The following is a 57,671-nucleotide window of genomic DNA, read 5'->3' as shown; positions in this document are numbered from 1 at the left end:
GTCCCGGCCGCGTTCGCGCTGGCACTCATCGGTGGCCTAATTCTCGGCTTCATTAACGCAGTCGGCGTCACGGTCCTGAAAGTAAACCCGTTCATCACTACCTTAGGCACTTCATCCCTGTACTCAGGCGGTGTGCTGTTCCTGACCAACTCCACCGCCTTCAGCGACACCAACAGCGACTTCCAAGTGCTCGGCACCGGCGCGACTCTCGGCATCCCCAACACGATCCTCGTGCTCATCCTCACGTTCCTCGTTGGCTTCGTCGTGTTGAACTTCACCGGCTTCGGCCGGGGTATCTTCGCCGTCGGTGGATCCCGCGAGGCAGCCCGCTTGTCTGGAATACGAGTGAATCTCGTGCAAGGCTCGACCTACGTGATCAGCGGGTTCCTCGCCGCGCTGGCAGGCGTGATCACCGCTTCCCAGCAAAGCGCAGGACAAGGATCAATGGGCGGCAGCGTCGCGCTGGACGCCATCGCCATCGTCGTGATCGGCGGAACGTCACTCGTCGGCGGTGAAGGCAAGCTCTGGCGCACGGTCGTGGGCCTGTTGGTGCTCGCGATCCTCGACAACATCTTCTACAGCCTCGCTGTAGACAGTAACGCGCAGCTGATCGTCAAGGGCGCCATCGTCATCCTCGCTGTCGCGGCCGACCAACTCGTACGCAGGAAGCAGCGATGAGTCGTGCTCAAATGCTGACAGCCGGGCTGATCCCCGAGCTCGAAGGAGACGTCGACGTCCGCGTGGACCCTTGGGGCGTCTCCCACATACAGGCAGGCTCCGCGCTGGACGTCTTCCGGGGACAGGGATGGGTCCAGGCGCACGACCGCCTGTTCCAGATGGATCTCTGGCTCCGCCGCGGGCTCGGGCGGCTCTCGGAGGCGTTCGGTGAACAGTTCGCCGAACGGGACCGAGCCTCCAGGCTCTTCCTCTACCGGGGAAGCATGAAGAAAGAAGAGGAGGCACTTGGAGAAGCGAGCGTGGCAGCACTGCACGCCTTCGCCGACGGCGTCAACGCATTCATCGATGCCGCCCAGGCAGATGCCGGGCTGCTGCCTCCAGAATTCTCACGATACCGGTACCTGCCGTTGTACTGGAACGGACTGGATATATCCCGAATCCGTACCCACGGACTGTTCGACAACATCATCCAAGAGGTCGAACGCGCCATCACCATTCGCGACTTCGGCCCCGACGTCGAAGACCTGCGCCGCGTCCGTGAGCCCCTCGACCGGATCGTCATCCCGGAAGGACTCGACCTCGATCTAATCACCGAAGACATTCTTCACACCTATCGTCTAGCGACGTCCCCGGTTGTGGTGGACGGAGACCACGCGAAGCGCAACTCCACCGAAGGCAGCAATAACTGGGCCATTAGCGGTTCGCGCACGGCCACGGGACGACCGATCATGGCAAATGACCCACACCGCGGGCTCCCCCTGCCCTCCCTCCGGTACCTCATCCATCTGACATGCCCGGACTTCGACGTCATCGGGGCGCAAGAGCCAATCCTCCCGGGGGTCTCACTCGGCCACAACGAGAACATCGCATTTGGGTTAACGATCTTCCCAAGCGACCAGGAAGATCTCTACGTCTACCAACTCAACGCCGACGATCCCACGCAATACCTGTATAACGGGCAGTGGGAGTCGTTCGCGCAGATCACCGAAACCGTGGCTGTCCGAGACGGAGAGCATGTCGCGATCGAGCTCCACTATTCAAAACACGGACCCATCATCCACCTCGATGAGCGGAACCATGTCGCATACGCACTCCGAGCTGCCTGGCTTGAGCCTGGGGCGGCGCCATACATTGGAAGCCTGAAATACCTGGGTGCCAAGTCGACGGCAGAATTCCTGAACTCAGTTCGAACCTGGGCCATGCCAAGCGTGAACCACGTGGTCGCGGACGTCGCCGGCAGCATCGCCTGGGCGCCGCGCGGCCTGTACCCGAAACGCCCAAACTGGGATGGGACCCTGCCGGTTCCCGGCGACGGCCCCTATGAGTGGGACGGATTCTGGTCAGCTGATGATCTCCCGACCGCCATCGACCCCGACGCCGGGTGGATCGCCACCGCGAACGAGCGGAACCTCCCGGCCGGCTGGGAAGGGCCAAGCATCACCACGGAGTGGCTCGCGCCATTCCGTTACCAACGAATCGCCGACATACTCGGTACTGAGCAAAGGTCAACGGTCGAGACAAGCGCGCGGTTGCAGACGGACACCTACAGCATCCCGGCACGCGAAGTGCTCTCGACCCTCCGTCGCCACCGGCCCGAGGTCAGGGAGGAAACCGAACCGATAGTCCAAAGACTGCTGGACTGGGATCTGAACCTCCGGGCGGATTCGTCTGAGGCCTCAGAGTTCGAGCTCTGGTACCGCGAACACCTCCGACCGGCCCTCCTGCGATGGGCGCTCGAGAAGCATCTGGGTGGGGACGAGCTCGAGTGCGCGCTGGAACACCTCCAGACTCGTCAGCATGAAGAGCTGACCGGCGACGCCCGCACGGATATCGCTTTGCTCAGCGAACTCGAAAGGGATCCTCGGCAGACTTCGGATCTTCTGGCGGAAACCCTCAATCACTTCGCCCTCGGCTCAACCTGCACGTCGAGGAAGCCCTGGGGTCTTATCCACACGGCACGCTTCCGACACCCGATTCGTCAAACGACCGAATGGGACCTTCCGCCCTTCGCCAAATCCGGAAGCCCCGACACCGTGAATGTATCTGCGCGCAACGCCGACTACATTCAGACCGTTGGTGCCTCGGTGAGGCTCGTCATGGATGTCGGGGAATGGGACAACTCCGTGGCCTCGAACGCCCCCGGACAGTCGGGCGACCCGAGGTCTCCCCACTACGCCGACCTCGCCCACCTGTGGGCCGCAGGGATCTACTTCCCGCTCCTCTTCAGCGAAAACGCCGTCGATGAGCACGCGAAGGAAAACTACCGCCTCATCAGCTCAAGGACAGAGGCTCGTATAGGAGGATCCACCGATGACTTCATCTGACCCACGCGTCGCCATCGTGACCGGCGCCGCCACGGGACAGGGTCGTGCCACTGCCAAAAGCTTCCATAGCGCGGGATACGCCGTAGCCCTCGTAGACCTCGACCCGCGGGTCATCGACGCAGCCTCCTCGATCGGAGCCCGTGCGACCGGAGTCGTGGCCGACATCGCCGAGATCTCCGGCTGGGACACCATCATGGCGCACATCGAGGAAACATCGGGCCGCCTCGATGTCCTGGTCAACAACGCCGGTGTCTATCGCAGAGGCGCGCTCGAAACCATGCTTGTGGAGGATATCGACCTCCTCTACCGCGTGAACCAGCGAGCCGTGATTCTCGGAGTCAGGGCTGCCCTGCCGTACCTAACGATGAGCCCGAACGCCGCCGTCGTAAACATCTCCTCAAGCGCGGGCATCACCGGAGACCCGGAGATCGTCGCTTACACAGGTACGAAATGGGCGGTCCGTGGCATCACCAAGTCGCTTGCAGCAGAGCTCGCCCCCCACAGAATCCGGGTGAACTGCGTCATCCCCGGATTGATCGACACAGCCATGGCTGCCGCGAACGGGGACTCGGTCAATCAGAAGATCATCGATCGCACTTTCCTGCACCGCATCGGCGAACCAGACGAAGTCGCCTCGGCAACAACATTCCTTGCGTCCGCTGGAGCTTCATACATCACCGGTTCGGAGATCGTCGTCGACGGCGGACTCTCGGTCTGAAACTGCGAAGAAAGAAGAAAACCATATGAACAGGCTCAATCGGAAAGTTGCCATCGTCACGGGCGGCGCAAGTGGCATCGGCGCAGGCATCGTCGAGGAGATCCGACGTCAGGGGGCAGTCGCCATCGCTGCGGATCTGTCCATCACTGGTTCCACGCAGTTCGAGCGCCATCTGGACGTGACCGACGAGCATGAATGGATGTCCCTCGTCGAAGATATCTCGTCCGAGTTCGGCCCGATCAATATCTTGGTCAACAACGCCGGAACGACCGGATTCAAGGCACTCGACGAACTCGACCGTGCAGAGTGGGACCGGATCGTCAGCGTGAATCAGCTAGGGACCTACCTAGGGATCAAAGCAGTCGTCCCGTCGATGCGCGAGGCCGGCCACGGATCGATCGTCAATATCTCCTCGATGTTCGGATCACGGGCCGTACCGAACCTTGCCGCCTACCAGGCGAGCAAAGCAGCAGTGCTCGGCATTAGCCGCAACGCCGCGATCACTTACGCCGGCGAACAAATCCGCTCGAACGCCGTTCTGCCCGGCTGGATCGCCACGCCCATGACGGCATCACAAGCCGCCGAACTCAACGAGGCTTTCATCGCTAGCACGCCCATGAAGCGCGGCGGAACCCCTGCTGACATCGCCCACGCCGTCGTCTACCTCGCTAGCGACGAATCCTCCTTTGTAACCGGCAGCGAGCTTTTGGTCGACGGAGGATACCTGGCTCAGTAGGCCGTCCACATGACGAAACTTCGGAGTTGATGTCGCAACACCTCTGCCGATCAGGCTAGTCATGGGATTCGTCGAGGGTCGCACTTAGGGATGCCCCGCCTAGGAAAAGCAGCTCATCTTTGCCGGGGGCGGTAGATTCAACGCATGTGGATTGGAGATGCCGATGTTCCGCGCGAGCTGATCGAGGCAGGCCGCGCCGGTGAACTCGTTCTCTTCGTTGGCGCGGGCGCCTCAATGGACGAGCCATCCTGCCTTCCGAATTTTGGCCACCTGACCAAGGAAGTCGCGGAGTCTGCCCAACGGCATGTGACCAAGGCCGATCTGGACCGTCCCGACCTGTATCTAGGCCGGCTCGAAGATGAAGGCATTAAAGTCCGCGACCTCGCTGCGGCACTATTGAGTCCGGTGGGTTCTGCCCCAAACCGCCTGCACCGCGCAATCGCAACACTCGCGGCGACGTGCCCGACGGCAAGGGTCGTGACCACAAATTTTGACCGCCATCTAAGCACGGCGCTGGCCGAACGGCAAGTCCGGATGCTCGAATACAGAGCTCCTGCACTGCCAATGGGCGACGACTTCGATGGCCTTGTCTACCTGCATGGAAGCCTGGACCAAGAGGCCCGCCAGCTCGTCCTGACAGACAAGGACTTCGGTGCAGCGTATCTGCATGATGCCTGGGCGGCCCGGTTCCTTGAGCGCATGTTTAGGTCCAGGGTGGTGCTGTTTATTGGCTACAGCCACAAGGACGTGGTGATGCAGTATTTCGCCAGAGCATTGGGGCGGGACGCAGCCCGTTTTGCCCTCACGCCTTGGCCCGACGATCCCGACTGGCGGACTTGGGGCATCACGCCGGTCGGCTACCAGCTGACAGGCGACTCTCACGAGGCCCTTCCCGTAATGCTCGAGAAGTGGGCACTGCTGGCGTCGATGAATCTACTTCAGCACGCAGATCGCGTCGCGGAAATCGTCTCAGCAGGAGTCCCGGTGGTACCCGAAGAGGTCTCCTACCTCGAGGAGACCTTCGCGGATCCAACGAGGGTCAAATATTTCACAGATGCCGCAAAGGGAATCGATTGGCTTCGCTGGGCACTCAACCGGCCGGAGTTCGCCCAACTGTCGGGCTGGGGCGCCGATGAGAGGCTCGGCAGAGCGCTTGCAAACTGGATCGCTTGGGAGTTCGTCGCCGAAGAGGAACATTCCACAGAGGCTCTTGAGGTAATGCGCCAGCGCTTGTGGTCACCCACGACGTGGCGCACGATCACCCATGCGGTATGCGTTAGCAGCCTTACAAACCACGGTGTTCCCACATGGCTCAGACCATGGGTTGTCCTGCTGATTGAATGGGATCCAGGAACTCTTCACGACCCCGGCGATTTCCTGACGACCCTGGTGGCCAGCCTGGACTGGAGCGACAATGCAGACACAGCCCTCTTGCTTTTCGACCACCTGACGAAACCCCGGCTCGTCCCTATGCCCACTTTTGTTTCAGGGCAGAGTCCTCAGTTCGACGTCCTTCTCCGAGGCTCCGAAATGCAGCTCACCCTCGCATGGACCCTACATGTCAAAAGTCTCGCGCAGGTGCGATTACCAGAAATGCTGGCCATCGTCGACCACCATCTGCGCACGGCGCACCGCATGAGCGAGGCAGCGAATCCGGGCTTCACCTTTGACAGGCTGAGCTACAAGAGGGTTGCCATTGAGACCATCAACGATTCAGCTCGCGATGCACTCGACCTTCTGATTGATGCTGCCCGAGATCTCCTTTCCCACGCACTGGATTCTCAACTTGCCCTTGCAGAGCGGTACTTGGACGCATGGGCGGACGCCGCCGAAACGATCCTTGTCCGGCTCGCACTCCACGGCTGGCTTCAGCGCGCAGATCAGTCTCCTTCGCGGAAGATCTCCTGGCTAGCCGGCCGCCGATGGCTCTATCGCCGTGGAATCGGGTACGAGATAAATCGCCTTCTACAAGCCGCCCTTCCGGGAGCCGACCCCGAAAGTGTCGACCTCATCCTCAGAGAGGCGCTCAATGGGCCTGACGATGCCACCTCAAGCCCCGAGCGCAATGAAAGGCGTCGATTCGACCTCGTAGGCCAGCTTGCGCAGGCCGCCCCAAGCGTGCCGCCGATCACCAAAGCGTTCGCCGATCTCAAGGAAAAGCACCCGGGGTGGGCGCCGGAAATGACGCCTGCGGGGAAATCCGGTGTAGCTCAAAACCCGTTCGACCCTGTTTCTCCGTTCACCGTGGACGAGATCCACAAATGCCTTCAGTCCGACATTCTCGGTATCGTGGACCGGCTCGTAGCGAGCATCGCCGCAGAGGCCGGTCCCAGGGCCGAGGAAACGTTCCGGATTCTCGAACAGTGCACGGCACAGTATCCAGAAGATGGTATTGATTTGCTTCCCGTGCTTGTAGAGCGGATGCCACTGGCTGTGCCCTACGTAATTGAGGGGTGGGCTGATGCTTCGATCAGTTCTGAGACTGCCCTAATCGTCCTCGGGGAACTCCGCAACCTCGATCTGAAGACTTTCGGGGTCCAGATTTCCTGGTTGCTGGCCTCCGGCGTCCGGGATGGGGCATCCACCGAATGGCACACTATCGACGCTGCCCGCGCCCTCGCCGAAGCCGTTTGGGGCGCCCTCGGCTCACCACTCCCATATGATGGGGACGATCTTTTCATGCACGCTCTCAACAGCGCCGCCGGAAGGCTTGCCGAGTTCTGGATTCGCGCCCTCTCCCACGACTGGCGGCAGGCAGACGACAAGTGGGTCGGCCTCACCGGGCGCCTTCTAAGCGCCTTCGACGACCTGTTAGTCGCCCCTGGTGCCAAGTCCGATGATGCCTTAGTCGTCCTTGCATCGGAGCTGCATTTCTTCCATGGCGCTGACCCTAAATGGACAGAGAAAAGTCTGCTTCCCTTGTTTATGGCCCACGAGGATTGTGACCGGATGAAATTGGCCTGGAGCGGGTTCCTCGAGGGTGCTCGTCCTGCTGACACCTTGGTAGCTCGGCTTTTGCCAGGCTACCTTGCCGCGGCGGAGACCGATGCCTTCGGCTCGGAAAGGCTTCGACCCCGGCTTGCCTATCATCTGGCGTGGATCGCGATGTTCTCAAGTGCCGACCCAATAGAATGGCTCCAACGCTTCCAGAGGTCGCAGTTAGCGATCCGGGTCCAGTGGGCCCGGAATGTGGCGAGACTACTCAGCAAGCTCGACATCGCAACCGCAAATGAGGAATGGTCCCGCTGGATCGGCGTCTATTGGACACGGCGAGTCACCACTGCCGCTGTGCCGATCGAAGAAGCCTCCGCGATGGCCGAATGGGTTTCATATCTGGTCAATCACAGGCGCGCGGCCATCGCCCTCGCAACGCAGTGCCCAGGAAACATTGAGCTATCCGGCAACCTCCTTTACCAGTTGACCCAGATCGACCTCTCCGATTGCCCGGCTGACTGGATCACATTTCTTGACCATTTGCTCCGTGACGCGTCCCACCTGACAAATTGGATGTTCCTAAGGGAGGTCGTTCAGAAGCTCAGCACTGTCATCCCCCGTCCGGACGTCGGCCCGCTGGTCCAAGAGGCTCTCAGACTCGGAATCGACGAAGCCCGGTACTGGTCAGACGACGGGCATTAAAATCCATCAGATAACGCCAGTTTGTTCAAACGTACGACGGAACCTTCAAGGGTTCTGGCGGAACCCTTCGTTGTCCCGATTCGGGCCAGTTAGAGGATTTGATCTGATACTTCTGCACGGCGAGACTGTCTGGCAACGTCGGCGACGTGATGCCGTCCTCAGGCCTCAGCCCTTTGGGGTCGCAACGCGCTTCTAACGCTATGTCTCGGGTCGGATGCGAGGACGGTAGCTACTTCGATATGGTGGACATTTTCTTCGTTCAGATGCATGGCGAGTGTTCGTCGTACCCGCCGATCAGGATCGCGCGCGAGCCGAAGGCCGAGTTTCAGATGGGGTTCATCTTCTTCACACCAAAAATAGGCCGCCAGAGCCCTGCATTCCCAGCCGAGGGTGGCGAGCCAGGGCAGTTCCTGTGACGAATTGGCGAGGCCGACGATTTGGAGCGCTTGGACCAAGTTCCATGTCCCGTGCCCGCTAGCTAGCTGAGAGACGGCGAGGCTTCGGACACGGGCCTTCTCATCGTCGGCCTGAGCCAAGATCGCACATAACCATGTTGCTGCGGCGGTTACGTTGCTGGTGCCGAGGTCCATCCTCATTGCGCTGAAAGGATGCTGCCACAATTCGGCTTCGATGTCCGCCTTCGAGGGTTTGGCTTCGAGAGCAAAGATGATCGCTTCTTCGAAGAGTGCCGATTGGTTCACGGACCCAAGATCGCTTGCAAGGTTTGCAGCGGCAATCAGATATTGCTCCTTGTTGATGCCTGGCTCGTACTCACTGCGCGAACGCTCAAGTTGGGAGCGGATAATCGCAAGTCGTTCAAGCGCCGGAAGCGTCCTACATTGGAGCGAATCCGAGATAGCGCTTGTGCCCACTCCGTAGTGGCTGGCATCGCTCTGGCTTGGTTCTTTTAGGCGCGAAGCGGCATCACGGGTTTGTTTGAGTCGGGTTTCCGACGCACCAGTTTCGATCATTCCGAGCATGCGTGCGGCGGCTAAATTACCGACGTCGGCCAAAATATTGAGGCGTTCTTCGACCGCATCTCTGTGCTGGATAAAGACTTCATTGGCGTATGCGAGGACGCGGTTCTGTGCGTGCGCAAACGTCAGAATTCGGAGAAGGATGTCTACTGCACGTGCACTGAGTTGCGCGGAGTCTTTACCGATCTCGACGAGGGCTTTGATCAAGTGATCATTTGTGTACCAAAAGCTGTCCGGGTGGCTTTGAACGAGCTCCTCAAGGTGGGCAAGTAAGTCACTACGCTGATCAAGGTCGAGTCTGGGCGCGAACTCCGACAGGCACTCTAACGCCATTCTGTAGACGGAGGGACCGTATAGCCGCGTATCTTGTAGTGATCCCGCCTTCGATTGCCATAAGACGTCCAACGCTTCCGCAGCCACCCTGCGAACATTGTGGGTCGGTGTCAGATCGGCCTGAACGCCGGAAAAGCCAAAAGCACTAGCCCTCGTCCAATACGGCCCTCGGGCGCAGTAGGCGTACACGTCAACGTAGTCATCACCTAGGGCATCAGCGATCTTCTTCGCGTCGTCCACCGCGCCGGCCAGCAAGTACTGCTTTGCGGCAAGCGGCAAGTCGCCCGCCTCGGCGTAAACCGAGGCAAGAAGTTCTCTGGCGTCGGTCTCCTCCTGCCAGCTTGAGCTAGAAATGGCATCTCGCAAGTATCGTCGAAAAGCAAAAACCGCCGGCCGCAACTCCCCCTTCGCGACGTGTACGAGTCCGATTTCGCGTGCGTTTCGCTTTCGAGGTAGAAGGCTTGCCGACCCGGCGTTCTCCATTAGGCCTGTGGCGACAGCATGTACCTCCTCAAGACCTTGAAATGATCCTTGGTAACGAGTCCGAAGTAACCAGCGGCTGCGCAGCCAATGTGCTGCGTCTTCGTAATAACCCAAGAGGCAGGCGTGCTCGACTGCATCGGCCCAATCTGGGTCCGATTCGTCAAAGTTTCCAGTCTGGGCAAGGAACCGCCCTCGGCGTGCAAATATCAAAGCCCTGTGGGTCCTCGGCAGGCGCCGGAGACGGGCATCCTGGATAAGTTCGTGCCAGTCGCCATCTTGTTCGGCTAGTAAGATCCGAAGCCGTGTCCTTAGAAGCTGGTCGCCCAGAGGCAACTGTGCAAGGACGGATTCCAAGGAGTCCCGATTGCCGTCAATCCACTCATGTGCGTCATCGGCTCGCGCGGTCTCACAGATCAGCACGGCGAGGCGTCCGCGTTCCGATAAACAATTGCCGCTGGCGCAGAGAAGATCTACGGCTTGCTGGGGCAGATCGCCATGCGGATTCATGACTACATCCAGAGCGATCGAGCAAATATTCGCTAGCTCGAAGACGAATGAGGATCCAGAAGAGTAGTCAGTTTCGTCGCCCGAACCGGGCGCTGGCAGTCCCGCGAGCATGTCGGTCAACTTAGTTGCCGTGAGCCGGGCGAGGTTGTCATCACCCTGGGCAATGTTCTTCCAAAAGTAGTTGCTCAACATCTGCGCCCCTTCCGCGGCGCGGCCGGCCTTGGCGTAAAGGCCCGCTAGACGCGGTATTAGAACTTCGGCCTGGGCTGTAAATCCAGATAGTTTGAGCGCCTCGGACGCCGCTAGCAGTAGGATTGCGGACTGTTCAGGGTCTCGTTCCTCAAGTGCAGTAGCACGATCGATTGACAGTTTCGCCCCACTTGATTCTGCGGGACCGTGTAAGACCGCGTCGGCAACCGCTACACGGTCTTCGAGTCTTGGTGGCTCCACGTGATAGCTATGTGGAAGACAAAAAGCCGACGCAGTGGCCTCACCGAAAAATTCGGTGACAACGTCTGATCTGTACCGCAGCATGTCTGAAATTTGAGACTTGTCCCAGAACTCGATGAGGAGGGGAGCAAAGGTGGCAGTGAGCGCGACCATCTCATTCGTGATTTCAGTCCGGTTCGCTTGGCATGCGGCAACTATGATCAGACGCGCCAGTTTGAATGGAAGTTCTCCTTCGATGTACTTGCGGACCGCCAGCCGTAAATCTTCAGAACCAAAAGTCTGATATCTCTTGGCCTGCATGGCCACGATCGACCCGTCTGGGGCGCGCCCGACCACGTCAATCCCGTGCTGGGCTTGACCAGACGTTCCGTACAAGCGCACGTCACGAAGTCCTTCCACCTCACGACTCATCCGGACAAGCAAACGCTCAAAGTCCGGCCAATCCATTCCGTCTGTTGGCAGACGCGGCAAGAGTGGATCAATTGGCGCAGGGGTCACACGATTCGGGCCCGCGAGAAGCGTCTGCGCGTCCGGAATCTCACGCATCGACGTCCAATTCCCCAAATCAGCGTTCGACGACGCCCCCTGATCTTCGACCATCTGCCAAGACTAACCCGAGCGCTGATCTGCGGCGGCACTGACGTCCGGTCGGCTCGTGTGGAGAACAACTGCCCAGGAACACAACTCGTTAGAGAAGCAATTCACACGATGATTTGCTGGGGTTCGCTAGCGCCCGATGGTCATGTCGGGAACACCATCGGGGAGGAGGTCCCACAAGGGAACGTCCAGGGCTTGGCTTAGCGCAACGATGGTAACCAATCGGGGGTTCATCGGAGTACCGGGTTTGGATTGACCTTTTTCGTACTTCTGGTAGGTGAAGGCTGAGATGCCAGCCTGATATGCCAGCTTCTCCTGGCTGATGTTCTTTTCGATCCGGGCCTGCAGCAGGTTAACACCAAGTTTCCGGGCATAGGTCGTCCAAGCTGCAAGCCTAGCGTTTTCAAGTGTCACTAATCGAGCCTTGCGGCTACAGCGCCTTGGGCTCCACATACATGTATGGGAATCTTTAAGTGGGCGTTGGAGACTCACCCTGCCTGGTGAGTCCACGGAAGCAGGCGCGGCGATCCTCGACGTGACGCATTCAACGCATCAAATGAAGCATCCAATCAGCCAGAATGAAGAAGAAATGACTGCAGTAACCGATGAAACGTGGCTCGCAATTGTCATCTGCCCGATGGCTGAAGGGCTGGATCGTGGCCAAAACCTAACCGGCACTCCCGGACTCAGCCAGACGAGTGAAGACACGACACAGCCGAAGCCCAAGGTCAGCTTCTACCAGTCGACAATGGATGGTAAGCGGATGCGAGCGGCATTTGTAGCCACCCAGCCGATGGAGCGAAGGCCATCGTTGTCGGCCTTCATCTGTGAGGCCGTTCGACGGGAAGTTGAACGACTTGAGAAGTTGTACAACGACGGGAGACCGTGGCCCGATGTTGAAACCGGTCAGATACCAAAAGGTGCGCCGCTCCGAAGCTGACTCAGTAAGCAATACTGCGGCCACTGAAGATTCGTCCGGACGCCCCAAAAGGGGTCAAGACTTTTGTACTGTATCCGCAACCGTCTTACCCATACTGTCGAGGTTACAACCATAAGCATCGGCAGATGGAAAGTTTTCTAGATCGGATGGGTGCATCGCCGCACTGTTGGGTGTGTCGAATTGTCAATACGACAGTCGAGCCGAGGCGTGGCTCCCTAGCTTGTCATGCTTGGCCTGTTCAGCATTTCGTCTGCAAGCCAATTGAAAGGCGCCTGTTCGGCCCTCCGCGCAAGTCTAACGACGAAGGATTTCTCCCGCTCTTGGATTTGTTCACGGGTCAATGGGCTCCACTCAAACGGGTCATTGCCAAGCGACCAAACCGGGGCCGGGTCCAGTAGCCTGTCATAGCTCAGCAGAAGACGGAAAGGCACTTCCCCCGTGTCCCTGTTTTCTAAATCCAGAAACTCCCGGGGCGCTTCACCGCCGTACTCGCAGACAGCTATTGCGCTCCACGGCGCATCGAGGAACTTAGCGAGATAATCCAGCTTGCCAACCTCCGATGGCACTACCCCGGAAAATGAGCGCTTTACCTCTACAGGAACGAATGCCGCATCTTGAAAAAGCATTAAGACGTCCGCTTCCCCCTCCGTGCGCGAGTTGCCTTCTTTGTGGATATTCAACCCCGGATGCATGCCGATCAAGTCGCTTCCTTCGAATCGCGAGAAAACTGAATTAAAGAACCGCATCGTAAGCAAATGACCCATCGCATCGTACTCATAGACTCGACGAAGCCTTTCTGATATCCGATATGTGAAGTCAAGGCTGACTCTGTCGCCAAACGGGGTATCCATCTCTTCTGCACAGCCTCGGCAGATGATTGGTGGCGAGAATGCGGCCACGGGGATCCACTGTTTGGCGCTGCAGCGCGGACATTGGAGTTGGAACCCCTTGACGATAAGTCCCGCAAGTTCCGCCCACATTAACCAATGCTTAGTGGCCTTTGGGCTGTTTCCAAGCACACGCTTGAAATCAGCGAAAGCCCTTTCGGGCAGCTGGTCGGTGGTCGGAGGTACGGCGTCGGTTGGAACAATGTCAAGTCGGTTTAGGTCACGCGCACGCTGCCTCAACCATCCAAAGCCGCTCCGCGCAGCCATCTGCTCCAGGAGACCAAGAAGCGGAGCATGGGCGAGAAAAGATATTTCCCACAGATCAGTGAGCTCGTTTAACGCGATCCGAGCAGAACGGCCAGGTTCCGATTCTTTAATCTCAAGCCCGCGATTCCTAGCTATCGCCCGCGCGGCGAGCATCCGCCCTGGCCACAGAACTTCGATAGGCTCCGACCTGCGCCTGCCGACTGACAACGAAACTGCGCCCGAATAGAAGCTGGAATTTGGGGCACTAATCCTGACGTCATCGCCCGAAGGAAATGGACTCGATAAAACGCGCAGATCCGCCTGCATCCGGGTCAAGCGACCGAAATGTCCATTCTCAATCAGTTCCTCCTTGCTCCCAGTCGGCAACGGTACGAAGCTCGCCTTACCGTCGGCCCATACGACAACGTCGTCGCGCGCCCAGCCCGCAGGGCTGCCAAGCGTCAGAAGGCTTTTGGAATCGACCACGCGGAACTCTCGAGATCCCGAGTCCCCCAAAATTCTTGAGAGCTCCCTTGGCTCGATGCTGGCACTTGTCACATATACATGCCGGGCAGAAATGCCGTATTCCGAAATGTGATGCTGACCGACGAGAGCCTGAATTGTGTCGGGTCGGAGCTGTTCCAGTGGAATTCCGACTGGTAGCGGATGGTAATCACCGTGAGCCGACCGAAGATTCCACAAGAGGGCGAGGTCTTCGACGTTATCGCCTGAACAAACTACCAACACATTCGGCCCAGCATCTCGCCGGGGGAAATTCGGTTCCGGCAAGACGCCAGATTCAGCCCCGATGCCGTAACTTCCGTTGTGTTCCGATTGGAGGTGGATCATAGACAACTGACGAGGTGTGCTGCACGTGTCGTCAACCATCCGCTCGATCAGGTCACTGAGCGAACCTACGGCCTCCTGCCTCCGGATGTTGACAAAGTCCTCAAACGTTACGGTGTCAATCAGCCGCCCATGGCGAAGGACATGGCGGTCCGGCCTATCAGGGAGTAGCCCCAGACAGGCCGCGTATATGCCCCTCCAAGGATCACCGTCGACCAACTGAACAACGTCAACCGGCTTGTACTCCTGCTGGCTATGGTAGGGCAGAAGAGCAGCGACCAGCTGTCGACCGAATCCGTCCATCTCGTCCCCATGGGGACGCATCCGGACGCTGACCCGACCTTCGCGCAAGTTGAATAGGCCAAAGCCCTCCATGCCGCGAACACCTTCTACAGCACTGCCCGCCAGGATATCCAAGTAAGGCTTTGCCAATTCGCCCGCCTGCGAAGCAGGAAGCAACGGCGTGTTGGCTCCTCCCCAGAGCTGGCATTCAAAGGTAATCGCTCTTATCAGAGCGGCCGCGGAGTCCACCGGAACGGCAATCCGCTCCGGACGAATCGTGATCCGCACTGCCTGCGGCCCCTTGAGCGTCTCGTCATCCAGCAGAATCTTCATCTCGTCCTGTCTTCCCAATCTGGCTATTCGTACAGCCAAGCATGGAAAGCACTGTTCCCGACTTCATGCGCGTCAAACACACCCCTCAGGGCGCTGCCTTAAGCAATGTACAGCCAACAGCGAGACCAGAAGGTCCCCGGCGATGCTCCCGCTGGGGGGGCTGAGCTTGGCTGCTTAGCGTGCTGAATCACGCGTTTAGCCCACGCGTGTGCCACCTTGCTGTTCTGGGATCGGGAATGAAGCATTCCCGATCCCAGAACTCACGACACTTCTAGATCCGAACAAGGCGAGCGCCACGGGCACCACGAACCCGAAAGACGCGGTGGAGAACACTCTGCACAAGGCCATCTGCACCCACAAGGTCACCCTGTCAGCTGCCCAGAATGCGATCGCCCACAACTGGGTCACCGCGGTCAAAGACCTCGGTTTGTAGCAGCGCGGACCGCTGCATTGACCATCCGGGATCTCTCAAATCCCGACGGCGGCCCTCATGCAATCCAGACCCTCTTGCAAGGAGCAATCGACGCGTTCGGCAGCAAATGGGGGTCAAGGAGCGCATCGTAGGATAGAGCGTGCCTGTCCCGCTCCCCTACAAAGTGGGCTGGCACTTTCCTTGGCCAACGAGGGAGAGCCCGGTGAGGTCGCCGGCGCCGAACGAAACCACTCCTGGGGTCTCCGAGGGATTCATGATCTGGCTAGGGTCGTTGGCATGGTCCAGGCCAACCACGTGACCGAGCTCGTGCTCGATCACAGCCCTCACCTGTTCCGTTCCGAGTTCCGCCGACATCCGTTGGAGTGCAGGGCCGTTCAGCTCCACCTGCCCGCTGACGTAGGTGAAGCCGGTATTCCCAAAGCTGACAGCTTCGCTGCCTCCCAGGCCCATGACAGTTTCCCCTTGCGCGGGATTCGTGAATTTCGGTTGTTCGGCGTGGGTCTCCCAGGCGATGAGCACCGGAGCCCAACGGTCCCCGTACCGATCCTTCTGATATGACCGATGGCCCGCGGACGGAGCCTCGGTCGTGTCGCCGTCGTTGACGAAGGTCAGTCCAGTTGCGTGGGAGATCGCAGTGACAGCTTCCTGGATGAGCTCGGGGCCGACTGCCGGTGAGTTGTCGGGGCGGGTGACGTAATGGATCGCCCGGCACGGATCATAGGTGACCGGACTGCCGTCCTCACCCTTCTGCAGGAAGGCGTATGACTTGCTGGTCACGGTCAGCGGTGCAGGCTGACCAAGGGGGCTCGGGTTTTCCCCGATACCCGCCGGTGGATGATCCTTTGCCTGGAGCGCCGCCGCGCCGGCTGCAGGACCGCCGGGTGCCAAGGGCCCGATCGCACCCGGATTGGCGATGCCATTTAGTCCACCAAGTCCGTTCAGCCCGGGCACAAAGGGGCCTACGAAATAGAGCCCAGCCAGAAGCACAACAATCCCGGCGACGATCGAAGCAGCTCTAGCAACCCGCCGCAGTTTCTTGGGTCGCGGGGTAGGATCAGCTGCTTCGCGCCAGGCAGTCGGCGTCGGCGTACCTTCTCCCAGCATTTCTTCGAGCTTCCACAGCGGAATACGTTCCGGCACTTTCCGTGGCCCAGATGCCGAGCCTCCGGTGACCTCCCCGAAGATGCCTTCGTTGTCCCTCGAATCCCCCATCGTCAGAGTTTATCCCCCGTCCCGAACAGACATCCCATATTCCGGACCACATCAAGGGCCTTCGGAACAACGCGCGCTCTTAGGTCATCGGAAATACTCTGAATCCATCCTTGGACCGGCTCACGCCCCAGAGCAAGACGGACCCGTCGAGCCTTCGGACGGCGATGGACCGTTGGACGCTCAAGATGTCCACATCCTGCGGGTAGTCGCACTCGGTGTGCGCTGTGAACTCATCGGCGAATCTGCGGTTGAAGATGAGAGCAAGCCCCTTCCACTTCCGTTTCTCGTACGTGGACAACCCGAAAGAGAAAGCCACCGCGATTCCCGCGACGATGAACAGAGGCCATTTGGGAAGTTCAGCCGACCCGAACAAGGTGACACCCGACAGGATCCAGAACAGGAGGAAGAAAACTCCCGACATGATCCTGACGGCTCTGTATTTCCTCGCTTCGGGGAATGCAACAGTGAAGGCCGTGCGACGATCATCCATGAGGCGCCCCGATCCGCGTTGCAAAGTGCGTTTCTTGCTAGTGAACCAAGAATGTCGAACCGACGATAGAACCTGGCCTCATCCGGCGGGGTGCCTCCGGAGTGACGGCAACGTCGTCGAGTCCCCGGGGTGGTAGAGGCGCCTAGCCATCGGGAAGGCCGAATCGGATTTGAAATCCAAACCCGAAGCATGCTTAGTATGTAGTAACGGCCGTATCGATCGGCTGCCGAACCAGAGGAGGAAACACCATGGGACTAGGCGACAAGATTGAGAACGCTGCCGAGAAGGCTGGCGGCAAGGGCAAGGAAGCTGCCGGGAACGCCACAGGCGATGAAAACCTGAAGGCGGAAGGCAAGGCCGACCAAGCCAAGGGCGATTTGAAGCAGGCCGGCGAGAAGGTCAAGGACGCCTTCAAAAAGGACTGACCTGACCCGTAGAGCAAAGGGCGCATCCCAGCGGGGTGCGCCCTTCGCCGTGCCCGGTACTCGATTCCAGACAGGCTCCCGCGGGCAAACACTCCGCATACTTACCAATCATGGACGCCGGGCAACCTCACCGGTACTGTGATCACACCCGAATGTTGCTCATCCGGGTACTGTGTCAATGGAGTCGCAGTGAAATCACATCTGGGGGATTTGATGACAACGCTGGTCCAGTCCGAGGGCGAATTACACCACGACGCAGAGGTCAACACCGTTTCCGGCGTGGACGGCGGTGGAGCGGGGTTCAGCCCAGAACATGAAAATGTCAGGATTGAGGACGCAGGTGAAGGGACCCTCAGGATCATTTTGCGGCCGGGCGGCCGAATCACCGCAGAAGACGGGGGTCTTGTCCAGGAGCGGTACCTGGCGCTGACGGGCGGAAGGGGCGCTGCGGTCCTACTTCAGGTCATCGGCGTCGAGTCTGTCAGCCGCGACGCCGTCCGATTCTTCAGCGAAGCGGCCACTATCACGGCCTTCGCGATTCTGGGTAGCACGCCGGTGGATCGTGTCATTGCCCACGGCAGGCACGGGCTCCCCGCACCGCAGTGCCCCACCCGGTATTTCTCCGATGAACAAGAAGCCTTGGGGTGGTTGCGCGAGCTGCGTGCTGATGCCGCAAAATAGGCACCAGGACGTCTTCGAAGTACACCGCCCTCATCCCTCCCCTCTGAACAACGCGGGGTCACTTACGGCCCATTTGGTGCCGCTGAATGGGCCGTAAGTGACCCCGCGTTGCGAGATCCCGCGTTGAGAACTGCGCGAGTTAAGAACTATGCGAAGTCCGAGACTGCCGGATCCGGTCCGATGCGGCCTTCGGCGCCTCGGTCCAGGCCGTTGATGGCCTCGATGTCGGCCTCATCCAAGGTGACGCCAAGGGCTGCGAAGTTCTCCTGGATCCGGGACTCGGTCACGGACTTGGGGATCACAACGTTGCCGATCGCGAGGTGCCAGGCGATAACCACCTGCGCCGGGGTGGCGCCGTGCTTGGCAGCAATCTGCGCGATGGTGGCGTTCTCAAGGAGCTCGCCACCCTGGCCAAGAGGCGACCAGGCCTGCGTCAAAATGCCCCGGGCAGCGGCGAACTCACGGAGTTCGGACTGGTTGAAGAACGGGTGGAGCTCGATCTGGTGGATCGCCGGAACCACGCCGGTCTCGTCGATCAGGCGCTGCAGGCCTTCCTTGCTGAAGTTGGAGACGCCGATGGACTTGATGCGTCCGCGCTTCTGGAGCTCGATGAGGGCCTTCCACGTGTCCACGAACTTGTCCTGCTTGGGCTGCATCCAGTGGATCAGGTACAGGTCAAGGGTTTCCAGGCCGAGGCGGTTCATGGACTCTTCGAAAGCCGCGAGCGTGGACCCGTAGCCCTGGTCCGCATTCCACAGCTTGGTGGTGATGAAGATTTCCTCGGGCTTGAGGCCGGAGGATGCTATGGCGCGCCCTACGCCTGCCTCGTTGCCGTAGATCTTGGCGGTATCGATGTGGCGGTAGCCGGCGTCGAAGGCCTGACGCACTACCTTTTCGGCTACATCGTCCTCAACCTGCCACACCCCGTAGCCGAGCTGGGGGATGGAGTTGCCGTCGTTAAAAGTAAGGTTCGGTGACGAAGTCATGGCTTCCATCCTGCCAGCCGTGCACACGGGGTGGCTACGGATTCCAGCCCCTCTAAGCTAGGCGCTTAATAGTTGTTATGTGGGAATAGACGCGTCTGCACCTAACTCGCCGAACTCTATGTGCCGGCTTTGGTCCCCAGCAACCGTTCGGCTTCCTCGACGTGCTCGTAAACGGCTTCGGCGCGTCGCCGTACCGAAGCCGCACCCACAGGAACGGGCCCGACGGCGAGACGCAGCATCGCGGCCGCCTCCGCCGTCGTGGCAAGAGAGTTACCCGCTTTGGACAGCGCGCGATGGACACCTGCGAGCGATCCCGGAATATCCAGCCCGTCACTGGGCGAACGGAGCTGGGCCTCCACGCAGACCGCACGAACCCTGGACGACAAGTCCGCCAGTTCGTTGGCAATGGCTACGAGTTCGCCGTAGAGCTGCTCGTCTTCGACACCTTCCAGCACCTGGTGATAGCGATCAAGGCCGCGGTGAAAGCGGTCGTGGGCACGGCGCCACAATCCTTTGCCAAGTTCAGCGTCATCCTTCCGCCCCTGCCGGACGGCCCCAAAGAATCCCAAACCAGCGCTCAGAGGTACTGGCCCGGACCGTGGTCCGGATCTTCAACTCGAGCAGGTTTGCCTGGTTCCGCTTCTTTGCCGGGAAGGTGGGCACGCTGGGGCTCACCGTTCTCCCCGATAACGACTCCGGGAGCAATCATGGTTCCGGGCGGGAGCTGGCGAAGCTGCAGCTGGGCAACAGCGTGCTCCCGGGCTGCCTGCTGTGCGGCGATAGCGGTCTGGATTCCGTGGAACAAGCCCTCGAGCCAGCCGACAAGCTGCGCCTGCGCAATCCGGAGCTCAGCGTCGGAAGGGGTCGCATTTTCAGGGAAAGGGAGGCTGATACGTTCCAGCTCCTCCACTAGTTCCGGAGCGAGGCCCTCTTCCAACTCTTTGATGGAGCGTTCGTGGATCGCGGCAAGGCGTCCGCGCGCTGCCTCGTCCAGGGGAGCGCTCTTCACTTCTTCGAGGAGCTGGCGGATCATGGTGCCGATCCGCATGACCTTGGCTGGTTCGTCGACGAGGTCCTGGAGGGTGCTGCCCTTCTTGGCGCCAGGCTTCCCGTCGGCCCTGGGGCCCGCTTCCGATGTGCTCTGTGCCGTGCCAGCGTCCAAGGTTGTGCCCTCCACCGGGATGTCGTCAAAACTCTCGCCACTGGGTTGAGTGTCGTCCTGATCGCTCATGCGTTCATACTCTCATGTGCCGCAACTCAGCCCAGCGCCTTGACCAGTATTTCGCCTTCGTCCTTAGCGAAACCACATTTTTCGTAGAAACCCGTTGCATAGAGGTTGGCCGGGACCCAGACTTCTTCCAGCCCGTGTTCCCGCATCCACTCCTCCATGACTGCCAGAAGGGACCGGCCGATACCGCGGCGGCGCCACTGCGCATGGGTCCCCATTTCCATGAGGAGCAGTTCCGCCCAGGGCCCGGCATTACGGCGGCGCTGAATGCAGCAGTGGAGGAATCCCACCATCCCCCCGCCGAGCTCAGCCAGCCAAAACAGCACGGCGGGGTCGCCCAGGAAGGAGCGGGCGCCGTCGTACGTCAACGCGCCCGACGGCGGGACTGAAGGATCTTCGTCGAACAAGTTATCCATCTCCGCCAGGCTGATCAGCGCGCCGGCGTCATCGGGACCAAGCAGCCGGATCCGGACGTCGGCATTCGTCAATGTTTCGATGTCAGCACCTCCCCTGCGGAGCAGTCTATGCGGTGGTTGTCCCGTTGCCGCGGACGATTCCGATCACGCCGTTGCTGGCGCCATTGGACTGCTGGACCAGCCTGGCTTCGCAAAGATCCAGCCAGCGGGCCTCCGCCTCGGCATGGAAGATCAGGGAGTCCAGGACAAGCAGCCTGGCGGTATCGGTCACTCTTTGGTTGGCGGCCAGGTCCTTGCGGTCCTGGGTGTACTCCTGCAGTTCCCGCAGGGATATCTCACGTTGGGCCTGGATGAGAGCGTGTGCGTCGGTCCCCGCCGTCGAGACGGCCAACGCCAGCTTGATGGCCAATTCGTTCCTCGGCGGCGCTCCACGATCCACCGCTGTTGAAAACCATCGGCGGATCTCCACAGTCCCCGCGTCGGTGATGCTGAAAAGCACGTGGCCTCGGCCGTCGTCGCCCTCTTTGCGGACCAAAGCGTCGCGCTCCAGCCGGTTCAACGTGGTGTACACCTGCCCGATGTTCAGCGGCCAGACGGATCCCGTGCGTTCCTCGAACGCCGCCCGCAATTGGTAGCCGTAGCGTGGTTGCTCCTGAAGCAATGCCAGGATGCTGTACCGGATGGACATCGCTCTCCTTCGTGCTGCCGGTTTTGCGGATGTCGCTAGAGCAGCAGAAGGACCTTGCCCATGTGCTCGCCGGAATCGAAGTACTCGTGGGCTTCGCGGACCTGCTCCAAAGGGAACGACTTGGCCACGAGCGGCTTGATCCGGCCGTCGGCCAGCATCGGCCAGACCGATTCGCGGACGGCGTTCATAATGACACCTTTTTCGGCGACCGGCCGCGGGCGCAGCGCTGTGCCGATGATCGCCGCACGTTTGCTGACCAGCTGGCCGAGGTTGAGTTCGCCCTTGACGCCACCTTGCAGCCCGATCACCACCAGCCTTCCGTAGTCCGCGAGTGCTTCCACGTTTTGCTGCAGGTATTTGGCACCGACGACGTCGAGAATCACGTCCGCGCCTTTGCCGCCGTTTTGTGCCTTGAGGCTTTCGGCGAAATCTTCTTCCGCGTAGTTGATGGCGATGTCGGCTCCGAGGAAGGCTTTCGCGGTTCCGACCTTTTCGGCCGTTCCGGCCGTCGTCGCGACCGTGGCGCCGTGCGCTTTGGCGAGTTGGATGGCCATGGTGCCGATGCCGCCAGTGGCGCCGTGGATCAGTACCGTCTCACCCGCTTGCAGTTGTGCAGTCATGATGAGGTTCGAGTACACCGTGGCGGCTACCTCAGGCAAGGACGCGGCGGTGACCAGATCCACGCCGTCGGGCAATCGCAAGACCTGCTCCGCGGGGACAGCAACCTGCTGTGCATAGCCGCCACCCGAAAGCAGCGCCACTACCTTGTCACCCACGGAAAACGGTTTGCTCACCTCGGGCCCGAACGCTGCAATCCGGCCGGAGACTTCAAGGCCGGGAATGTCGGACGCTCCCGGTGGTGGCGGGTAGAAACCGCGGCGCTGCTGGACATCGGCCCTGTTGAGACCTGCGGCGACGACGTCGATGAGAACCTCGCCGGGGCCGGGAACCGGAGCAGGGACGTCGCGGATTTCCAGAACCTCGGGTCCGCCCGGTTCGGAGATGTAGACGGCTTTCATAGAGTGCTCCCGATCTTGCTCAGTGCAATTGGCCTTTCAGACACCTTAACCGCGTTAATCGCGGAGGCAGGTTTTTGGCACAGCCAACTCCCTATGAAACACTACTAGGCAGGGAAGGTTGTCCGAGCGGCCTAAGGAGCTGGTCTTGAAAACCAGTGTGCGGTAACCCCGCACCAAGGGTTCAAATCCCTTACCTTCCGCGTGGCGCGCTTTAAGGCGCGAACTGGCAGCAGATGCCCACAGAATCGCTTCTTGTGGGCATCTGCTGCTTTTTCGACGGCGATAGCCAGTTCAGTAGCTGCGGTCCCCGAATCGGCGCTGCACGTCGAGCAGGAATTTGAGCCCGCCGTCAGACAGTTCCGAGTTCCGGAGACTCCAGCTGGCCGACTCCCGCAACGCCAGGCACCGGAGGGTCCGGCTGTTGTCCAGATCCAGGTGCCAGGCGTCATCCAAGGGAATCTCGGTGCCGCCAGGCATCCGGTAACCCTTTGCGTGGAGCGCCGACTGAATCACTTCCCGGCGCACGTTGTACGGGGGCGCCTCGCCGCTAACAGCCCAATGGACCAGCAGTCGCATGACCTCTTTGTCGACGCCGTGCTGCGGAAAGGCGAACCGCTCGGCCAGATAGTCCCACAGGGCTGCAGGATCCTGCACAGCGTGACGGCCAGCGGGGGTGAGGACCAGCCTTCCTTTAAACTTGCGTAACAGTTTCCAATCCTGCAGTTGTTCACGAAGGTCCAGGATCGGAACAACGTTGTTTTCATTTCGCCCCGGCATCGGCCACTCATCATCCCAGCCGAGCTGGGTCATGGCCCGTTTGACTATTGCGGGCTTGAGATAGCCGGCGGATGTCAGTTCCAGCCCGTCCGGGTGTGCTGCATTTAGAAACCACGAAACCGGGCCAAGGACGGTCTCCCTGTCTTCCGGTGTAGCGTCGCCCGGCCAGATCCGTCGTGCCAGTTGGCGCAACTGCCCATTCACCGCGACGAGATCGAAGTCGGTGGGGTCGAAATCGGCTGCCGGCTGATGGGTTACCAATTCGAGCCACTTCGCGCACTGGCCATGCTCGGAGTGGCCAGGGTTGCCAAGCACGGCCACCACATTCGCGTAGCCCGCTGCCCCGCCGGAGTCTTCCAGGGGTCCCCGCATCGCCCCATCGAGGCAGGCAACGGTGTTTTCAGGGAGAGTGGCCGGGCCCACGACCTCGATCTCGTGAATCCACGAATCACCAAAATCGTACTCGTACTCCAGCGGAGCTTTACCCGGCCGGGCCGGGTCAATGAGCTCAAGCAGCCCGACGTCGGCAGCAAGCTCGGCGCCGGGTTGCACGCCGTCGTCGTCGGTTCCGATGATGATCCGGCGGACGCCCTTACGATCGACACCGCTAACGCCGTAAAGGTGGCAATCCTTCCAACCGAAGGCCGTCTGAATGCTTCCGTGCAGCACAGCGACGGTGGCCGACTCGGGGAGGACCACCCGCCTCCAAATGAGCGGTTCAGTATCGCGAATTTCTATGCGGAGCTCGACGGCGGGAAACTGCTTGGGTGCGTCCATATCGGCCATTCTGCCAGTAGGGGCAGCGACGCCGGAACGCCCCTGATGCAGCCTAGACGGCTACTTCGACATATCCGTCCACCAAACGGGTGGCGTAGCTTGCAAGCCGCAGTTCGGGGTTGCTAAAGCATTCGCCGGTTTCCAGGTCGTACACCTCTTTGTGAAGCGGCGAGGCGATCGTGGGACGACTGCCCCGGGAACCGACGATTCCCCGCGCCATGACGTTGGAGAGGGTTGCGGGGTCCTGCTGGGATACGGCCAGGACTTCATCCGGCGTGGTGCGGAAGAGCGCTACTTGCCTGCCTCCGACCAGGGCAGCTTCGCCCCAGGCCGGTTCCAGCTCGTCGATCGCGCAGACGCGGTGCCAGCCGGACGCGGTCGGTGCGCTCTGCTGTTGTTCCTTTTCACGATCCAGAATTACGGTCATTTCAGCCCCTATCGCTTAGCCTGCCGGTCCGGCGGATCCAATTCCGCCATCCGGCACGGGCCGTTTGCGGCCACAACTTCACGGTAGGCCCGCCATGTTTCGCCGGAATGCAATCAATGTGTCCTGCTCGTAAAGGAGACCTCACATAACCGCAATCCTCACCGTGATGCCGAAGTTAAGCCCCCGAAACAAAAGGGAAACTGACGCGAAACTGCGCGTCTTTAGTCTGAAGTGACAAGTCGCGGATGACGGTTCTGCGGCACATGCGAAAGGCCGCCAGTGACCGGACATACTTCCCCTTCAGAGAACCCGCGCCGCATTGTTGTCGCGGGCGGGGGCCCTGCGGCCCACCGTTTTGCCGATGCCATGCATACCCGCGGTCTCGAGGGCTGGCACGTCACGGTCCTGACCGAGGAAGCACATCTTCCCTACGACCGGGTCACGCTGAGCAAGGCGCTCATCGAGGTGGACTACGACCTCACCCTCGGGCATGCATCGATGTGGGACCACGAAGCCCTGGACCTGCGGACTGGCGAGCGGGTAGTCAAGATCAACCCCGAAGCCAAGTCCGTGGAAACCGCCGCCGGCAACAGCTACGAATACGATGCACTCGTGGTCGCGACGGGTTCGAACGCCGCGCGCCTCCCGATCCCGGGTGCCGAACACACCCACGTCTACCGAACGCTCGAAGACGTCTGGGCCATCAACAAGGCGATCACCGAACTCACCGCGAAACTGGGACGCAGGATCAAAGCCGTCACAATCGGCGGCGGCCTCCTGGGCCTTGAATCGGCCGCCGGGACTGAGCGGCTTGGCGCCACCCCGATCGTCATCGACGGTGCGCCATGGCTGATGGCCACGCAGCTCGACGAAGGCGCTGGCCAGGCAATGGGCCGGCTCATCAAGGACAAAGGCTTCGAAATCCACGGCGGCGTGTTCCCCTCGGAAGTATTGTCCGACGACGGCCAGGTCACCGGCGTCCTCATGGCTGACGGCCGCATCATCGACGCCGACATCGTGATCGTCGCGATCGGGGTCAGGCCCCGCGACGAGCTCTTCCGTGCAGCGGAGGGTGAGGAGCAGGTCTTTACGCTTGGTCCGCGCGGCGGTGTTGTCATTTCCGATGGTTGCGAAACCGAGATCCCCGGCATCTTCGCTATTGGTGAAGTCGCCAACTTCGGCGGGATGTGCCTGGGGCTCGTGGCTCCGGCGAACACGATGGCCGAGATCGTGGCCGACCGGCTGCACGGCGGCCAAGCGACGTTCCCCGGCTTCGACACCGCCACCAAGCTCAAGCTCTCCGGAGTGGACGTGGCCAGCTTCGGCGATGCGTTCGCCAAGACCGAGCACTCCCTGGAGATCGTGTACGCCGACCCCGCACGCGGCGTCTACCAGAAGATCGTCACCACTGACGATGCCAAGACCCTCCTCGGCGGGATCTTCGTCGGCGACGCCACCCCGTACATGAGCCTGCGCCCCCTGCTGGGCCGGGAACTGCCTGCCGAACCCGGCGCCTACCTCACCGCGGCCGGCGGCGGGGACGCCCCCGAGACCGAACTCCCGGATGACGCGATCCTGTGCTCCTGCAACAACGTGGCCGCAGGATCTATCCGGGACGCCGTCAACGCGTGCGGGACATGCGAAGGCAAGGAGCCGGTCCACGACGTGCCAGGCCTCAAGGCCTGCACCCGGGCCGGCACCCAGTGCGGCTCCTGCGTCCCGATGATCAAGAAACTCCTCGAAGGGGAACTGAAGAAGTCCGGCATCGAAGTCTCCAAGGCCCTGTGCGAGCACTTCAGCCTCTCCCGCCAGGAACTCTTCGACGCCATCCGCGTGCTGGAGCTGACCTCCTTCGAGGACATCCTGGCCAAATACGGCACCGGCGCGGGCTGCGACATCTGCAAGCCCACCATCGCGTCCATCCTGGCCTCCCAGAACAGTGAATACGTGCTCGACGCCGGCCGCGGCACCTTGCAGGACACCAACGACCGCGCACTGGCCAACATGCAAAAGGACGGCACCTACTCGGTGGTCCCCCGCATCCCGGGCGGGGAGATTACACCGGACAAGCTCGTGGTCATCGGGACGATCGCCAAGAAGTACGGCCTCTACACGAAGATCACCGGTGGGCAGCGGATCGACATGTTCGGGGCCCGCCTCGAACAGCTCCCGGAGATCTGGGGCGAGCTCATTGACGCAGGCATGGAATCCGGCCAGGCGTACGGCAAGAGCCTGCGCACCGTGAAGTCCTGCGTGGGCTCCACGTGGTGCCGCTTCGGTGTGCTCGACTCTGTTTCCATGGCCATCAACCTCGAGCTGCGCTATCGGGGACTGCGCAGCCCGCACAAACTCAAAATGGGCGTCTCCGGTTGCGCCCGCGAATGCGCCGAAGCCCGTGGCAAGGACGTCGGCGTGATCGCGACTTCGGAAGGCTGGAACCTATACGTCGGCGGCAACGGCGGCGCGAACCCCGCCCACGCCCAGCTCCTTGCCGGCGGCTTGGACGACGAGACCCTGGTGAAGTACATCGACCGCTACTTCATGTACTACATCCGCACCGCCGACCGGCTTCAACGCACCGCCCGCTGGCAGGAAGAGCTCGACGGCGGCCTGGAGCACGTGCGCCAGGTGGTCGTCGAGGACTCGCTCGGCATCGCCGACGAGCTCGAGGCCGCCATGGCCAAGCACGTCGGGTCCTACGAGGACGAGTGGGCCGCGACCCTGAAGGACCCGGAACGGCTGCGCCGCTTCCGTTCCTTCGTCAACGCCCCCGAGCAGGAAGATGAGGCCATCGTCTTCGTCCCGGAACGCGGCCAGATCCGTCCGGCCACCAACGAAGAGAAGAGCGCCGTCTTGATTTCTTCCGCGAGCATCCCGGTCCGCGGAAGGGACTAAGGACGCACCTCGACGGCGAGCTACGGGGACGGGCGGGCTAAGGCGGCGGCGAGTGGTCGCCGCGGGCTCCGACCACGCCGCCTCGTAGCTCGCCGTCAGCGTTTTCCAGAAGCGCGCTCAAGCGCTCGACCTGCTCAGCCAGCCGGCGAATCTCCTGCTTCATGGGTTCCTCGGCGACTGTCGCGGCCGCCGCAGCTCCGGAAGAGACTTGTTCAACGAGCCAAGAGGCAACCGATGCGGTCACGACGCCCAGGACGGCGATTCCGCAAACCATCAAGCCGCCGGCAACGCAGCGTCCCACCACCGTCACCGGGTAGTGGTCCCCGTAGCCGACGGTGGTGATGGTGACCATCGCCCACCAGATGGCGTCGCCAAAGTTGGTGATGTTAGCGCCGGCGGCGTTCTCCTCCGCATCAAGCACGGCGAGCGCACCACAGTACGTCAGGAGGGCCGCGGACCCGAGGACGAAAGTGAGGATCCGGCCTCGCATGGCGTTCCCGGCTGTGCGATGAAGCAGCTTCAGGAGTGTCACGAGCCGCAACAACCTCAAGGGCCTGAGGACCGGGAGTGCCAGGATCAGCAATTCGTGCAGGTTCCGCACGAACCACTTGGCGCGCCGCCGCGCCAAGACGAGGCACATCGCATAGTCCAGGGCAAACACCAGCCACGTGACCCAAATGATGGTGTCAACAACCGTGGATTGGGCCTCGCTGAGATTGGCAATCACCTGGAATGAATAGGCCACCAGGAACAGCACCGCTGCCGCCACCATGGGCCATTCGGAAACCTGCCGCCATCGTTCTTGGGTCATTGGTCGATATTAGCCACCTACCCTATCGACCGCGTTCACCTGCTGGCACCCGGCTGCCTCCCAGCAAACGTTCATCTCGCAGTAACCGGTACTGGCTAGGATCGAGCCCATGATTAATATGATCCAGGCCATCGTCATGGGCCTGCTGCAGGGAATCACCGAGCTCTTCCCGATTTCCAGCCTCGGCCACAGCGTCATCCTGCCCAAGCTCTTCGGTTGGGGCCTGGACCAGAAGGCGCCGGAATTCCTGAACTTCCTCATTGCCACCCACCTGGCTACAGCAATTGTGCTGTTCTTCTTCTTCCTCCGGGACTGGATTGAGATTGCCAAGGGCCTTGGCCGTTCAATCCGGGACAGGAAGATTGCTCCGTCAGACACGTATGCAAAGCTCGGCTGGCTCCTCGTGGTTGGAACCGTGCCTGCGGGAATCATCGGTTTGGTCCTGGAGAAGCCTATCCGGAACCTCTTCGGTTCCCCGCTGATCGCCGCGGCCTTCCTGGTGGTCAACGGTCTGGTCCTTTTCGGGGCCGAACGCCTGCGGACAAGAGACAGCCGCCGTGCCGCGGAGCAGCCCGCCACCGCAACGGCTTCCGACGCCGAAATCGCCACCCTGCCGTGGAAGCGCGCCTTGGCAATCGGAACGGCCCAGGCAGCCGCCCTGATCCCGGGCATCTCCCGCTCCGGCTCGTCCATGGCCGGCGGTTTGCTGTCCGGGCTGAACAACGAGAACGCCGCGCGCTTCAGCTTCCTGCTCGCCACGCCGATCATCGGCGCGGCCGCCGTGCTCAAGCTGCCTGACCTTTTCACTCCGGCCATGGCCGACGAGCGTGGCGTGTTCCTGGTGGGGGCGCTGTGCGCGGGTGTCGCCGCATGGTTCGCCACCAAGTTCCTGCTTCGCTTCTTCGAGACCCGGACCCTGACACCGTTTGCCATCTACTCGGTGGTCGGCGGAGCGATCTACTTCATTTTGATGCTCGTCATGGGCTAGGGTCCGCTAATGGCATCGAGCCAAGGCATTGAAACTGTCAGAGGCCCCGCATAGGGTTTTGTCTGTCTCCACCACCCACACATGAAACCGTGGAACAACCGCGGTAACGACACAGGAGAAAACATGCCCACGCCTGACATCACCCCCGGCTCACCTTGCTGGATCGACCTGATGACCTCGGACCCGGAGAAGGCAAAGTCCTTCTACAACACGCTCTTCGGCTGGACCTACGAGACCGGGGATCAGGAAAAGTACGGTGGCTACATCACCGCCTCGAAGGACGGCAAGATGGTGGCCGGGATCATGCAGAAGCAGGAAAACATGGGCCAGATGCCCGATGTCTGGTCCACTTACCTGCGGACTGACGACATCAAGGCCACCACCGAAGCAGCCCTCGCCAACGGCGGCCAGGTCTACATGGAACCCATGGAAGTTCCGGACCAGGGAACCATGGCCATGTACGCGGATTCCTCCGGAGCGGCCATCGGTGCCTGGCAGTTCGGCGAGATGAAGGGCTATCAGCTGGCTGCCGAAACAGGCGCGCCGGCCTGGCACGAGCTCTTCGCCAAGGAGTACGACTCGGCCGTTTCCTTCTACCAAAACGTCTTTGGTTGGGAAACCACGGTCGTGGGCGACACCCCGGAGTTCCGTTACACGACGCTCGGTGAGGGCGACAACTCCAAGGCAGGCATCATGGATGCCTCCGGTTTCCTCCCTGCCGAGGTGCCGTCCTACTGGGGCGTCTACTTCGCGGTGGACAAGGTCGATGACACCATCGAGCAGGCCGTCTCCCTGGGCGCCACCGTGGTCCAGGCGGCTGAGGACACCCCCTACGGCCGGATGGCCACCCTGACCGACCCGACGGGTGCGATCTTCAAACTCATCCAAAACCAGGCTGCATAAGCCCAACCGCCAGGCGCAGCCCGCTACCGCCAGAGAGCATGCTCTCCCCCGGGACCGACGAGTGGACATATCAGGCTTATGTCCACTCGTCGGAACGGGCAGGGAGCATGCTCATTCTTGTTGGGGGAATATGCTCATTTTTGGAGCGGAAGGCCGAGCATGTCCCTGGCGATTTCGTCGGCGTCGCGGAGGGTCCGTTGGCCACTCCGATAGCCGCGACCATCGGATGGCCGGGCTTCGGCCGCGATGGCTGTCCCCCATTGGGTGGAAGAAAGCTGCAGGCCGAGGGCGTACATTCCCGGAGTCACGGAACCGTTGGCGCCCACCACGCGGTACGGATGCGGCTGGACATCCAAGCCGGACGTCTGCACCGGCGTTCCCTCGGCAGTCATCATCACCTTGGGCCGCACCAATCCGTCGGCGAGCAACTGCCGCAGGAACGGAGAAACACTCACGCCTACCCGGTTCGCCGGGGACATGGCCTCAATAAGGATCCTGGCTTCCGCGGCGTCGTCGTGCACCCAGGCAGATACCGCCCGGAAGACGCGCTGGGAACGGTCGACGCTGAACCGCGGATCCGGGCCCACAAAGCTCACGACGCCGGCACGCGCCAAAGCGGCCAATTGTTCGGCGCGCAGCGCTGGAGGACCGCTCGCGAGCCCCTCAACGAAGGATTCGAACCAGCCGCGCAGCTCGCCCACCCACGATTCGTCCGTGATACCGCCGTCGGCCACGGCGCTCTTCAGGATGGCCCGTCCGGTGTGCAACGCACCGATGGCCATCTTCACGGGATCCGACTCTCCCAGGGCGGAGCGGCGGGCGTCATCGTCCAGATAGTCCACGACGGCGGCGTCGAGTTCCTTCCTGGACGCGAAGGAGTGCCCGGCCAAGGGCGCCGCGAGGCCCAGCAGGTCAAGGCGGCGCGACGATGCAACATGGGTGGAGACCAACTCGGCGACATGGTTTTCCCAGCGCCCGGTGGCATGCGCGTGGGGCTGCAACAAGTCTTCGAGAGCGGCCAGGAATTCCGTCGCATCAGACACGGCCACGGGCTCGGCCACAACCAGCGTTGAGTAGTAGGCCCACAAGGCGTCGCGATGCAGGAGGGGCCAAAGGTCATGGTCGAAGCCAGGCTGGATGCCGGCCGCGGCGAAGCGTTCCACCGCGCTCTCGGTCAGATACCGCAAGCGCACGGACTTGGGATAGTAACCGTCCAGCCCGGCCTTGGCCCGGTACGGAGTGCCGCGCCTGGATGCCGCAATGATCTTCGGTTCCTGGCCCGAAGGCAGGTACTTGAGCTTCCCGTGGAGACCGCCTTCGGCCGGCACGAACTGTCCGCCGCGGCCTTCGGTCAGCTGGCCCATGACGTCGAAGAAATTCAGCCCCATGCCCCGGACCAGGACCGTCTCCCCCGCAGGGACCAACGCCCAGTCCACATCGGCCGGAGCGGCCGGCGGCACATACAGCAGCCCGAGCTCCGCTGCCACCTCCCTGAACGAACGCTGCTCCGGGTTGAGCCGGGACTCAAGGTGGCCCAGCGCGAGGACGAGGGAATCCACGGTGAGCCGAGCGCCGTCGTCGAGTTCGACGTCGAACCCTCCGCCCGCTGGCTTCCCCGACGAACCGTCCGCCGGGCCTCCCGGCAGTGGATGCGCCGCCACGGCGTTGCTTCGGTGGAAGGCGATCTCCACTCCGGCCGGGACACGGTCCAGCAGTTCCTCAAGAGTCGAACGGAGATACCGTCCGTAGAGGGCACGGCTGGGAAAGTCGTGGGAGGCGAGCACGGCGAGTTCGGCCCGTTCCTCGGAGCTCAGGCCTTGACCGCCGACGGACTGCTTCTCCGTCCGCCACTGCTCAAAAGAGCCCCCGGCGAGGGGCGGCGCGAGTTGCTCGTCCTCGGGAATCAGTGTGGGGTAGAACGACTGCGTGTTCATGAGGTAGAGCCGGGACTGATCGGGCTGCCAGACGTGCCCGGGACCGGCGGGATAGGGGTCCACGACGTCGATGTGCAGGGAGCGTGTGTGCGTTTCCGTCGCGGCCCAATTGGCGAGCAATCGCTCCAGCACACTGGTGCCGCGGGGACCTGCCCCGATCAGCCCAACCCGGATGTTCTGCGATTTACCCACGCCCAAGCCTAACTTCTTGTGACTTGCTTCCTGCTCAGACAGTCACTCTAGGATGAGGCATGACCACCACAGCAGCTGATCAAGCGCCCGCGCCCGACAACGAAACTGCCCAGGGTACCGCAATCGCCCCCGAACCTGTCGACGAGAATATCTGGCTCGAAGACATTCATGGCGAGGAACAGCTGGCCTGGGTGCGGGAGCAAAATGCCCGCACCGAAGACTTGCTCGACGACGCCGAATACACCGCGCTGGAAGCCGGAATCCTGGAGGTTCTGGACTCCACCGACAGGATCGCCATGGTCAACAAGCGCGGCGAGCACTACTACAACTTCTGGAAAGACCAGCAGAACCCCAAGGGCCTCTGGCGCCGGACCACGTGGGAAAGCTACCTCAGCGACGCCCCGGAATGGGACGTGCTGCTCGACATCGACGCACTGGCCGCCGCCGAAGGCGAAGAATGGGTTTTCCACGGCGCCAACTTCCTGCGCCCGGCCAAAGGCGAACCGCACCGCCTCGCCGTCATCGCGCTCTCCCCCGACGGCGGCGACGCCAACCGCCACCGCGAGTTCGACGTCGAAACCCGCACCTTTGTGGACCCTGCCGCAGGCGGTTTCGACCTTCCGACCGCGAAGGGCAACGTGAGCTGGCTCGACGCCGACACCTTGCTGGTTGCCACGACCGCCGACGGCCTGCCGAAAACCAGCTCGTCGTACGCGCGCTCCGGTGTGAAGCTCCGCCGTGGCCAATCCCTGGCCGAAGCCGAGCGGATCTTCGAGATCCCCGAAGACCACATGATGGCGCTCGTCGCCCGCGACTCCACCCCGGGCTTCGAACGCACTTTCGCGGTGGACTGGATCGACTTCTTCAACCGGACCACGTCCGTGCTGCGCGATGACGCGTGGCTTGCCATCGATGTGCCCACCGACGTGAACCTCAGTTCCCACCGTGAATGGCTCATGTTCCGTCCTCGGCAGGACTGGAACGTGGACGGAACCACCTATCCTGCCGGATCCCTGTTGGCCGCCGACTTTGAGGGCTACCTGTCCGGGACACGTGACTTCACGGTGCTTTTCACCCCGGATGAGCACACCTCCCTCCAGTCATGGAGTTGGACCCGGAACTACCTCCTCCTGAACCTGCTGCACGACGTCTCGTCCGAGATCAGGGTGCTCGACCCGGCCCGCAAGGACTCCACCGGCGGGTGGGCCTCGACTTTATTGGATGCGTGCCCGCCGCTCCACGATGTGAACGCCTACGCCGTCGACGACGAGGACGAAGCAGAAGGCGACGACGCCGGAAACGACTACTGGCTCGTCGCTACCGGCTTCACCACCCCCACGACGCTCATGCGCGGCACCCTGTCCCCGGGTGTGGCCAGTTACACGCTCGACGCAGGCCACGACGGCGGGGTGGCGAGCACGCACGCGGTAGTGAAGTCCTCGCCGTCGTTCTTCAACGAGGCGGACTACGAGGTCCAGCAGCACTTCGCCACCTCAGCGGACGGCACGCGCGTGCCCTATTTCCAGGTGGCGTCCAAAGGCCTGGACCTCGACGGCGAGAACCCAACGCAGCTATCTGGCTACGGCGGGTTCGAGGTCTCAAGGACCCCCGCCTACAGCGGAGCCATCGGGCGCGCCTGGCTGGAACGCCGGAGCGAAGGCATTGCGCCCGACGACGGTTCCGCACCGCATTCACGCGGCGGCGTCTACGTCGTAGCCAACATCCGCGGCGGCGGCGAGTACGGTCCCGCGTGGCACAGCGCTGCCTTGCAGGCGAATCGACACCGCGCGTTCGAGGACTTCGCCGCTGTGGCACGGCACCTCATTTCGCGGGGCGTCACCAGTCCGCGGCGGCTCGGCTGCGTGGGCGGCTCCAACGGCGGACTGCTGGTGGGCAACATGCTCACCCAGTATCCGGAGCTGTTTGGAGCCGTCTCCTGCGGTGTCCCCTTGCTGGACATGCGCCGTTACACCAAGCTTTCGGCCGGCTACTCCTGGATTGCCGAATACGGCGACCCAGACGTCCCGGAACAGTGGGAGTACATCCGTACCTTCTCCCCGTACCACCTGCTGCGCGACGGCGTGGAGTACCCGGAGACGTTCATCTGGACAGCCACCTCCGATGACCGGGTAGGCCCGGTCCAGGCACGGAAGATGGCCGCCCGGATGCAGGCAATGGGCATCCCAAACGTGTGGTTCCACGAAGCACTCGAAGGCGGTCACGCGGGAGCCTCGGACAATCGCCAGGCGGCCTCGCTCCAAGCCCGCAGCCAGCACTTCCTGTGGCGTGCGCTTACGGGCAAGGAGGGTTCACGGCACTAACGCCCTCAACGGTGGAGCGCCCGACGGCGGCCCGCGTCGGGTCCGGCAGGCGGCGTGGCGGCGCCCGACGGCTGCCCGCGTCCCCGTTTTGCACTGGGTGCCCAGTTCTGCGTATCCTTGGTTGGCTAGCAATAGCAACTGGAGACGTGCCAGAGCGGCCGAATGGGCTTCACTGCTAATGAAGTGTGGGGCACAACTCCACCGGGGGTTCAAATCCCCCCGTCTCCGCGTTTTGGCCCCGGTCCTTGGACCGGGGCCTTTTTGCGTTCCGGGGCCTTCAGCGTCCGGTTCTGGCGGGGAAGATTCATGTCTCCGACTCCTTGAATTCAGCTTGCGCCAATAGCCTCGTCCGGGTAACGGAGACCACCGACGAGGAGAGATTCATGCGTTCAATGACGAGATTCGCGATCGCGACGGTTGGGGCCGTCTTGCTGTCAACCACGTTGCTCACTCCGCCGGCACTGGCGGCCAATGACGGCAACACTTCAGGACAGAATGGCTCCAACGGCAACGGACACCAAGGCAATACCGAAGCCTTCAGCTTCGGCGTGATCGGCGATGTACCCTACGGTGCCGCTGAGATCCAAGCCTTCCCGTCCTACATCCAGGACCTCAACGCACACAAGGAACTGAGCTTTGTAGCACACGTGGGCGACATCAAGAACGGGTCATCCCAGTGCACGGACCAGTACTTCGAAGCCATCAAGAAGAACTTCGACAGCTTCACGGCTCCGCTCGTCTACACCCCGGGCGACAACGAGTGGACTGACTGCCACCGAACGAACAACGGCGCCTACAACCCCCTCGAAAGACTGGCCAAGGTTCGGGAGGTGTTCTTCCCGAAGCCAGGTGTCACGCTTGGTTCGCCGATGCAGGTGAAGTCACAGGCAAAGGAAGGCTTCCCGGAGAACGTCAGCTTCCGCAAGCATGAGGTCGCCTTCACTGCCGTCAACATTCCGGGCAGCGATAATTCGATGCTGCCTTGGACAGGACTTGGCCAGAGCCAGCCGACCGCCGCCCAAATGGACGAGGTACAGCAGAGGACCGAAGCTGACATCCAGGAGTTGCGGGACACCTTCCGCAAGGCGCGGAACAACGGTGACCGGGCCGTCGTCGTGATGACGCAGGCGGACATGTTCGACCCGACAGTCGCAGCCCCTTCGCAGGCGGACTTTGGTGCTTTCAAGCCCCTGGTGCAGACCTTGATCGAGGAATCGAACTCGTTCGGCGGGCCGGTCTACCTGATCAACGGCGATAGCCACGTTTACAACCAAGACCACCCCCTTGCTGCCGGTTCCGCGTGGCTCTCCTTCTACGGGCAGGCCAGAGCAGCGAAGAACCTGACGCGAATCACCGTGGATGGATCCAACAATGCCAAGGACTGGCTCAAGGTCACGGTCAACCCCGAGGAAGCCACGAGCGTCATGTCGTTCGAGCGGGTCCCGTTCACGCACCCGGCTTCGTAGCTTTGCCCACAACACTGCGGCTGACTTCGGCTCCGGCGTGCCGGTGCAGCGTGAGGCTGTCCACCGTGCTCAACAGCATCACGGCAGCCATGGAGAGGAAGGCGCCACGGTACGCCGAGGAAGGGCCGTCGCCGAAGAACGACGCATGGTCGAAGAGACGCAGGAAGAGCGCACCCACTGCAATACCAGCGCCCGCGGCCAGTTGCACCAACGTGGCTGACACTGCGTTGGCCGAGGGAAGCTCCCCCGGGACGATATCCGCATACTGCACGGAGGCGTACGCCGAGAAGCCGATCGAACGGAAGGCCCCGCTGGCCAGCAGCAAGGCAAAAATCAAAGGCTCCGGGGTCCCTGCGTTGAGGGCCGCACAAGCGGCAAAGGTGACGGCCGAGGCGAAAGAGGCGAAGACCAACACCGGCTTGAAGCCGAATCGCCGAATGATGGGCGTCGTTGCGGGCTTGATGCCTATGTTGCCAATGAACACCGCTGCCACCATGGCACCGGATTTGAGTGGATCCCAGCCAAAGCCATCCTGGAACAACAGCGGCAGCAGAAAGGGCACCGAGCTGATGGTCAGGCGATAGACGAACCCTCCGGTTGACGTGGCCCGGAAAGTGCGCGTGGCGAAAACCCGGAGATCGAAGAGCGGAGCCCTGGCCTTGAGCATCCACCAGGCCGCTCCAGCCAAAGCCAATGCTCCGGCCAGCAGCACTGCTGCCGGAACCGCGCCCGCGCCGTGACCGCCGACCCCTTCAAGACCCACCACAAGCGATCCGACGCCGAACGTGGTGAGCGTGAGGCCGAGCCAATCGAGCCGCCGGCCCGCATCGCCCCCCTTGCGCGGAACCAGCCTCAGGGCTGCAACGAACGCAGCAAGCCCCAACGGCACGTTGATGAGGAAGATCCAGTGCCAGGAAAGATACGTTGTGAAAGCTCCGCCAACGAGCGGCGCCAAAACGGGCGCCAGCAACCCTGGCCAGACAAGGAATGCCGTGGCGCGGAGAAGCTCCGACTTGGGCGTGCCCCGCAGCACCACGAGAGTGCCTACCGGCACCATCATGGCTCCGCCGGCCCCCTGTGCCACCCGGCTCAAGGTCAGCAGAGTGAGGTCCTGGCTGGCCGCGCACAGCACCGACGCCACCGTGAAGACGGCGATCGCCAGACAGAAGATCCGGCGTGCGCCAAATCGTTCTGCGAGCCAGCTACTGAGCGGAATTCCCATGGCCACAGTCACCAGGTAGGCGGTCATCGTGATGTTGACATCGGCCGAGACTACTTTGAAGTCGGCGGCGATGCTCGGCATGGCGGTTGTAAGGACTGTTCCGTCCAGGAACTCCATGAAGAAGGTGGCGGCAACCAGCAAGGCGAGCCGTGGCTGCCACTTGGATTCGGACAGGACGTCCGGGGCTGCGCCCGTCACGCCGCTTGGCCGAGGACAAGAGGCAACACCGATCCTGCTCCGGCTTGCCTGAGAGCGCGGCCGGCAACAGTCATGGTCCAGCGGCTGTCCGCAAGGTCATCGACCAGAAGGATGCCTTGGCCGCCGAGCGACGCAAGGTTCTGTCCAAGTTCCGAACCCACCACGAGGCGCTCCCAGACACCGGCCAGCCGGTAGGCGCTGTTGCCGCCGCGCCCGCCAGTTGGTCCGCCGTGCTGGAGTTCGAGGGCTCCCAAATAGGGCATCCGGCCGATTCCGGCTATGCCGCGGGCCAAGGATTCGACGAGCGCCGGCTTATTCCTGGACGGGATGCTCACGACGGCTGCCGGACGCCCTTGGCCGCTCCACCCGGTGGATCGGCCGTCTCCGGCAGACCATTCGCGCAAGACCTGCACGCAAGCCTGCAACATGGCAGGTTCAACCTCGCGGTCAGCCGCACCGGCGGCAAAGAGCTCACGGAGGGCACCGCCCCAGCCGAGGTCCGTCAGGCGCGCCAACACGCGCCCTTCGGCCAGCAATTCCTCCGGTTTGATCTTGCCTTTCACCGCCACGCCCAGCCGGTCCATCCCGCTGGGCCATTGAAGCCGTGGCTCGAGCGCAATGCCCGCCCGGCGAAGCGTCTGCCCGGCGGCGTCGGCGGCGGCTGCTGCCACGTCCGCCGGGAACCACCTGCCGGCGCAATTGTCGCAGCGACCGCACGCACGCGCGGACTCGTCGTCCAGGACCGCGGTGATGTATTCCATGCGGCATCCGGCGGTGTCCTGGTAGATCACCATGGAATCCTGCTCGTCCACCCGGGCCTCGGCGATGCGGGCGTAGCGTTCGGCGTCATAGATCCACGGACGTCCCGTGGACTTCCAGCCACCGCCCACGCGCTCCACCGCTCCATCCACGGCCAGGACCTTCAGCAGGAGTTCCAAGGGAGTCCGGCGCAGGTCCACCCGCGCTTCGAGTGCCACGGTGGACAAGGCAGAGCCGGCTTCGGCCAAGACGGTAAGTACGGCGGCGGCCTTCTCCTCGGAGGGCATCGAAGCAGTGGCAAAGTACTGCCAGATCTCGCGGTCCTCGGATCCGGGAAGAAGGAGCACATCGGCGTTTGCGGCGCCACGACCGGCACGGCCGACCTGCTGGTAGTAGGCCACCGGCGATGAGGGGGCGCCAAGGTGGATGACGAATCCGAGATCCGGTTTGTCGAAGCCCATGCCGAGCGCCGAGGTGGCAACGAGCGCCTTCACCTGGTTGTCCTTGAGCAGTTGCTCGGCCCGTTCACGATCCGCGGGGTCCGTGCGCCCGGTGTAGGACAAAACGTTGTGGCCTGCCTCGGAGAGCAGCCGGGCGGTGTCTTCAGCGGCCGAAACGGTCAGGGTGTAGATGATTCCGCTGTCTGGCATGTCTGCCAGATGGGTCAACAACCAGCCAAGGCGATCGCGCGAATCGGCGAGCTTCAAGACACCTAGCCGCAAGGACTCCCGGCCAAGCTGCCCGCGGATGGTCAGCACTCCGGCGCCGAGCTGCTCTTCGATGTCATGGACCACCCGGGAGTTTGCTGTGGCCGTGGTAGCCAGCACGGGAACACTCCCAGGCAGTTGCTCGATAAGATCGGAGATGCGCCGATAGTCGGGACGGAAATCGTGCCCCCAGTCCGAAATGCAGTGTGCCTCGTCAATCACCAGGAGACCGGTGCGGCGGATGAGCTCGGGAAGCTGGTTCTCCCGGAACGAAGGATTGGTGAGCCGCTCCGGCGAAACCAGGAGAACGTCCACCTGGTCCGCGGCCAGTTGCTCCCGGACGTTGTCCCACTCAAGCTGATTGGCGGAATTGATCGCCACGGCCCGCACTCCGGCACGTGCGGCCGCTGCCACTTGGTCCCGCATCAGCGCGAGCAGGGGCGACACGATGAGGGTTGGCCCTGCGCCCCGGCGCCTCAACAACAACGACGAGACGAAGTACACGGCCGACTTGCCCCAGCCCGTCCGCTGCACCACCAAAGCCCGGCGTCCGGCGTCGACGAGGGCCTCAATCGCCTCATACTGGCCGTCGTGGAATCGGGCGTCCGCATTTCCCACAAGCTCCTTCAGTACTTCAAGGGCCTGCAGCCGGGTGGTGGACTGTTCTGCTGCGAGTAGGGCAGCATCCGGGTTGTTGGGCATGGCTTCAGTATTCCAGCACCCGCAGACAGCCAGAACCCGGAACGTCATCTATGTGGACAAGCGTTTTCCACATAGATGAGGTCCCGGCGCGGCGACGACCTCGCTCCACAGTAAGATTGAGCGCGTGACTAGCGAGCAGAACAAGACATTTGACCTCTCGGCTTCCTTCAAGGCCTATGACGTCCGGGGAATCGTCGGCGAATCCATCACCTCCCACATCGTGGAATCCGTCGGAGCGGCCTTCGTCGACACCCTCGGCCTCGCCGGGGAAATTGTGCTGGTTGGAGGCGACATGCGCCCGTCGTCCCCTGAATTCATCAAGGCTTTTGCCGACGGCGCTGCCCGCCGCGGCGCCAATGTCCAACTCCTGGACCTCATCTCCACCGACGAGCTCTACTACGCTTGCGGTGCCCTCAATGCGGCCGGCGCGACGTTCACCGCGAGCCACAACCCCGCCGAGTACAACGGCATCAAGATGTCCAAGGCCGGCGCCCAGCCGATCTCTTCCGAAACAGGCCTCAAGGAAATCCAGGCGCTGGCGGAGAAGTACCTCAATAGCGGGAGCATCCCTGCTGCGGATGTACAGGGCAAGATCAGCACCCGCGATGTCCTGAAGGACTACTCGGAGTACTTGCGCAGCCTGGTTGACCTCAATGGCTCCCGTCCGCTGAAGATCGTCGTCGACGCCGGAAACGGCATGGCCGGGCTGACCACTCCCGCGGTCCTTGGTGACCAGCTGCTTCCGGCCCTGCCTTTCGAGATTGTTCCCCTGTACTTTGAGCTGGACGGTTCCTTCCCGAATCACCCGGCCAATCCGCTTGAGCCCGAAAACCTGCGCGATCTTCAGGCCGCAGTCATCGAGCACGGTGCGGATATTGGCCTGGCGTTCGACGGCGACGCCGACCGTTGCTTCGTGATCGACGAAAAAGGCGAACCCGTGTCGCCGTCTGCCATCACGGGGATGGTTGCGCGCCGGGAAATCGCCCGTGCACAGGCTGCAGGCGAAGAGACCCCCGTGATCATCCATAACCTGCTGACCTCACGGGCAGTCCCGGAACTCGTGGCCACGGACGGTGGCAGGGCCGTGCGCACACGTGTGGGGCACTCTTTCATCAAGGCTGTCATGGCCGAAGAAGGAGCCGTCTTCGGCGGCGAACACTCGGCGCACTTCTACTTCCGCGATTTTTGGAACGCTGACACCGGCATGCTTGCGGCCATGCATGTGTTGGCCGCATTGGGCGAGCAGGATGGCCCGCTGTCCGAACTTGGCCGCCAGTACGAGCCCTATGTCTCTTCCGGTGAAATCAATTCCGAAATCGAGGACAAGGCAGGAGCCATTGAGCGGGTCCGCGCCGATTTTGATGGCGAAGACGTGGACGTGGACACCATGGACGGCAGCACCTTCACTGCGAAGGACGGTAGCTGGTGGTTCAATCTTCGTCCCTCCAACACGGAGCCTTTCCTACGCCTGAACGCCGAGGCGAAGGATGTTGCCACCATGGAAAAGGTCCGGGACCGTGTCCTTGCACTGGTCAGGGCCTAGCCGGCAGCCGCGAAGGCGAGCAGCAGCATGAACTCCATCGACGGCCTCGAAAGCACCAAGGAACTCGAACTCCGCGAAGTGCGTGAAACCCTTGGGGCCGCCCTGGCGACGGCGCAGGAACACCTTGAACAAAACGGTGGCTTCCTGCCCTTCGCCGTCACGCTCGCCCAGGACAACGAACTTCGGATCGTCTTCGTAACACCCGGAGAGCCGGACGACGAGGGACACGTCGACACGGAGTCTATGCTGGCAGACATCCTCGAATTGCTTCGCCAGGGCCGTGACGAATACCGCGCGGTGGCGATTACGAGCGATGTCATCCTGCCGGAGCACGGCTCGGACGGGATTCACGCCGCGGCCGAGCATCGCAGCGGCGGCCTCCTCGCGGCCGTTGTCCCCTATGCCCGGACCGCTGAAGGCTTCACCTTTGACAACGCCGAAGCTGACACCAATGAACCCCTTGTATGGGTGGACTAGACCTTACTCCGTAAGCTTGAGGGCATGAAGATCAATGCCTTCGCGGATGTGAGCCTGCGTGCGCTCCTGGTTCTGTCGTCCGCGCCCGCAGGTGAACTCCTGACGACCCAGAATATTGCAGACGCCGTGGGGACTCCGTACCACCACGTCAGCAAGGCCATTGTTCGGCTACGGGAGCTGGGCCTCATCGACGTCGAGCGCGGCCGCAAGGGTGGATCCCGGCTCAGCGCCGCCGGACAGAAGGCCACCGTTGGCCACATCCTGCGGGAGTTGAATAACAGGCCCGACCCCGCCGAGTGCCAATCCGTGCATGGCGACTGCCCGCTGATTACCGAGTGCGGCCTGCGCCACGCCCTGGCCCGCGCGAGGGAAGCCTTCTACAGGGAGCTGGACGACGTCGTCGTATCTTCCCTCCCGCGCCTTCGGCAAATGGCGCCGGCATTCCAGGCGATCGGGTTACGCCCCGGACTGTAAGCCTGGTTCCAGCGCGTCCTGTCATCTCCGGGCTGTCGATTCGCAAAATCCTTCTACAGCGTGTAGAACTTTAGCTATAGATACTTGCATTCCAAATACAAGTATTGATTCCGGTCCGCACTCACCCACGGGCCACTACGACAGGAGTACCTATGCTCTCGGACAAGTCCTTCCCCGTCATCGAGGCCACCTTGCCGCTCGTCGGCTCACGGATTGGCCACATCACCCCCAAGTTCTACTCCCGCCTGTTCGCTGCGCACCCCGAACTGCTTGATGGGCTATTCAGCCGTTCGAACCAGCGCTCCGGCACCCAGCAGCAGGCCCTCGCTGGAAGCATCGCCGCGTTCGCAAGCCATCTGGTGAGCAATCCCGGCACCCTGCCGGAGACGGTCCTGTCCCGCATTGCACACCGCCACGCTTCCCTGGGGATCACCGAGCCGCAGTACCAAGTGGTCTACGAGCACCTCTTCGCCGCCATCGCGGAGGATCTCGCCGAAGTCATCACCCCTGAAATCGCCGAAGCCTGGACCGAGGTCTATTGGCTCATGGCGGACGCCCTGATCAAGCTCGAAAAGGGACTCTACGCGGCGCAGGCCAACGGAAAGATGTGGAGCCCCTGGAAGGTCGCGTCCAAGACCCCCGCGGGCACCGGGTCCATGACTTTCATCCTGGAGCCGGCCGACGATACCCCCATCACCGCAGCCCTGCCCGGCCAATACATCAGCGTCAAAGTCACACTCCCGGATGGCCTGCGCCAGGTCCGCCAGTACTCGCTTTCGGGCGACGCCGGCACCAGCCGCAGCTTCACGACCAAGATCGACGACGGCGGCGAGGTCTCGCCCGTGCTGCACGGAACCGTTGGGGTCGGCGATGTCCTGGAGATCTCCAACCCCTACGGAGAGATCACGCTCAAGGATGGAGACGGCCCTGTGGTCCTCGCCTCGGCCGGTATCGGCTGCACGCCTACGGCTTCCATCCTGCGCTCGCTCGCCGATTCCGGCTCCAGCCGCCAAGTCCTGGTATTGCACGCGGAGAGCAATCTGGACAGTTGGGCCCTGCGCGGGCAGATGACGGACGACGTCGAGCGCCTGGACGCAGCCGAACTCCAGCTCTGGCTGGAGGAACCGCAGGCCGGGGCCAACGCGGGCTTCATGTCACTGCGCGAGGTGGACCTTCCGACCGACGCCTCGCTGTACCTCTGCGGACCGCTGCCGTTCATGAAGCACATCCGCAACGAAGCCATCAACGCCGGAATTCCCGCCACAAAGATTCACTACGAGGTCTTCGGTCCGGACATCTGGCTCGCTAACTAGCAAGCAGCAGACGACCCCGGCCCAACCAGAAGTGGCAGCATCACCTCGTCCACCACGTGCACCAGATAATCGTCGTCAATCGGTGCTCCGGAGAAAATGAACCGCTGCCGCAGCAGGGCGGGGCCGGCCTCGATCCTCGTCTCCGTGGCCACGCTGGGATGGCATTCGCCGCGGGCCGCGGCTTGCTCAATGATGGCGCCCATGATCCTTGCTACGTTGCCGCGAGCGTACTCGTGGACCTCAGCCGCCACCGTAGGATTCTGCAGCGCCTCCCCCAAGAGCCCGCGCATGGCTTGCCCCACTGCTCCTTCCAGTTGTTGGGCCACGAGCCGCAGTATCGCCAGGGCGTCTTCGCGCAGGCTGCCGGTATCCGGCGCGGAGGCGGGGCCAGGCATGGCATCGTATGCCGCCTCGAGGACGAGGGCCGCGCGTCCGGGCCACCGCCGGTAGAGCGAAGCTTTACTCGCCCTGGCGCGCACGGCCACGCTTTCCATGGTCAGTGCCGCGTAGCCGGATTCGGCGATCTCGGCCCGGACCGCCTCGAAGATCGCGCTGTTCAGGACCGCCCCGCGGCGGCGCGGCAGCTTCCGGTGGTCCGGCTGCTGCGGCATCTCAAGATCCCTCCAGAGAAGCGGCCGGCAGGACCACTCCCAGGGTTCCGTCCACGAGCACACGCTGGCCGTCAACCAAGGTGCTGGTGCCCGAACCGGTGCCCATAACGGCCGGAATCCCGTACTCCCTCGCAACAATCGCCGCATGCGAGCCGAGCCCACCGGCGTCCACCACAACCGCGGCTGCCCGCTGGAACAGCGGCGTCCAGGCGGGGTTGGTGTACGGGCAGACGAGGACCTCTCCGCTGCGCAGCCGTCCGAACTCTGCCGGCGTACGGATCACACGAACCGGCCCGGTTGCTTGGCCGCGGCTGGCTGCAGTGCCGGAGACGAGGACCCCTTCCATCTGGCGACCCGGGTGGCCTCGGCCAAAGAGCAAAGCCGGATCGAGCAACGGGATGCCTTCGAGTTCTCTCCGCTTCGCCGCCCGAGCCAGAACCAGCGGCCTGAGACGGTCGCGGAGCGAAGCCGGCAGCGCGCCGTCGTCGTTGTCTGTGATGGACTCAAGTTCCTCGAACCGCAGGTGATGGATTTCGTCCGGCTCCTCGAGCACCCCGGCGAGCACCAGCCGGCGGCCGAGTTCCCGGTACGCCCGGCGGATCGGCGGTATGGCCTTGGTGGCGTAGAAATGGCTGTCCTCGCGGAACGCCATGCCGGCTTGGGCGGACTCGACGGCGGCGAGCACCCTCCGCCGTAGCGGTTCGAACCGGAGAGCCGGGTGGCGTTTCAATTCCGCAAGCGCATTCCCGGCCGGGTCCGCTTTTAGGGGCCGCTCTCCCGACATGGCCTTGACCAGCCCAAGGACCACTTCGGGGGCATCGGACCACGTGGGCGAACTGCTGAGGACAACGCTCGTGGTTTCACGGTGGCCATACTCGAGTTGGAACGCGTCGAAGGCCTCACGGAATGCACGATGTCCGGATTCTTTTTCCAGCAGCCCAAGGATTTCGCGAGCGTCCGACTCAAGGAGCGCGCGCGACAGCCCGGGATCGTCCGCCGCGATGGAAGCGAGCCGTTCAAGTGCCCGGTTTGCCTGGCTGGTCCGGGTTTCCGCCCCAGCGATCAGCGAGGGCGCAAGCTTGATCTTGCCCAGGAGCAGAAGCATGAAACGCATCTTCAGCACCGGCACCGGAATGCCGGGCAGGTAGGAGACCCTCAAATCCGTGATGCCCTGCATCGCCGCGAAGCATTCCCGGGCAAATGCAACAACCGCACTCCACCGCAGCGGGCCGAGGTCCTTGCCGTTCAGCCTTTCAATGTTGTCGATAAACAGGGAGAAACGTGGATCCCGGGTCCAGTTGGCGGCTTTGAACCGCCTCGACCGGTGCAGCAAGGACACCGGCGCGGCAAACGTCCGGATGGTCGGGCGCGGGACGGGTGGGATGAGTTGCACCACCACTCCTTCCTCCTCCGGCAGCAAATCCTCCACCGAGGGGAAGACCACGCCCACGCTCCCGGCCATGCCATGCAGCATGGCAAGGATTCCCCGGCTCATCCATCCGGATACATCCAAGGGATACGGCCGCGCCTGGAACATCTCGATGAAGAACGGCCCCACCCGACGTTGGACCGCGTTGAGGACGGGCGGTTGGGGCGGCAGCGCGGTCATCGGCCTCGACTGCAGCATGTATAGCGTGCCGCCTGCCGCCGCCCACTCGATGTCCTGTGGCCGGCCGAAATGCCGCTGGGCCTTCTTTCCCAGCGTTGCCAAATCCGCCAATTCCTCCGCGGCGAGCCCGGGCTTCGCTCCTTGCGTGCCGGAGCTTTCTTGGGTGCCGCCGCCCTCGGCCGCGCTGATCACCACCTCGCGGCCACCGGGCGTGAAACTCAGCACTTTTCCCGAACCGTCCAAGACGTAGTGCTCCGGCGTCACACTCCCGGAGACCACGGCCTCCCCCAGCCCGGGGTTCGCGTCCACCACCATTTCGCTGCGCTCGCCCGTGACCGGGTTCGCCGTAAACAGGACGCCCGCCATGGCGGCCGGTACCATTTTTTGCACGACGACGGCGATGGCCACCTCGTGCGGATTGATCCCCTGCCGTCGGCGATAGGCCATGGCCCGGTCCGTCCACAAGGATGCCCAGCAGTTGGCGACCGCCCGGACTACGTTGTCCCCGCCTTGCACGTTGAGATACGTGTCCTGTTGACCGGCGAACGCGGCTCCCGGGAGATCCTCCGCCGTGGCGCTGGAGCGGACCGCGACCGCCCCGCCGCCCAGCCCCGCATAGGCATCGAGGATCTCCTGCCGCAGCCAGCCGGGCATTTCCGTCGCGGCAAAAAGGGCCCGAAGGGCCGCACCGTCAGCTCCCCCGGTGCCGTCACCGGCGTCGGCGTCGGACGCACCGCCGTCGGGGGCTTCTTCAGGCCCGACGGACAGAAAGCCGCCCAGCGCGGCACCCACGTTTGTTTCCGCCAGGAAGGACAAGTACGCGCCCGTGGTGATGATGAAGCCCGGCGGCACCGGGAACCCTTGGCGCACCAACTCCCCCAGCGCGGCACCTTTTCCACCGGCAACTGCGACGTCCCCAACGCCCAAAGCGGCCAAGGGCGCGGTGGCCCGTGTTGCGTGCCGCTGGGAATCGTCCATGGCCCGGCTCCCCTGAATTAGAGAACTGCTGGTTCTCTAAAAGCTACGCTCACGCCCATCGCGGCACAATGCTCCACAGCGACTGCTCCAGGATGCGGAAATGACGACGGTCCCGCACCAAAGTGCGGGACCGCCGTGGGGTCGTGCAGGTGGACGTCCGTCTGGTGGTCTAGGCCAGGCGGGCCTTCAGGCCGTCAAGCTCGGCGAGCAGTGCGGCCGGCAGGGATCCGCCGAACTTTGCGTACCATTCCTCGATCGATGCCAGTTCGGTTTTCCACTCCGAGGCGTCGACGCGCACTGCGGCTTCCACCTCGGCGGGGGTCATGTCCAGGCCTTCGAGATCGATGGACTCGCCGGTCGGCACGAAGCCGATCGGAGTCTCGACGGCGTCGGCCTTGCCTTCAAGCCGCTCGATGGCCCACTTGAGGACACGGGCATTGTCACCAAATCCGGGCCAAGCGAAGCCACCCTCGGCAGTGCGGCGGAACCAGTTGACCAGGAAGATCTTGGGCAGTCGCTCAGGGTTGGCCTTGGCGGACAGGTTGACCCAGTGGTTCAGGTAGTCGCCTGCGTCGTAGCCGATGAACGGCAGCATGGCCATGGGGTCGCGACGCACAACGCCGACGGCGCCGGCCGCTGCAGCGGTGGTCTCGGAAGACAGCGTCGAGCCCATGAAGATGCCGTTGGACCAGTCGCGGGCCTCGGTGACCAGCGGGATGGTGGTCTTGCGGCGGCCGCCGAAGAGGATCGCGGAGAGTTCCACGCCGTCGGGGCTGAAGTATTCCTCGGCGAGCATGTCGATCTGGTCGATCGGCGTGCAGAAGCGGGAGTTCGGGTGTGCCGCGGGCTTGCCGGAGCCGGGAGTCCAGGAGTTGCCCTGCCAGTCAGTCAGGTGCGCCGGAGTTTCCTCCGTCATGCCTTCCCACCACACGCCGCCGTCGTCGGTCAGCGCAACGTTGGTGAAGATGCTGTTGCCCTTGGCGATGGCGCGCATGGCGTTGGGGTTGGTGCCCCAACCGGTGCCGGGTGCGACGCCGAACAGGCCGGCCTCGGGGTTGACGGCGCGGAGCTCGCCCTCTTTGCCGAAGCGCATCCAGGTGATGTCGTCGCCGAGGGTCTCCACCTTCCAGCCCTTGATGGTGGGGTCGAGCAGCGCGAGGTTGGTCTTGCCGCAAGCGGAGGGGAATGCCGCAGAGATGTAGTAGGTCTTCTGCTCGGGCGAAGTCAGCTTCAGGATCAGCATGTGCTCGGCCAGCCAGCCTTCGTCACGGGCCATGACGGAGGCGATGCGCAGGGCGTAGCACTTCTTGCCGAGGAGGGCGTTGCCACCGTAGCCGGAGCCGTAGGACCAAATGGAGCGCTCTTCGGGGAAGTGCACGATCCACTTGTCCGGGTTGCAGGGCCACGCGACGTCGGCCTGGCCGGCTTCCAGCGGAGCGCCCAGGGAGTGCAGCGCGGGGACAAAGAAAGCGTCGGTCTGCGTGATGCGGTCGAGGACGTCGGTACCGATGCGGGCCATGATGCGCATCGAGGCGACAACGTAGGCGGAGTCGGTGATCTCGACGCCGAACTTCGGATCTTCGGCATCCAGGTGGCCCATGACGAACGGAATGACGTACATGGTGCGGCCGCGCATGGAGCCGGCGAACAGCCCGCGCAGCTTCTGCTTCATCTCCGCCGGAGCCATCCAGTTGTTGGTGAAGCCGGCGTCGTGTTCCTTCTCAGAGCAGATGAAGGTCTGCTCTTCCACACGGGCTACGTCCGCGGGATCAGAGAATGCAGCGAAAGAGTTGGGGAAGAGCTCTTGGTTCAGCCTCTTCAGGGTCCCGGCCTCGACGAGCTCGTCGGTCAGCTTCTTGTTCTCAGCTTCACTGCCGTCAACCCAGTGGATGCGGTCCGGCTGTGTCAGCTCGGCAACTTCCTCCACCCAGGCCAACAGGCGTGCATGCGTAGTAGGTGCCTTCTCAAGCAACGGCAGTCGCGCCAGATCGCCCATCGTGGTTCCCTTCCTCGGGTTCAGTGGTGTGTCCTAAATGCTAGGGGTCGCGGAGTAGACCAATCTGGGCTCGGACATGGGATCTCTTGACCATTTCGGAGCAAAACCCCTAAAAATCAAGGATCCGCGTCAGCGATTGGCCAAATTTAGTGACCAAGGTCACATAGACCGGTCTAGTTAGGCAGATTACACCGCGTCGATTTGGCACGAACGGGGATCTCGCGTAAAGTTTATTGAGGTTCGAGGGGGGAACGAGTTTGAAACTCCCGAGAATCACCAAGATGCGCCCATAGCTCAGCTGGATAGAGCGTCTGTCTACGGAACAGAAGGTCAGGGGTTCGAATCCCTTTGGGCGCACAAATGAAGACCCGCACCGGACCCGGTGCGGGTCTTTTTTCGTCAAATTCCGGGCCGGGTTGGTTGGCGCGCCTCGTCTCGTGGGTTGCGCGCGCCGTCCTGACCCTCTTTGCCGCCCAACGGCCACCACATGACGAGACTCGCCGTGTCGTAAGCGCTTTCCCAAACCAAAGAAGGTCAGGAAGGGCAGCCCTACAGGAAACCGAAGGCCTCCCCCGGCACTACGCGGCCAGCAGACCTCACTCCACGGCGGAGGTGCGCCTACGATTCTGCTGGATCACAAGCACTCCCCGGGGCCGGCACCCTTGGAATCACGCGGCCAGGGACCTTCGGCGGGGGAATGATCCAGCAGAATCCGACACCTACCCAGGGCATCGCTCTACGATCCAACGTGCAAGCCGACGCCCTCGCCGTCCTGACCCTCTTTGCCGCCCCACGGCCACCACATGACGAGACTCGCCGTGTCGTAAGCGCTTTCCCAAACCAAAGAAGGTCAGGAAGGGCAGCGTCTCCGGGGGTTGCGCGCAAAAGGCAAGGGCCGCCGTCGTACTTCATGAAAAGTACGACGGCGGCCCTTGAGCTTGGGTGCCAGGCCTCAGACTGCGACGGCCTCGCTGATGCGGCGGCGGATTCCGTCGAAGTGACGATTGAGCAGTTCGGCGGCCGCGAGCTTGTCGCCGGTTGCGACGGCGGTATAGATGCTTCGGTGCATGGCCGCGGTGGCTACAAGATCTTCGTTGTCGGAGCCGATCTCCACGTGGATCTTCCGGTAGACCTTCCAGAAAACGCCCATGAGATTGATGAGGAGCTCGTTGTTCAACGGCTCGAACAGCCGGCGGTGGAACTCAGCGTCGGCGGCTACGAAGTTCTCGCCGGAGGCTGCGAGCTCCTCCATCTGCTTGACGGCCTCTTCGATCAGGGCGAGCTGTTCAGCGGTCATCACATCCATGGAGGATCCGATCAGCCCCGATTCGAGGGCCTGGCGCACGTCCACCAGTTGCAGCGCCTCGAGCCCCTGGTGGCGCAGGGACAAGCGGCCCCGGAACGTCAGGCCGTCGGCGAGCGCCTCGAAGTTGCTCGGGGCGACGAACATGCCAAAGCCGTGGCGGATCTCGATGACACCCAGCGCCTGCAGCACTTTCAGCGATTCGCGCAGGGTGTTGCGCCCTACCCCCAACGCCACGGAGAGTTCATTTTCCGTGGGCAAAGGATCGCCCGCCTCGAGCTCGCGCTCGAGGATCAATTCCATAATGTCCGACTGAAGGGCCCTGAGCCGGGCCTGTGCGCTGAACCGCGCCTGCGGAACGACACCGGAAGTGGTCATGGCTCTCCTTGCAAAAGTACCCCTCCCTGGCCCGGATCCTTTCAGGACCGGGGACAAGGAATCAGTGCAGTGTTAATGTTGAGGTGAGCCTAGCGCCCACCGTGGATATAGTGCTTCGCAACATACAATATCGGATGTCCCATCTCCTTGATAGATGTTCGGCTTTATTTTTCACCGAGCCCCGGGCCCGAATCTCGCAGGGTAAACCGCGGCGCCGCGCCCACCGGCAGCACTCCGGCAGCACCGCCCCGACCGCTCCTCCGGCCACCAGTGATCCAGATCTCGCTTGACGACTTCATGTGACCACCCTTACAGTTTCTTTACGAGCATCGGATGTCCTACATCCGATAACCAGAAAACTTGAATGGTGAGGCATCTTATGAGCAACACGATTAACACCCTGCCGCTGGTCAGCGACGCCAGCCGACGCAACTTCCTCAAGCTGACCGGGGCGATCGGAGCCGCGGCAGCGTTCACGGCCACCCTGTCGGCATGTGGCGGTCCTGCCTCCACCACCACGGGCGCAGCAAACAACACTGCGGCCGTCAACAAGGATCTCACCATCGAAGCAGGCATCTCCTATGCCCTGTCCACGGGTTTCGACCCGATGACGTCCTCCGGTGCCACGCCGCAGGCCGCCAACCTGCACGTCTTCGAAGGCCTCGTGGAACTCCACCCCGCCACCCGCGAGCCCTACAACGCGCTGGCCGCCAGCGACCCCAAGAAGGTCAACGACACCACGTACCAGGTGACCATCCGCGACGGTGCCAAGTTCCACAACGGCGCCCTTGTCACCACCGACGATGTTGTCTACTCCTTCACCCGCGTGATGGACCCGGCCAACAAGTCCTTGTTCTCCCAGTTCATTCCCTTCATCAAGGACGTCAAGGCCCTCGATGCCAAGACAGTCGAGTTCTCGCTGAAATATCCTTTCCCCGGCTTCGGACCCCGAATCTCCGTGGTGAAGGTGGTGCCGAAGGCGTTGGCCTCTGCCGATCCGAAGGGATTCGATGCCAAGCCCGTCGGTTCCGGCCCCTACAAGCTGATTTCGGCAGTCAAGGACGACAAGATCGTCTTCGAAGCATTCGCCGACTACAACGGTCCCAAGCCGGCACTCGCCAAGGGCATGACCTGGCTGCTGCTCTCGGACGCGGCCGCCCGTGTCACGGCAGTCCAGTCAGGCCGTGTCCAGGCGATCGAAGACGTCCCGTACCTGGACATGGACGGGCTCAAGTCCAAGACCCGCGTTGAATCCGTGCAGTCCTTCGGCATGCTGTTCCTGATGTTCAACTGCGCCAAGGCCCCGTTCGACAACAAGCTGGTCCGCCAGGCACTCCACTATGGACTGGACAAGGACGCCATCATCAAGAAGGCCTTGTTCGGCAATGCCAAGGCTGCGTCGTCGTACTTCCAGGAAGGCCACCCGGACTACGTCAAGGCCAAGAACGTCTACGGCTACGATCCCCAGAAGGCCGCGGACCTCCTCAAGCAAGCCGGCGTGAGCAACCTCGAATTCGAGCTGCTCACCACCGATACTGCCTGGGTCAAGGACGTTGCCCCGCTGATGCTTGAATCCTGGAACAAGATCCCGGGCGTCAAGGTCACCGCAAAGAACCTGCAGTCCGGCGCCTTGTACTCAGACAGGGTTGGCAAGGCCGACTTCTCCGTGGTTGCGGCCCCGGGCGACCCCTCCGTCTTCGGCAACGACGCAGACCTGCTCTTGAGCTGGTTCTACTCCGGCGCCACCTGGATGGCCAAGCGCGCCTACTGGACCACTCCGGAAAGCGCCACCCTCCAGGGCCTGATGGACAAGGGCTCGCAGGCCGCAGCCGCCGACGCGAAGAAGATCACCGGCCAGATCGTGGACCTCGTCTCGGACGAAGTCCCGCTGTACCCGCTCTTCCACCGCCAGCTCCCCAGCGCCTGGGACGAAAAGAAGCTCTCAGGCTTCAAGCCGCTGCCCACCACGGGACTGTCCTTCATCGGCGTCGGCCGCACGTCCTAGCCACACCCAACTGGCTCGCATTTGTTGTCGTTTAGACGGCTCAAAACGACACTTACTGCGAGTCAGTTGGGCCCCCGCACCAAAGCAACCGGAGAACAAATGGTCATGATATTGCGTCTGCTTGGACGTAGGCTCGCGGCATTGCCCTTGATGATCCTGGGCATCACGCTGTTGGTCTTCCTCGTCCTTCAAGCAGCCCCAGGCGACCAGGCCAGCACGGCCCTCGGCGAAGGCGCCAGCGAGGCCGCCAAACAGCAGTACCGCCAGGACAACGGCCTGAACGATCCCCTGTTCGTCCAATACTTCCGCTTCCTCGGCAGGCTCCTGCAGCTCGATCTCGGCGTGACCACCCCGCCGTCCAAGTCGGTGGCAAGCATGATCGCGTCTGCCTTCCCGCTAACCCTCCAGCTGACGTTCCTCGGCGTGATCATCGCCGTCGTGCTCTCGCTGGTATTCGGCATCATCGGCGCCCTTTACCGCGACAAGTGGCAGGACCAACTGGTCCGGATCTTCTCCATCGCGGCCATCGCCACCCCGTCCTTCTGGCTTGGCATCCTGCTCATCCAGTGGTTCGCGCTCGGTGACAACCCTCTGTTTCCCTCGGGCGGGATCGCGACGCCGGAGTCCGGCTTCGGCGGTTGGCTCAACTCGATGGCGCTCCCGGCCCTCGCTCTCGGCATTCCGGTCTCCGCTTCCCTTATCCGCGTGGTCCGCACGTCCATGGTGGAGGAACTGGACCGCGACTACGTCCGGACAGCCATTGGCAACGGAGTTCCGTACCGCGAGGTGGTGTCCCGCAACGTCCTGCGCAACGCGCTCGTGACTCCGGTGACCGTGCTGGGACTCAGGATCGGCTACCTCCTGGGCGGCGCCGTCGTGATTGAAATGATCTTCGCCCTTCCGGGCATGGGCCAGCTGATCCTCAACGGCATCACCAACCTGGACGTCAACCTGGTCCAGGGCGTGGTCCTCACCATCTCGGTCACCTTCGTTCTGGTGAACATCGTGGTGGACCTCCTGTACCTGCTCATCAACCCCCGAATCAGGACGGTATAGCCATGCGCAGCAAACTTGCTGAACGGCTCAGCGCCCCGGGCGTCCGCTTCAAGTCCCTCCCATGGGGATCGCGTTTTGCCCTGTTGTTCCTCGTGGTCATCGCCCTGGCGGCGATCTTCGCGCCCGTCATCGCGCCGCACGATCCCCTGGAAACGTTCATTCCTGCGCAAGCTCCGGACGGCGACCACTTCTTCGGCACCGACCGCCTGGGCCGCGACGTCTTCTCCCGGCTCCTATACGGCTCGCAGTCTTCGCTCATGATCGGCCTCGGCGCAGTGGCCCTTGCGATCGTCGTCGGCGCCGTGCTTGGCTCGCTCGCCGCGACGTCCAGCAAGGCCGTCAACGAGATCGTCATGCGCCTCATGGACATTCTCATGGCGTTCCCAGGCATCGCCCTCGCGGCCGTGCTCCTGGCGGCGTTCGGCAACTCGGTGCCCACCATCATTGTCGCGATCGTGATCATCTACACCCCGCAGCTCGCCCGCGTGGTCCGCGCCAATGTGCTCTCCCAATACGGTGAAGACTACGTCCGCGCCGAACGCGTGATGGGCGCCGGCCGCGCCTACATCCTGCTCAAGCACATTGTCCGCAACACTGCGGCCCCGGTACTGGTTTTCGCCACGGTCATGGTGGCCGACGCCATCATCCTCGAAGCATCGCTGTCCTTCCTCGGCGCAGGTGTCCAGGATCCCGCGCCGTCGTGGGGCAACGTGATCTCCTATGGCCGCAACCTGGTCCTCTCCGGCGGCTGGTGGGCAACCACCTTCGCCGGCCTCACCATCCTGCTCACCGTGCTTGCGCTGAACATCCTCGCCGAGGGGCTCACCGATGCCATGGTGAACCCGAAGCTGCGGAAGGCGCCGGTCGTGAAGGACGACGACGGCGCTGCCGCTGCCTTTGCGGGCGCCGCGGTGGCGGGCGCCGCCGTCGATACCGAGATCGCGACGTCAGTAGCCCAGTCTTCCGTGGTGGAACAGCACGAGCTCGACGGCGTTCGCGCCGCCAACGGCGATCCGCTCTCCGAAGAGGACTACGCGGCGTCCGTCCTGAACGATCCGAGGCTCGCAGCAGAGAATCCGCATGCCCTACTGGATAAGGAACTCGAGCTCCTCGCATCCATCGAGGCCAAGCGCACGGACAGGCTCCCCCAGGTCCCCGCCGACGCCAGGAACGTTCTGGAGGTCAAGAACCTGTCCATCCGCTTCCCGGGCCGCTTCGGCGAGACCGCGATCGTGGACAACGTCTCCTTCACCGTCCGCGAAGGCGAAACCATGGGCCTGGTAGGCGAATCCGGTTGCGGCAAGTCCATCACGTCCCTTGCGATCATGGGCCTCCTGCCAAAGACCGCCGAGATCACCGGTTCCATCGTCTTCGATGGCAAGGAACTCCTGGATTCCGGCTCGAAGCACAGCAACAGCAAGGCCTACCAGGGCCTGCGGGGCGAACAGATCGCCATGGTCTACCAGGATGCGCTGAGTTCGCTCAACCCATCCATGAAGATCAAGGAACAGATGACCCAGCTGACCAGGCGCGGCGGCCGCAAGACCCCTGCCGAGTTGCTGGAAATGGTGAAGCTCGATCCCGTCCGCACCCTCGCCAGCTACCCGCATGAGCTCTCCGGCGGCCAGCGCCAACGCGTCCTGATCGCCATGGCGCTCTCCCGCTCGCCGAAGATCGTGGTGGCAGACGAACCCACCACCGCCCTCGACGTCACCGTCCAGAAGCAAGTAGTGGAGCTGCTCAACGAACTGCGTGAACAGCTCGGCTTCGCCATGGTCTTCGTCAGCCACGACCTCGCCCTGGTTGCCTCCTTGGCGCACCGGATCACGGTCATGTACGCCGGCCAGGTGGTGGAATCCGCACAGGCTTCGGAGCTCCTGCAGAACCCGCGGCACGAATACACGCGCGGTCTGTTGGGCGCGGTCCTTTCGATCGAAGCCGACGCCGTCCGCCTCCACCAGATCCCAGGCACCGTCCCGTCACCGCGCGATTTCGCTCCAGGCGACCGTTTTGCGGCGCGTTCGTTGAGGCCCGACGCCGACCCGAACCAGCAATTGGTCCTCGCCGTTGTTGAACCCGCCGGCGGCGGAGCAGACCGGGACCATTACTGGGCCAGCCACTTGAAGGAGGACGCAAAGTGAGTGTTTCAACCGGCAAACCGGTCATCGAGCTCAAAGACGTCAAGGTCCACCACCGGGCGCGCACGGGCGGCCTCTTCCGGCCCAACATCGTCAAGGCAGTCAACGGCGTGGACTTCAGCATCAGCCGGGGCGAAACGGTCGGCATCGTCGGCGAGTCCGGCTGCGGCAAATCAACGCTCGCGTCAGTGCTCGTGGGACTCCAGGCCCCGACGTCGGGCCAGGTGCTCTTCCACGGCAAGCCGGCCATCAAACGCAACGCCCGGATGCGCAAGGAGTTCGGACGCGCCGTATCCGTCGTCTTCCAGGACCCCGCCACGGCCCTCAATCCACGCATGACCATCCAAGACATCCTCACCGATCCCCTACAGGTTCACGGCATCGGCAACGCCGCGTCGCGCTCGACCAAGGTCAAGGAACTGCTGGCCCTCGTCGGCTTGCCACAATCGGCGGCCGAGGTCACGCCGTCGCAAGTCTCCGGCGGACAGCGCCAGCGCGTGGCGATCGCCCGCGCCCTCGCCCTGGACCCGGACATCATCGTGGCGGACGAGCCGACGTCGGCCCTCGACGTTTCCGTCCGCGCCCAAGTCCTCAACCTGCTGTCTGACCTGAAAACCCAGCTGAACCTCGGCATGGTCTTCATTTCGCACGACATCCAGACTGTCCGCTACGTCTCCGACCGCATCTGCGTCATGTACTTCGGACAGATCGTCGAAGAAGGCCCGGCCGCCCAGGTCTTCGACAACCCGAGCAACGACTACACCAAGAAGCTGCTCGGCGCCGCGCCCAGCCTGCTCCACACCTAAGTTTTTCCCATCCAGATCCAAGCAACGGAGATTTTTGTGTCTACTCAGTTCCAGGGCGTCATTCCCCCGGTCATCACCCCCCGCCACGCCGACGGGCGCGTTGACACCGCGTCCCTGAAGAACGTCACCAAGCACCTGCTCGACGGCGGCGTGTCCGGCCTTTTCGTGCTGGGCTCCTCAGGCGAGGTCCCCTACATGACCAACGAAGAGCGCGAACTGGTGGTCTCCACGATCGCCGACGCGAACGCCGGCGCCGTGCCCCTGATCGTCGGCGCCAACGAACAAACCACCAACCGGGTCATCGAAGAAGCACGCAAAGTCGTGGATCTCGGCGCCGACGCAATCGTGGTCACCTCGATGTACTACGCCATCGGCAACGCCCAGGAGACCGAAACCCACTTCCGCAGCATCCACGCTGCCGTGGATAAGCCGATCTTCGCCTACGACGTCCCCGTCCGCACCCACTTCAAACTGCCCACCGACCTCCTGGTCCGTCTGGGCCGCGACGGCGTCATCGCAGGCGTCAAGGACTCCTCCGGCGACGACGTCTCCTTCCGCCAACTCCTCCTCGCAGCCAAGGACATCCCCGACTTCGACATCTTCACGGGCCACGAAATCGTCGTCGACGGCGCCCTCCTCGCCGGCGCCCAAGGCGTAGTACCCGGCCTCGGCAACGTAGACCCCGCCGGTTACCGCCGCCTGTTCGACGCCACCCAGGCCGGAGACTGGACCGCAGCGACCGCCGAACAAGACCGCCTGGCCGACCTCTTCGACATCGTCTACACCCCCAATGGCCGGGTCTCAGGCGGCGCAGCAGGACTAGGCGCTTTCAAGACCGCCCTCCAAATCATGGGCATCATCGAATCCAACACCATGAGCTCCCCCATGCTCTCCCTGAACGCCGAAGAAACCTCCGCAATCCGCACGATCCTCGAGCGCAACGGCCTGGTCTAGGGTTCGCACGCTACTCTCGCCGGAGCTTCCGACCAGCGCTCATCTGGGCGGTTTGCCGTCGCTCACCCGGTGCTTGTTGCGGTGGTCGGGTCGTGCCGCAGGACCAGTTTTGCCGTCCCTTAGACACCTCCCGACGCATCGCTACAGTCGCTGAGCGACTTCCGCAATGCTTTGGTCGGCGATGCGGGACTACACAAAACCGTCCCTCCGCCACTCGGGCGAATGCAGAACCTTTGCGGCGGGCCGGGATCCGCACGGTGCAGCCGGAGGCGGCAGGCCCAATCGATGAGTCGACAGTTCGCAACGTCAGGTGAGCTAATCGCCCGAGGCGCCGGGCCGGGGTCTTGCGTAGGCGCGCATCGCCGACCAGAGTCGTCTGAAGGTCGCCCAGCGACCGGAA

43 protein-coding genes and 3 tRNA genes (1 of these 46 running past the window's edge) are annotated in these 57,671 nt (G+C 62.6%); 25 read left to right on the top strand and 21 right to left on the bottom strand.

Going from position 1 to position 57,671, the window contains the following annotated elements; translation table 11 throughout:
• The 5 genes from AC3WJU_RS05715 to AC3WJU_RS05695 form a co-directional block, all read left to right on the top strand.
• Positions 1-678 carry the 3' portion of an ABC transporter permease gene (locus AC3WJU_RS05715; RefSeq protein WP_492259368.1) on the top strand. It extends 315 nt beyond the left edge of the window, so only the last 678 of its 993 coding nucleotides appear in the window; its start codon lies beyond the left edge, outside the window; its stop codon occupies positions 676-678.
• Positions 675-3,002, top strand: a complete 2,328-nt coding sequence (locus AC3WJU_RS05710; RefSeq protein ID WP_492259367.1) for a penicillin acylase family protein — start codon at positions 675-677, stop codon at positions 3,000-3,002. Before AC3WJU_RS05715 ends, AC3WJU_RS05710 begins: the two co-directional genes overlap by 4 nt.
• Complete coding sequence (locus AC3WJU_RS05705; RefSeq protein WP_492259366.1) at positions 2,989-3,720, top strand: SDR family NAD(P)-dependent oxidoreductase; 732 nt, start codon at positions 2,989-2,991, stop codon at positions 3,718-3,720. The genes AC3WJU_RS05710 and AC3WJU_RS05705 overlap by 14 nt, the downstream gene beginning before the upstream one ends.
• 25 nt (positions 3,721-3,745) lie before the next feature.
• Complete coding sequence (locus AC3WJU_RS05700) at positions 3,746-4,456, top strand: SDR family NAD(P)-dependent oxidoreductase (protein WP_492259365.1); 711 nt, start codon at positions 3,746-3,748, stop codon at positions 4,454-4,456.
• A 144-nt stretch (positions 4,457-4,600) separates the two neighbouring features.
• Positions 4,601-8,092: an SIR2 family protein gene (locus AC3WJU_RS05695; protein ID WP_492259364.1), complete on the top strand. Its 3,492-nt coding sequence runs from the start codon at positions 4,601-4,603 to the stop codon at positions 8,090-8,092.
• A 158-nt stretch (positions 8,093-8,250) separates the two neighbouring features.
• On the opposite strand, the gene AC3WJU_RS05690 is transcribed toward AC3WJU_RS05695, so the two are convergent.
• Positions 8,251-11,442, bottom strand: coding sequence for a hypothetical protein (locus tag AC3WJU_RS05690; protein ID WP_492259363.1), 3,192 nt, complete (start codon positions 11,440-11,442; stop codon positions 8,251-8,253).
• Between the two features lie 126 nt (positions 11,443-11,568).
• On the bottom strand, positions 11,569-11,853 hold the full coding sequence (locus tag AC3WJU_RS05685) for a helix-turn-helix domain-containing protein (protein ID WP_492259362.1): 285 nt from the start codon (positions 11,851-11,853) through the stop codon (positions 11,569-11,571).
• Positions 11,854-11,995: 142 nt separating this feature from the next.
• On the opposite strand from AC3WJU_RS05685, the gene AC3WJU_RS05680 reads away from it, so the two are divergent.
• Positions 11,996-12,379, top strand: coding sequence for a ParB family protein (locus AC3WJU_RS05680; RefSeq protein ID WP_492259361.1), 384 nt, complete (start codon positions 11,996-11,998; stop codon positions 12,377-12,379).
• A gap of 215 nt (positions 12,380-12,594) precedes the next feature.
• On the opposite strand, the gene AC3WJU_RS05675 is transcribed toward AC3WJU_RS05680, so the two are convergent.
• The 3 genes from AC3WJU_RS05675 to AC3WJU_RS05665 all read right to left on the bottom strand — a co-directional run bounded on the left by AC3WJU_RS05675 (position 12,595) and on the right by AC3WJU_RS05665 (position 17,108).
• A complete protein-coding gene (locus AC3WJU_RS05675; RefSeq protein WP_492259360.1) occupies positions 12,595-14,973 on the bottom strand; it encodes a hypothetical protein in 2,379 nt (792 codons plus the stop codon).
• A 589-nt stretch (positions 14,974-15,562) separates the two neighbouring features.
• Positions 15,563-16,618 (bottom strand): matrixin family metalloprotease, encoded by a 1,056-nt coding sequence (locus AC3WJU_RS05670; protein ID WP_492259359.1) that lies wholly within the window; start codon positions 16,616-16,618, stop codon positions 15,563-15,565.
• Positions 16,619-16,697: 79 nt separating this feature from the next.
• The gene (locus tag AC3WJU_RS05665) at positions 16,698-17,108 is read right to left on the bottom strand and encodes a hypothetical protein (protein ID WP_306962691.1); all 411 of its coding nucleotides are present in this window, start codon (positions 17,106-17,108) and stop codon (positions 16,698-16,700) included.
• Positions 17,109-17,356: 248 nt separating this feature from the next.
• On the opposite strand from AC3WJU_RS05665, the gene AC3WJU_RS05660 reads away from it, so the two are divergent.
• Both AC3WJU_RS05660 and AC3WJU_RS05655 read left to right on the top strand, forming a co-directional pair.
• Positions 17,357-17,533, top strand: coding sequence for a CsbD family protein (locus tag AC3WJU_RS05660; protein WP_059388645.1), 177 nt, complete (start codon positions 17,357-17,359; stop codon positions 17,531-17,533).
• A gap of 189 nt (positions 17,534-17,722) precedes the next feature.
• Positions 17,723-18,214, top strand: a complete 492-nt coding sequence (locus AC3WJU_RS05655) for a DUF7793 family protein (RefSeq protein ID WP_492259358.1) — start codon at positions 17,723-17,725, stop codon at positions 18,212-18,214.
• Between the two features lie 146 nt (positions 18,215-18,360).
• Here AC3WJU_RS05655 and AC3WJU_RS05650 read toward each other — a convergent pair whose 3' ends face one another.
• From AC3WJU_RS05650 to AC3WJU_RS05625, 6 genes are all read right to left on the bottom strand, one after another.
• Complete coding sequence (locus AC3WJU_RS05650; protein WP_492259357.1) at positions 18,361-19,200, bottom strand: aldo/keto reductase; 840 nt, start codon at positions 19,198-19,200, stop codon at positions 18,361-18,363.
• A 116-nt stretch (positions 19,201-19,316) separates the two neighbouring features.
• Positions 19,317-19,769 (bottom strand): hypothetical protein, encoded by a 453-nt coding sequence (locus tag AC3WJU_RS05645; protein WP_307053097.1) that lies wholly within the window; start codon positions 19,767-19,769, stop codon positions 19,317-19,319.
• An 8-nt stretch (positions 19,770-19,777) separates the two neighbouring features.
• Positions 19,778-20,431 carry a bacterial proteasome activator family protein gene (locus AC3WJU_RS05640; RefSeq protein WP_059388643.1) on the bottom strand — a complete coding sequence of 218 codons (654 nt, stop codon included), beginning with the start codon at positions 20,429-20,431 and terminating at the stop codon, positions 19,778-19,780.
• Positions 20,432-20,457: 26 nt separating this feature from the next.
• Complete coding sequence (locus AC3WJU_RS05635; RefSeq protein WP_492259356.1) at positions 20,458-20,916, bottom strand: GNAT family N-acetyltransferase; 459 nt, start codon at positions 20,914-20,916, stop codon at positions 20,458-20,460.
• Positions 20,917-20,950: 34 nt separating this feature from the next.
• Positions 20,951-21,532 (bottom strand): PadR family transcriptional regulator, encoded by a 582-nt coding sequence (locus tag AC3WJU_RS05630; protein WP_307053099.1) that lies wholly within the window; start codon positions 21,530-21,532, stop codon positions 20,951-20,953.
• 35 nt (positions 21,533-21,567) lie between these two features.
• Positions 21,568-22,551, bottom strand: coding sequence for an NAD(P)H-quinone oxidoreductase (locus AC3WJU_RS05625; RefSeq protein WP_492259355.1), 984 nt, complete (start codon positions 22,549-22,551; stop codon positions 21,568-21,570).
• A 112-nt stretch (positions 22,552-22,663) separates the two neighbouring features.
• On the opposite strand from AC3WJU_RS05625, the gene AC3WJU_RS05620 reads away from it, so the two are divergent.
• A tRNA-Ser gene (locus AC3WJU_RS05620) sits at positions 22,664-22,751 on the top strand.
• 91 nt (positions 22,752-22,842) lie between these two features.
• Here AC3WJU_RS05620 and AC3WJU_RS05615 read toward each other — a convergent pair.
• Together AC3WJU_RS05615 and nirD are read right to left on the bottom strand one after the other, a co-directional pair.
• A complete protein-coding gene (locus AC3WJU_RS05615) occupies positions 22,843-24,105 on the bottom strand; it encodes a plasmid pRiA4b ORF-3 family protein (protein ID WP_441438433.1) in 1,263 nt (420 codons plus the stop codon).
• A gap of 52 nt (positions 24,106-24,157) precedes the next feature.
• Entirely contained in the window at positions 24,158-24,532 is a 375-nt protein-coding gene (gene nirD, locus AC3WJU_RS05610; protein WP_492259354.1) for a nitrite reductase small subunit NirD, read from the bottom strand.
• A 279-nt stretch (positions 24,533-24,811) separates the two neighbouring features.
• On the opposite strand from nirD, the gene nirB reads away from it, so the two are divergent.
• Positions 24,812-27,427, top strand: coding sequence for a nitrite reductase large subunit NirB (gene nirB, locus AC3WJU_RS05605; RefSeq protein WP_492259353.1), 2,616 nt, complete (start codon positions 24,812-24,814; stop codon positions 27,425-27,427).
• A gap of 37 nt (positions 27,428-27,464) precedes the next feature.
• Here nirB and AC3WJU_RS05600 read toward each other — a convergent pair whose 3' ends face one another.
• Entirely contained in the window at positions 27,465-28,238 is a 774-nt protein-coding gene (locus AC3WJU_RS05600; protein ID WP_059388637.1) for a potassium channel family protein, read from the bottom strand.
• A gap of 109 nt (positions 28,239-28,347) precedes the next feature.
• Here AC3WJU_RS05600 and AC3WJU_RS05595 point away from each other — a divergent pair, with 109 nt between their 5' ends.
• Entirely contained in the window at positions 28,348-29,226 is an 879-nt protein-coding gene (locus tag AC3WJU_RS05595; protein ID WP_284988775.1) for an undecaprenyl-diphosphate phosphatase, read from the top strand.
• Positions 29,227-29,349: 123 nt separating this feature from the next.
• Positions 29,350-30,129 (top strand): VOC family protein, encoded by a 780-nt coding sequence (locus AC3WJU_RS05590; RefSeq protein WP_059388636.1) that lies wholly within the window; start codon positions 29,350-29,352, stop codon positions 30,127-30,129.
• A gap of 134 nt (positions 30,130-30,263) precedes the next feature.
• Here AC3WJU_RS05590 and AC3WJU_RS05585 read toward each other — a convergent pair whose 3' ends face one another.
• On the bottom strand, positions 30,264-32,255 hold the full coding sequence (locus tag AC3WJU_RS05585) for an FAD/NAD(P)-binding protein (protein WP_492259352.1): 1,992 nt from the start codon (positions 32,253-32,255) through the stop codon (positions 30,264-30,266).
• 59 nt (positions 32,256-32,314) lie between these two features.
• On the opposite strand from AC3WJU_RS05585, the gene AC3WJU_RS05580 reads away from it, so the two are divergent.
• The 3 genes from AC3WJU_RS05580 to AC3WJU_RS05570 all read left to right on the top strand — a co-directional run bounded on the left by AC3WJU_RS05580 (position 32,315) and on the right by AC3WJU_RS05570 (position 36,042).
• Positions 32,315-34,576: a prolyl oligopeptidase family serine peptidase gene (locus tag AC3WJU_RS05580; protein WP_492259351.1), complete on the top strand. Its 2,262-nt coding sequence runs from the start codon at positions 32,315-32,317 to the stop codon at positions 34,574-34,576.
• Between the two features lie 140 nt (positions 34,577-34,716).
• Positions 34,717-34,804, top strand: a tRNA-Ser gene (locus tag AC3WJU_RS05575).
• 155 nt (positions 34,805-34,959) lie between these two features.
• Complete coding sequence (locus tag AC3WJU_RS05570; RefSeq protein WP_492259350.1) at positions 34,960-36,042, top strand: hypothetical protein; 1,083 nt, start codon at positions 34,960-34,962, stop codon at positions 36,040-36,042.
• Here AC3WJU_RS05570 and AC3WJU_RS05565 read toward each other — a convergent pair.
• Together AC3WJU_RS05565 and AC3WJU_RS05560 are read right to left on the bottom strand one after the other, a co-directional pair.
• On the bottom strand, positions 36,023-37,462 hold the full coding sequence (locus AC3WJU_RS05565; RefSeq protein WP_492259349.1) for an MFS transporter: 1,440 nt from the start codon (positions 37,460-37,462) through the stop codon (positions 36,023-36,025). The two genes, AC3WJU_RS05570 and AC3WJU_RS05565, sit on opposite strands and share 20 nt — an antisense overlap.
• A complete protein-coding gene (locus AC3WJU_RS05560) occupies positions 37,459-39,630 on the bottom strand; it encodes a RecQ family ATP-dependent DNA helicase (protein ID WP_492259348.1) in 2,172 nt (723 codons plus the stop codon). The genes AC3WJU_RS05565 and AC3WJU_RS05560 overlap by 4 nt, the downstream gene beginning before the upstream one ends.
• Before the next feature lie 124 nt (positions 39,631-39,754).
• Between AC3WJU_RS05560 and AC3WJU_RS05555 the strand changes: the two genes are divergently transcribed.
• From AC3WJU_RS05555 to AC3WJU_RS05540, 4 genes are all read left to right on the top strand, one after another.
• Complete coding sequence (locus AC3WJU_RS05555) at positions 39,755-41,173, top strand: phosphomannomutase/phosphoglucomutase (RefSeq protein WP_492259347.1); 1,419 nt, start codon at positions 39,755-39,757, stop codon at positions 41,171-41,173.
• 27 nt (positions 41,174-41,200) lie between these two features.
• A complete protein-coding gene (locus AC3WJU_RS05550; protein ID WP_492259346.1) occupies positions 41,201-41,650 on the top strand; it encodes a hypothetical protein in 450 nt (149 codons plus the stop codon).
• Positions 41,651-41,674: 24 nt separating this feature from the next.
• Positions 41,675-42,124, top strand: coding sequence for an RrF2 family transcriptional regulator (locus AC3WJU_RS05545; protein ID WP_284753446.1), 450 nt, complete (start codon positions 41,675-41,677; stop codon positions 42,122-42,124).
• Positions 42,125-42,276: 152 nt separating this feature from the next.
• Positions 42,277-43,437, top strand: a complete 1,161-nt coding sequence (locus tag AC3WJU_RS05540; RefSeq protein WP_059388629.1) for a globin domain-containing protein — start codon at positions 42,277-42,279, stop codon at positions 43,435-43,437.
• Here the strand turns inward: AC3WJU_RS05540 and AC3WJU_RS05535 are convergent.
• The 3 genes from AC3WJU_RS05535 to AC3WJU_RS05525 form a co-directional block, all read right to left on the bottom strand.
• Positions 43,434-44,048: a TetR/AcrR family transcriptional regulator gene (locus tag AC3WJU_RS05535; RefSeq protein WP_284988767.1), complete on the bottom strand. Its 615-nt coding sequence runs from the start codon at positions 44,046-44,048 to the stop codon at positions 43,434-43,436. The two genes, AC3WJU_RS05540 and AC3WJU_RS05535, sit on opposite strands and share 4 nt — an antisense overlap.
• A 1-nt stretch (position 44,049) precedes the next feature.
• Positions 44,050-46,635 (bottom strand): PEP/pyruvate-binding domain-containing protein, encoded by a 2,586-nt coding sequence (locus tag AC3WJU_RS05530; RefSeq protein ID WP_492259345.1) that lies wholly within the window; start codon positions 46,633-46,635, stop codon positions 44,050-44,052.
• A gap of 169 nt (positions 46,636-46,804) precedes the next feature.
• Complete coding sequence (locus AC3WJU_RS05525) at positions 46,805-48,631, bottom strand: phosphoenolpyruvate carboxykinase (GTP) (protein WP_284988765.1); 1,827 nt, start codon at positions 48,629-48,631, stop codon at positions 46,805-46,807.
• Positions 48,632-48,914: 283 nt separating this feature from the next.
• Here AC3WJU_RS05525 and AC3WJU_RS05520 point away from each other — a divergent pair.
• Positions 48,915-48,988, top strand: a tRNA-Arg gene (locus tag AC3WJU_RS05520).
• Between the two features lie 595 nt (positions 48,989-49,583).
• On the opposite strand, the gene AC3WJU_RS05515 is transcribed toward AC3WJU_RS05520, so the two are convergent.
• Positions 49,584-50,312 (bottom strand): FadR/GntR family transcriptional regulator, encoded by a 729-nt coding sequence (locus AC3WJU_RS05515; RefSeq protein ID WP_284988764.1) that lies wholly within the window; start codon positions 50,310-50,312, stop codon positions 49,584-49,586.
• Positions 50,313-50,676: 364 nt separating this feature from the next.
• Here AC3WJU_RS05515 and AC3WJU_RS05510 point away from each other — a divergent pair, with 364 nt between their 5' ends.
• The 5 genes from AC3WJU_RS05510 to AC3WJU_RS05490 all read left to right on the top strand — a co-directional run bounded on the left by AC3WJU_RS05510 (position 50,677) and on the right by AC3WJU_RS05490 (position 57,271).
• Positions 50,677-52,317 carry an ABC transporter substrate-binding protein gene (locus AC3WJU_RS05510; RefSeq protein ID WP_492259344.1) on the top strand — a complete coding sequence of 547 codons (1,641 nt, stop codon included), beginning with the start codon at positions 50,677-50,679 and terminating at the stop codon, positions 52,315-52,317.
• 99 nt (positions 52,318-52,416) lie between these two features.
• On the top strand, positions 52,417-53,373 hold the full coding sequence (locus AC3WJU_RS05505; protein ID WP_059388624.1) for an ABC transporter permease: 957 nt from the start codon (positions 52,417-52,419) through the stop codon (positions 53,371-53,373).
• Between the two features lie 2 nt (positions 53,374-53,375).
• Positions 53,376-55,514 carry a dipeptide/oligopeptide/nickel ABC transporter permease/ATP-binding protein gene (locus AC3WJU_RS05500; protein ID WP_492259343.1) on the top strand — a complete coding sequence of 713 codons (2,139 nt, stop codon included), beginning with the start codon at positions 53,376-53,378 and terminating at the stop codon, positions 55,512-55,514.
• Entirely contained in the window at positions 55,511-56,317 is an 807-nt protein-coding gene (locus AC3WJU_RS05495; protein ID WP_284988761.1) for an ATP-binding cassette domain-containing protein, read from the top strand. The genes AC3WJU_RS05500 and AC3WJU_RS05495 overlap by 4 nt, the downstream gene beginning before the upstream one ends.
• Before the next feature lie 36 nt (positions 56,318-56,353).
• Positions 56,354-57,271 carry a dihydrodipicolinate synthase family protein gene (locus AC3WJU_RS05490; protein ID WP_492259342.1) on the top strand — a complete coding sequence of 306 codons (918 nt, stop codon included), beginning with the start codon at positions 56,354-56,356 and terminating at the stop codon, positions 57,269-57,271.
• Positions 57,272-57,671: the final 400 nt, after the last annotated feature.

The sequence above is a fragment of the Arthrobacter sp. FW306-1B-F12A genome (assembly GCF_058781865.1).
Note: the sequence above shows the minus strand (reverse complement) of the source record. Positions and strands in the feature narration are given on the sequence as shown.

Coding starts and splice junctions, on each gene's coding strand:
- AC3WJU_RS05545 (WP_284753446.1), top strand. CDS start 41,675: ATGAAGATCAATGCCTTCGCGGATGTGAGCCTGCGTGCGCTCCTGGTT.
- AC3WJU_RS05560 (WP_492259348.1), bottom strand. CDS start 39,630: ATGCCCAACAACCCGGATGCTGCCCTACTCGCAGCAGAACAGTCCACC.
- AC3WJU_RS05580 (WP_492259351.1), top strand. CDS start 32,315: ATGACCACCACAGCAGCTGATCAAGCGCCCGCGCCCGACAACGAAACT.
- AC3WJU_RS05595 (WP_284988775.1), top strand. CDS start 28,348: ATGATTAATATGATCCAGGCCATCGTCATGGGCCTGCTGCAGGGAATC.
- AC3WJU_RS05660 (WP_059388645.1), top strand. CDS start 17,357: ATGGGACTAGGCGACAAGATTGAGAACGCTGCCGAGAAGGCTGGCGGC.
- AC3WJU_RS05600 (WP_059388637.1), bottom strand. CDS start 28,238: ATGACCCAAGAACGATGGCGGCAGGTTTCCGAATGGCCCATGGTGGCG.
- AC3WJU_RS05680 (WP_492259361.1), top strand. CDS start 11,996: ATGAAGCATCCAATCAGCCAGAATGAAGAAGAAATGACTGCAGTAACC.
- AC3WJU_RS05625 (WP_492259355.1), bottom strand. CDS start 22,551: ATGAAAGCCGTCTACATCTCCGAACCGGGCGGACCCGAGGTTCTGGAA.
- AC3WJU_RS05665 (WP_306962691.1), bottom strand. CDS start 17,108: ATGGATGATCGTCGCACGGCCTTCACTGTTGCATTCCCCGAAGCGAGG.
- AC3WJU_RS05615 (WP_441438433.1), bottom strand. CDS start 24,105: ATGGACGCACCCAAGCAGTTTCCCGCCGTCGAGCTCCGCATAGAAATT.
- AC3WJU_RS05530 (WP_492259345.1), bottom strand. CDS start 46,635: ATGGACGATTCCCAGCGGCACGCAACACGGGCCACCGCGCCCTTGGCC.
- AC3WJU_RS05690 (WP_492259363.1), bottom strand. CDS start 11,442: ATGGTCGAAGATCAGGGGGCGTCGTCGAACGCTGATTTGGGGAATTGG.
- AC3WJU_RS05500 (WP_492259343.1), top strand. CDS start 53,376: ATGCGCAGCAAACTTGCTGAACGGCTCAGCGCCCCGGGCGTCCGCTTC.
- AC3WJU_RS05550 (WP_492259346.1), top strand. CDS start 41,201: ATGAACTCCATCGACGGCCTCGAAAGCACCAAGGAACTCGAACTCCGC.
- AC3WJU_RS05515 (WP_284988764.1), bottom strand. CDS start 50,312: ATGACCACTTCCGGTGTCGTTCCGCAGGCGCGGTTCAGCGCACAGGCC.
- AC3WJU_RS05695 (WP_492259364.1), top strand. CDS start 4,601: ATGTGGATTGGAGATGCCGATGTTCCGCGCGAGCTGATCGAGGCAGGC.
- AC3WJU_RS05510 (WP_492259344.1), top strand. CDS start 50,677: ATGGTGAGGCATCTTATGAGCAACACGATTAACACCCTGCCGCTGGTC.
- AC3WJU_RS05710 (WP_492259367.1), top strand. CDS start 675: ATGAGTCGTGCTCAAATGCTGACAGCCGGGCTGATCCCCGAGCTCGAA.
- AC3WJU_RS05525 (WP_284988765.1), bottom strand. CDS start 48,631: ATGGGCGATCTGGCGCGACTGCCGTTGCTTGAGAAGGCACCTACTACG.
- AC3WJU_RS05670 (WP_492259359.1), bottom strand. CDS start 16,618: ATGGGGGATTCGAGGGACAACGAAGGCATCTTCGGGGAGGTCACCGGA.
- AC3WJU_RS05675 (WP_492259360.1), bottom strand. CDS start 14,973: ATGAAGATTCTGCTGGATGACGAGACGCTCAAGGGGCCGCAGGCAGTG.
- AC3WJU_RS05590 (WP_059388636.1), top strand. CDS start 29,350: ATGCCCACGCCTGACATCACCCCCGGCTCACCTTGCTGGATCGACCTG.
- AC3WJU_RS05535 (WP_284988767.1), bottom strand. CDS start 44,048: ATGCCGCAGCAGCCGGACCACCGGAAGCTGCCGCGCCGCCGCGGGGCG.
- AC3WJU_RS05505 (WP_059388624.1), top strand. CDS start 52,417: ATGGTCATGATATTGCGTCTGCTTGGACGTAGGCTCGCGGCATTGCCC.
- AC3WJU_RS05700 (WP_492259365.1), top strand. CDS start 3,746: ATGAACAGGCTCAATCGGAAAGTTGCCATCGTCACGGGCGGCGCAAGT.
- AC3WJU_RS05630 (WP_307053099.1), bottom strand. CDS start 21,532: ATGTCCATCCGGTACAGCATCCTGGCATTGCTTCAGGAGCAACCACGC.
- AC3WJU_RS05650 (WP_492259357.1), bottom strand. CDS start 19,200: ATGACTTCGTCACCGAACCTTACTTTTAACGACGGCAACTCCATCCCC.
- AC3WJU_RS05705 (WP_492259366.1), top strand. CDS start 2,989: ATGACTTCATCTGACCCACGCGTCGCCATCGTGACCGGCGCCGCCACG.
- AC3WJU_RS05640 (WP_059388643.1), bottom strand. CDS start 20,431: ATGAGCGATCAGGACGACACTCAACCCAGTGGCGAGAGTTTTGACGAC.
- AC3WJU_RS05540 (WP_059388629.1), top strand. CDS start 42,277: ATGCTCTCGGACAAGTCCTTCCCCGTCATCGAGGCCACCTTGCCGCTC.
- nirD (WP_492259354.1), bottom strand. CDS start 24,532: ATGACCGTAATTCTGGATCGTGAAAAGGAACAACAGCAGAGCGCACCG.
- AC3WJU_RS05570 (WP_492259350.1), top strand. CDS start 34,960: ATGCGTTCAATGACGAGATTCGCGATCGCGACGGTTGGGGCCGTCTTG.